48 protein-coding genes and 1 tRNA gene are annotated in these 56783 nt (G+C 38.3%); 42 read left to right on the plus strand and 7 right to left on the minus strand.

Features of this window, described 5'->3' with window-relative positions; genetic code table 11:
• Positions 1-346: 346 nt before the first annotated feature.
• Both HT691_RS07780 and rsmG read right to left on the minus strand, forming a co-directional pair.
• Positions 347-1630: a solute carrier family 23 protein gene (locus HT691_RS07780; protein WP_050208611.1), complete on the minus strand. Its 1284-nt coding sequence runs from the start codon at positions 1628-1630 to the stop codon at positions 347-349.
• Positions 1631-1932: 302 nt separating this feature from the next.
• The gene (rsmG, locus tag HT691_RS07785) at positions 1933-2646 is read right to left on the minus strand and encodes a 16S rRNA (guanine(527)-N(7))-methyltransferase RsmG (RefSeq protein WP_023936541.1); all 714 of its coding nucleotides are present in this window, start codon (positions 2644-2646) and stop codon (positions 1933-1935) included.
• Between the two features lie 93 nt (positions 2647-2739).
• Here rsmG and HT691_RS07790 point away from each other — a divergent pair, with 93 nt between their 5' ends.
• Positions 2740-3300, plus strand: a complete 561-nt coding sequence (locus HT691_RS07790) for a LemA family protein (RefSeq protein ID WP_023936539.1) — start codon at positions 2740-2742, stop codon at positions 3298-3300.
• A 1-nt stretch (position 3301) separates the two neighbouring features.
• On the plus strand, positions 3302-4201 hold the full coding sequence (htpX, locus tag HT691_RS07795; RefSeq protein WP_023934415.1) for a zinc metalloprotease HtpX: 900 nt from the start codon (positions 3302-3304) through the stop codon (positions 4199-4201).
• Positions 4202-4348: 147 nt separating this feature from the next.
• Here htpX and HT691_RS07800 read toward each other — a convergent pair whose 3' ends face one another.
• On the minus strand, positions 4349-5875 hold the full coding sequence (locus tag HT691_RS07800) for an ATP-binding cassette domain-containing protein (RefSeq protein WP_023934417.1): 1527 nt from the start codon (positions 5873-5875) through the stop codon (positions 4349-4351).
• Between the two features lie 557 nt (positions 5876-6432).
• Here HT691_RS07800 and HT691_RS07805 point away from each other — a divergent pair.
• The 6 genes from HT691_RS07805 to carB all read left to right on the plus strand — a co-directional run bounded on the left by HT691_RS07805 (position 6433) and on the right by carB (position 14032).
• Positions 6433-6975 (plus strand): DUF177 domain-containing protein, encoded by a 543-nt coding sequence (locus HT691_RS07805; RefSeq protein ID WP_023936535.1) that lies wholly within the window; start codon positions 6433-6435, stop codon positions 6973-6975.
• The gene (gene nth / locus HT691_RS07810; RefSeq protein ID WP_000244443.1) at positions 6975-7604 is read left to right on the plus strand and encodes an endonuclease III; all 630 of its coding nucleotides are present in this window, start codon (positions 6975-6977) and stop codon (positions 7602-7604) included. The genes HT691_RS07805 and nth overlap by 1 nt, the downstream gene beginning before the upstream one ends.
• 210 nt (positions 7605-7814) lie before the next feature.
• Positions 7815-8336 (plus strand): bifunctional pyr operon transcriptional regulator/uracil phosphoribosyltransferase PyrR, encoded by a 522-nt coding sequence (gene pyrR / locus HT691_RS07815; RefSeq protein WP_000850023.1) that lies wholly within the window; start codon positions 7815-7817, stop codon positions 8334-8336.
• 18 nt (positions 8337-8354) lie between these two features.
• Positions 8355-9278, plus strand: coding sequence for an aspartate carbamoyltransferase catalytic subunit (locus tag HT691_RS07820; protein ID WP_172925322.1), 924 nt, complete (start codon positions 8355-8357; stop codon positions 9276-9278).
• A gap of 49 nt (positions 9279-9327) precedes the next feature.
• Positions 9328-10407, plus strand: a complete 1080-nt coding sequence (locus tag HT691_RS07825) for a carbamoyl phosphate synthase small subunit (RefSeq protein WP_000166853.1) — start codon at positions 9328-9330, stop codon at positions 10405-10407.
• 448 nt (positions 10408-10855) lie between these two features.
• Positions 10856-14032: a carbamoyl-phosphate synthase large subunit gene (gene carB / locus HT691_RS07830; protein WP_023936531.1), complete on the plus strand. Its 3177-nt coding sequence runs from the start codon at positions 10856-10858 to the stop codon at positions 14030-14032.
• Between the two features lie 69 nt (positions 14033-14101).
• Here the strand turns inward: carB and HT691_RS07835 are convergent, their stop codons facing one another.
• From HT691_RS07835 to tacF, 3 genes are read right to left on the minus strand one after another with little or no spacing between them, the layout of a single operon-like run.
• Positions 14102-14911, minus strand: coding sequence for a phosphorylcholine transferase LicD (locus HT691_RS07835; protein ID WP_138706189.1), 810 nt, complete (start codon positions 14909-14911; stop codon positions 14102-14104).
• A gap of 1 nt (position 14912) precedes the next feature.
• The gene (locus tag HT691_RS07840; protein ID WP_000811884.1) at positions 14913-15716 is read right to left on the minus strand and encodes a phosphorylcholine transferase LicD; all 804 of its coding nucleotides are present in this window, start codon (positions 15714-15716) and stop codon (positions 14913-14915) included.
• Between the two features lie 9 nt (positions 15717-15725).
• On the minus strand, positions 15726-17213 hold the full coding sequence (tacF, locus tag HT691_RS07845; RefSeq protein WP_000835909.1) for a type IV teichoic acid flippase TacF: 1488 nt from the start codon (positions 17211-17213) through the stop codon (positions 15726-15728).
• 335 nt (positions 17214-17548) lie between these two features.
• Here tacF and HT691_RS07850 point away from each other — a divergent pair, with 335 nt between their 5' ends.
• From HT691_RS07850 to smc, 23 genes are all read left to right on the plus strand, one after another.
• Entirely contained in the window at positions 17549-18256 is a 708-nt protein-coding gene (locus tag HT691_RS07850) for a 2-C-methyl-D-erythritol 4-phosphate cytidylyltransferase (RefSeq protein ID WP_000638502.1), read from the plus strand.
• Positions 18257-18260: 4 nt separating this feature from the next.
• On the plus strand, positions 18261-19283 hold the full coding sequence (locus tag HT691_RS07855; RefSeq protein ID WP_000609886.1) for a ribitol-5-phosphate dehydrogenase: 1023 nt from the start codon (positions 18261-18263) through the stop codon (positions 19281-19283).
• A gap of 16 nt (positions 19284-19299) precedes the next feature.
• A complete protein-coding gene (gene licA / locus HT691_RS07860) occupies positions 19300-20169 on the plus strand; it encodes a choline kinase LicA (RefSeq protein WP_023933046.1) in 870 nt (289 codons plus the stop codon).
• Entirely contained in the window at positions 20159-21037 is an 879-nt protein-coding gene (locus HT691_RS07865) for a DMT family transporter (RefSeq protein WP_023933048.1), read from the plus strand. The genes licA and HT691_RS07865 overlap by 11 nt, the downstream gene beginning before the upstream one ends.
• An 11-nt stretch (positions 21038-21048) precedes the next feature.
• Positions 21049-21738 (plus strand): sugar phosphate nucleotidyltransferase, encoded by a 690-nt coding sequence (locus HT691_RS07870; protein WP_000643965.1) that lies wholly within the window; start codon positions 21049-21051, stop codon positions 21736-21738.
• Between the two features lie 97 nt (positions 21739-21835).
• Complete coding sequence (gene dprA / locus HT691_RS07875; protein ID WP_172925323.1) at positions 21836-22684, plus strand: DNA-processing protein DprA; 849 nt, start codon at positions 21836-21838, stop codon at positions 22682-22684.
• A gap of 655 nt (positions 22685-23339) precedes the next feature.
• The gene (locus tag HT691_RS07880) at positions 23340-24383 is read left to right on the plus strand and encodes a TIGR00341 family protein (RefSeq protein ID WP_007284808.1); all 1044 of its coding nucleotides are present in this window, start codon (positions 23340-23342) and stop codon (positions 24381-24383) included.
• Positions 24384-24548: 165 nt separating this feature from the next.
• Positions 24549-26636 (plus strand): type I DNA topoisomerase, encoded by a 2088-nt coding sequence (topA, locus tag HT691_RS07885; RefSeq protein ID WP_054392654.1) that lies wholly within the window; start codon positions 24549-24551, stop codon positions 26634-26636.
• Between the two features lie 105 nt (positions 26637-26741).
• Entirely contained in the window at positions 26742-27101 is a 360-nt protein-coding gene (locus tag HT691_RS07890) for a YbaN family protein (RefSeq protein WP_054392652.1), read from the plus strand.
• 93 nt (positions 27102-27194) lie between these two features.
• Positions 27195-27827 carry a copper homeostasis protein CutC gene (locus tag HT691_RS07895; RefSeq protein ID WP_023933054.1) on the plus strand — a complete coding sequence of 211 codons (633 nt, stop codon included), beginning with the start codon at positions 27195-27197 and terminating at the stop codon, positions 27825-27827.
• A gap of 43 nt (positions 27828-27870) precedes the next feature.
• Positions 27871-28527 (plus strand): MmcQ/YjbR family DNA-binding protein, encoded by a 657-nt coding sequence (locus HT691_RS07900; RefSeq protein WP_138706190.1) that lies wholly within the window; start codon positions 27871-27873, stop codon positions 28525-28527.
• A gap of 314 nt (positions 28528-28841) precedes the next feature.
• Positions 28842-30404, plus strand: a complete 1563-nt coding sequence (locus HT691_RS07905) for a 2-isopropylmalate synthase (protein WP_172925324.1) — start codon at positions 28842-28844, stop codon at positions 30402-30404.
• An 11-nt stretch (positions 30405-30415) separates the two neighbouring features.
• The gene (gene leuB, locus HT691_RS07910; RefSeq protein WP_023933058.1) at positions 30416-31453 is read left to right on the plus strand and encodes a 3-isopropylmalate dehydrogenase; all 1038 of its coding nucleotides are present in this window, start codon (positions 30416-30418) and stop codon (positions 31451-31453) included.
• Positions 31450-31719 (plus strand): DUF1294 domain-containing protein, encoded by a 270-nt coding sequence (locus HT691_RS07915; protein WP_050208156.1) that lies wholly within the window; start codon positions 31450-31452, stop codon positions 31717-31719. The genes leuB and HT691_RS07915 overlap by 4 nt, the downstream gene beginning before the upstream one ends.
• A 3-nt stretch (positions 31720-31722) precedes the next feature.
• On the plus strand, positions 31723-33105 hold the full coding sequence (leuC, locus tag HT691_RS07920; RefSeq protein ID WP_050208154.1) for a 3-isopropylmalate dehydratase large subunit: 1383 nt from the start codon (positions 31723-31725) through the stop codon (positions 33103-33105).
• A 9-nt stretch (positions 33106-33114) separates the two neighbouring features.
• Positions 33115-33708, plus strand: coding sequence for a 3-isopropylmalate dehydratase small subunit (gene leuD, locus HT691_RS07925; protein WP_023933062.1), 594 nt, complete (start codon positions 33115-33117; stop codon positions 33706-33708).
• A 27-nt stretch (positions 33709-33735) separates the two neighbouring features.
• Positions 33736-34515 (plus strand): Sua5/YciO/YrdC/YwlC family protein, encoded by a 780-nt coding sequence (locus tag HT691_RS07930; RefSeq protein ID WP_000160496.1) that lies wholly within the window; start codon positions 33736-33738, stop codon positions 34513-34515.
• 156 nt (positions 34516-34671) lie between these two features.
• Positions 34672-36405, plus strand: a complete 1734-nt coding sequence (locus HT691_RS07935) for an McrB family protein (protein WP_023938603.1) — start codon at positions 34672-34674, stop codon at positions 36403-36405.
• Complete coding sequence (locus HT691_RS07940) at positions 36392-37705, plus strand: McrC family protein (RefSeq protein ID WP_031243442.1); 1314 nt, start codon at positions 36392-36394, stop codon at positions 37703-37705. The genes HT691_RS07935 and HT691_RS07940 overlap by 14 nt, the downstream gene beginning before the upstream one ends.
• Positions 37706-37879: 174 nt before the next feature.
• Positions 37880-38866, plus strand: coding sequence for a GMP reductase (locus HT691_RS07945; protein WP_023933066.1), 987 nt, complete (start codon positions 37880-37882; stop codon positions 38864-38866).
• A 66-nt stretch (positions 38867-38932) separates the two neighbouring features.
• A tRNA-Arg gene (locus tag HT691_RS07950) sits at positions 38933-39004 on the plus strand.
• 182 nt (positions 39005-39186) lie between these two features.
• Complete coding sequence (gene rnc, locus HT691_RS07955) at positions 39187-39885, plus strand: ribonuclease III (protein WP_000661487.1); 699 nt, start codon at positions 39187-39189, stop codon at positions 39883-39885.
• Complete coding sequence (gene smc, locus HT691_RS07960; protein ID WP_023933069.1) at positions 39876-43415, plus strand: chromosome segregation protein SMC; 3540 nt, start codon at positions 39876-39878, stop codon at positions 43413-43415. Before rnc ends, smc begins: the two co-directional genes overlap by 10 nt.
• 193 nt (positions 43416-43608) lie before the next feature.
• On the opposite strand, the gene HT691_RS07965 is transcribed toward smc, so the two are convergent.
• A complete protein-coding gene (locus HT691_RS07965) occupies positions 43609-44460 on the minus strand; it encodes an Rgg/GadR/MutR family transcriptional regulator (protein ID WP_023933071.1) in 852 nt (283 codons plus the stop codon).
• Positions 44461-44539: 79 nt separating this feature from the next.
• Between HT691_RS07965 and HT691_RS07970 the strand changes: the two genes are divergently transcribed.
• From HT691_RS07970 to ftsY, 11 genes are all read left to right on the plus strand, one after another.
• Positions 44540-44611, plus strand: coding sequence for an SHP2/SHP3 family peptide pheromone (locus HT691_RS07970; RefSeq protein ID WP_142246351.1), 72 nt, complete (start codon positions 44540-44542; stop codon positions 44609-44611).
• Between the two features lie 100 nt (positions 44612-44711).
• Positions 44712-46568, plus strand: coding sequence for a hypothetical protein (locus HT691_RS07975; RefSeq protein ID WP_000744515.1), 1857 nt, complete (start codon positions 44712-44714; stop codon positions 46566-46568).
• Positions 46569-47063: 495 nt separating this feature from the next.
• Positions 47064-47534: a hypothetical protein gene (locus HT691_RS07980; protein WP_000350878.1), complete on the plus strand. Its 471-nt coding sequence runs from the start codon at positions 47064-47066 to the stop codon at positions 47532-47534.
• Positions 47535-47539: 5 nt separating this feature from the next.
• Positions 47540-48661, plus strand: coding sequence for a hypothetical protein (locus HT691_RS07985; protein ID WP_001221832.1), 1122 nt, complete (start codon positions 47540-47542; stop codon positions 48659-48661).
• A 50-nt stretch (positions 48662-48711) separates the two neighbouring features.
• A complete protein-coding gene (locus HT691_RS07990) occupies positions 48712-49596 on the plus strand; it encodes a hypothetical protein (protein WP_240149818.1) in 885 nt (294 codons plus the stop codon).
• Complete coding sequence (locus HT691_RS07995; protein WP_001257305.1) at positions 49583-50809, plus strand: MFS transporter; 1227 nt, start codon at positions 49583-49585, stop codon at positions 50807-50809. The genes HT691_RS07990 and HT691_RS07995 overlap by 14 nt, the downstream gene beginning before the upstream one ends.
• Positions 50793-51560, plus strand: a complete 768-nt coding sequence (locus HT691_RS08000) for a site-specific DNA-methyltransferase (RefSeq protein ID WP_000846118.1) — start codon at positions 50793-50795, stop codon at positions 51558-51560. Before HT691_RS07995 ends, HT691_RS08000 begins: the two co-directional genes overlap by 17 nt.
• A gap of 21 nt (positions 51561-51581) precedes the next feature.
• Entirely contained in the window at positions 51582-52748 is a 1167-nt protein-coding gene (locus HT691_RS08005) for a nucleotide sugar dehydrogenase (RefSeq protein ID WP_000705670.1), read from the plus strand.
• 1068 nt (positions 52749-53816) lie between these two features.
• Entirely contained in the window at positions 53817-54608 is a 792-nt protein-coding gene (locus HT691_RS08015; RefSeq protein WP_050208167.1) for an HAD family hydrolase, read from the plus strand.
• Positions 54608-55426: a Cof-type HAD-IIB family hydrolase gene (locus HT691_RS08020; protein ID WP_050208148.1), complete on the plus strand. Its 819-nt coding sequence runs from the start codon at positions 54608-54610 to the stop codon at positions 55424-55426. The genes HT691_RS08015 and HT691_RS08020 overlap by 1 nt, the downstream gene beginning before the upstream one ends.
• 3 nt (positions 55427-55429) lie before the next feature.
• Entirely contained in the window at positions 55430-56719 is a 1290-nt protein-coding gene (gene ftsY, locus HT691_RS08025; protein ID WP_023933083.1) for a signal recognition particle-docking protein FtsY, read from the plus strand.
• The last annotated feature ends 64 nt before the right edge of the window (positions 56720-56783 follow it).

Here is a 56783-nt window from a genome sequence, read left to right on the forward strand (position 1 = left end):
TTTGAAAGCAGATGAGTATTAGATTATGAAGCAGAGCTGGAAGACGCTGAGATTTTAGGAAAGTTTTGGAATAAGGAAGGTTACTATATTATAGTTTATAACAATGCTAAAAAAGCCCCTGAACTGTTCAAGGTAGAGTTCTCTGAGTGGAAGCGTATGCATATAGGGGAGACATATTAGACAGCGTTAGGGGGATACACTTACTTTTAAGTATCAAAAAAATGAGCACTTCCGTAATTGGAAATGCTTGTTTTTTGATATGTTTAGACTCTTATACTCAATGAAAANNTACATATATCTACGGCAAGTCGACGTTGACGTGGTTTGAAGAGATTTTCGAAGAGTATTAGTCTTTATTTTCGTATGGCAAGATCAAGTTCAAGATGATTCCTGTCATGGCTGAAAGAGCAGTACCTGAAAGTGTAACTGGACCAAGTTTAAGGACAGCTCCTCCAAGTCCAAGAACCAACATAGCACTTGCGATGATGAGGTTTCGCATTTGAGCGAAATCAACACGTTCTTTAATCAAGACTTTCAAACCATTGCTGGCGATAACCCCATAGAGAAGGATTGACATACCACCAAGTACAGCGTTTGGAATAGTTGAAATCAAGGCAGTGAATTTACCAAGGAAGCTGAGGGCAATCGCGATGAAGGCAGCGTTACGGATAACTGAGACAGAAGCGATACGAGTCATACCGATAACCCCTGTATTTTCTCCGTAAGTTGTATTGGCTGGTCCACCAAGGAAGGCAGAAACAGAAGTTGCGATACCGTCACCAAGAAGAGTACGGTGGAGACCTGGTTCTTTTAAGAATTGACGGTCACAGATTTGACCCAAAACAGTATGGTCTCCGATATGTTCAGAAATTGTTACGATAGCGATTGGCAAGATAGCGATGGCTTCTGGACCAAAGTAAAGATTGTATTCTTTAAAGGCACCACCTGTGTTAAATGGCAAGTAGAAACCAGGAATTTCAAACCAGTTAGCTTTAAGAACTGGTGTAAAGTCAACCAAGCCAAGAGTTAGTGCGAAGAGGTAACCACCGATAATGGCAAAGAGAAATGGAATGATTCGTAGGAATCCTTTTCCCTTTGTATTGATAAAGGCAGCAATCAAGAAAGTAACAACTGCTACAAGAGCATTTTTCCAATTCCCATCAGCTACAAGACCAGCGTTGGTAACAGCTGAACCTGCAAGTCCAAGACCGATAACGATGATCATAGGTCCGATGATGATTGGTGGCAAGAGTTTATCAATCCATTTTGTTCCTACAAATCGGATGCTGGTAGCAACAAGGACATAGACCAAACCAGTCAAGATAACCCCTGTTTGAGCAGCAGATACATCCCCACCCATTTCTTTCATAGCCAGTGACATAGCTGTGATAAAAGCAAATGAAGAACCTAGATAAACTGGAACTTTAAAACCAGTTGAAATCATGTAGATGAGTGTTCCAACACCTGAAGCAAAAAGGGCAACAGATACAGGCATTCCCAAAATCAAGGGTACCAAGATGGTCGCACCAAACATGGCGAAAACGTGTTGGAAGCTAAGGAGAATTCCTTTTCCAGCCGAAGGACGTTGGTCAACGTCTAGTAACAAATCAACAGTTGATTCTTGTTTCATATAAACCTCACTTTTGGGCATCAAAAAAGAGCCCATTATTTTACAGCAATAGGCCCTCAGAGTAAGACTTCTCTAAAATCTAAACTTTAAAGAGTTTCAAGTATTTCTGTGTCTTCGTCACCTCACGGGATGACATTAAAAACCTTTGCTTAGGATAGTATAGCAGAAAAAAATGATTTTGTAAATCATTTTTTCCCGAGCCTAAAAATAAGAGAGCGAGGTTGATTTTGTAAATCATTTTTTCCCGAGCCTAAAAATAAAAGAGCGAGGTTGATTTTGTAAATATTTTTTTACTAAAAAGATTAAAGTGGGCGTTTATTTGGCATACCAGCCTTACGTGGATATTTATTTGGCGTTTCTTTTTTCTTTTCTACAACTGTCATATAACGCGGATCTCCATTTGGTAGGGCGTAGCTGAGATTGTCTTCGACTTTACTGAAGAGGAGGTTGAGGGCATTCTTAGCTTCTAATAATTCCTCAGGGGCATTGCTGGCCTTGAGTGCCAATAGTTTTCCGCCAACTTTAAGGTAAGGAATTGTCAATTCAGATAAAACCTGCATGCGGGCAACCGCACGAGCTGTTACAAAATCATATTGAGCACGGAAGTTCTTGTCTTGGGCAAAATCTTCGGCACGTCCGTGGTAGAAATGAACTCCGTTCAAATCCAATTCTTGAGCCAAAAGTTGCAGGAAGTTGATACGTTTATTGAGCGAATCAATGATGGTCACATCTAACTGAGGATAGAGGATTTTCATCGGCAGACTAGGAAATCCTGCCCCAGCTCCAATATCAAGCAATTTGATAGTTTCATTGGGAATCAAGCCTTGAAGAATGGGTGCAATCGAATCGTAAAAATGTTTGAGATAAACTTCTTCCTTGTCCGTAATAGCTGTTAAATTAATCTTTTCATTCCACTCAACCAAGAGTTCAAAATAACGATCAAATTGTTTTTTTTGCTGGTCCGAAAGTGGAAGATTTTGCTCGGCAAGCAAGTTGTAAAATGTTTCTGGTTTCATAGTTATTTCCTTCTTTAGTATCATCTTATTTTACCACAATCATTAAAAATTTGATATACTGGTACTAATCTAAAAGCAGAAAGGACTTATATCATGACTTGGATTATTCTTGGAGTTTTAGCTCTTATTGTTATTTTTGTGATTGTTAGCTATAACGGTTTGGTTAAAAATCGTATGCAAACAAAGGAGGCTTGGAGCCAGATTGATGTTCAGTTGAAACGTCGAAATGACCTCTTGCCAAACTTGATTGAAACTGTAAAAGGTTATGCTAAATATGAAGGTTCTACCCTTGAAAAGGTAGCAGAACTACGTAACCAAGTGGCAGCAGCGACTTCACCAGCAGAAGCTATGAAAGCTAGTGATGCCCTCACTCGTCAGGTTTCAGGTATTTTTGCAGTTGCAGAAAGCTATCCAGATTTGAAAGCTAGTGCCAACTTTGTTAAATTGCAAGAGGAGTTGACAAACACAGAAAATAAAATTTCTTACTCTCGTCAACTTTATAACAGTGTTGTCAGCAACTACAATGTAAAATTAGAAACTTTCCCAAGCAATATTATCGCTGGAATGTTTGGATTTAAAGAAGCAGATTTCCTTCAAACACCAGAAGAGGAAAAGGTAGTTCCTAAAGTTGATTTTAGCGGTTTAGGTGACTAAGATGTTGTTTGATCAAATTGCAAGCAATAAACGAAAAACGTGGATTTTGTTGCTGGTATTTTTCCTACTCTTAGCTCTTGTTGGTTATGCGGTTGGTTACCTCTTTATGCGGTCTGGGATTGGTGGTTTGGTTATCGCACTGATTATCGGCTTTATCTATGCCTTGTCCATGATTTTTCAATCAACAGAGATTGTCATGTCCATGAACGGGGCGCGTGAGATTGATGAACAAACGGCACCAGATTTCTACCACGTAGTGGAAGATATGGCTATGGTCGCTCAGATTCCTATGCCCCGTGTTTTCATCATTGATGATCCAGCCTTAAATGCCTTTGCGACAGGTTCTAACCCTCAAAATGCGGCGGTTGCTGCGACTTCAGGTCTACTAGCTATCATGAATCGTGAAGAACTAGAAGCTGTTATGGGACATGAAGTCAGTCATATTCGTAATTATGATATCCGTATTTCGACTATTGCAGTTGCCCTTGCTAGTGCTATCACCATGCTTTCTGGTATGGCAGGTCGTATGATGTGGTGGGGTGGAGCAGGTCGCAGACGAAGTGATGATGACCGAGATGGAAATGGTCTTGAAATCATTATGCTAGTGGTTTCCCTACTAGCTATTGTACTGGCACCTCTCGCTGCAACCTTGGTTCAGCTCGCTATTTCTCGTCAGAGGGAATTTCTGGCAGATGCATCTAGTGTCGAGCTGACTCGCAATCCCCAGGGAATGATTAATGCCCTAGATAAGTTGGACAATAGCAAACCTATGAGTCGCCACGTCGATGATGCTAGCAGTGCACTTTATATCAATGATCCTAAGAAAGGGGGAGGGTTCAAAAAACTCTTTTATACCCACCCACCTATCTCAGAACGGATTGAACGTTTAAAACATATGTAAAATGAAGGCTGGAAAAAGTCTTTAAAATCTGAAAAACGCATAATATCAGGTGTGAAAACTTGATATTATGCGTTTTATTATGGGAAGATTTACTTCTTTTTCTCCTAAAATTGTGTTTTTGCCCCACATATTTGCGATGTTGAAAATTTATAAATCTTGAAAATTAACTACCTCCAAACCGTGTTCTGTTAAGCGATAGATGATTGAACAGATCTCTTTTAAGAAACAACGGTCATGCGAAACAGTGATGAGACCACCAGGATAAGTGGCAAAGAGTTTTCTAATTTCGGGTTGAGAAGTTGGAGAAAAGTTTCGTGTGGGTTCATCTAGCAGGAGAAAGTTTGGTTTGCGCAAGACTAAATCCAAAAGCAGGAGTTTTCCTTGTTGTCCGCCAGATAAGAAGCGAATTTGATGCTGCATTTCTGGATAACTGAAATTGAGACTGGCTAAGTGAGATTGGATTTTTTGTAGTTCCTCTTTTTCCCCAGTTTTACTTAGATAGGCTATTGGTGATAAATCCAATTGCAGTTTTTGCTGGTAATCTTGTGGCATATAACCAAGCGAAATCTCTCTTTTAGCATTAAAAAGTTGCTGTAACTTGGCTAATAGGGTCGATTTTCCAATACCATTTGGCCCTATAATACCGATTTTTTCTTGGCCACGGACAGTTAATTGTAGTTCTTGCACCAAAATTCGCTCGCCAATGGATAAATTTTCTTTTTCCAGTTGGATTAAGACTTTAGAAGTAGGTAATGGCTGTATATCTGAGAAGAAAAGTCTGATTTCTTCCTCTTCAAGTGGCTTTTGGGTCATGGCCTGAGCTGCTCTTTCGTAGCGTTTTTCTTGTGAGAGGACAGTTTTCATCTTTTTAGCCAATAGGCGACCGGCAGTACTGTCTTTGGTAGCTCGAAGAGCAGTTTCTACATTTTGTTTAACTCGTTGATGTTTTTCCATGGTTTTATCGTAGGCTCTTTGGTCGTTGGCTGCTTGCTGGGTTTGTCTGGCAAAATTAGCCTTTCTCTGCTCACTATAACTATCATAGTCTAAATGCTCTACTAGTGTTTCTGCTTCTTTACGGTGCTTGACCAGTCGCAAGTGAACAATAGTGTCTGCCGTTTCAGAAAGAAAGTCCTCATCATGGGAAATGAAAATAACGGTTTGCCGAATCTTGCGCATTTGACCTTTTAGCCAATCAACCGTCTCAAGATCCAAGTCATTTGAAGGTTCATCTAAAAATAGAATCTCAAAAGGTTTGGCTAACTCATGGATGAGCTGAATTTTCAAAGCTTCACCCCCTGATAGACTACCAATCTCTTGGTCGCTTGCGAAACGATTGCTATCAAAATGCAATTCCTCAGCTAAACGATAGAGGACACTGTAATCTAAATCAATAGTATCTAAAAAGAAGTAGTCGTGTAGAGTTCTATTTTTCAGGTCCTCAGGAAGTTTTTGAGGAATGTAGGCTATTGATTGATAATCAGATTGAATGTCTCCCCCGATAGTGAAATCAGGCAAAGTTTCCCCCATTAAAATTTTAAGTAAGGTGGATTTGCCATTTCCTTCTTCACCAATAATAGCGACCTTTTCCCTGTCTTGGATGGTCATGCTGAGGTCAGAGACAAGGTCTCGTAAATCTTTGTTTTGTGTGATGGTCAGGTGATTGATTTTTATCATATGATTGCCCTTTCTAGAATGTTGATACTACATAACAAAAAGCTCTACTTTACCTAGTAGAGCCCAAAGTCTATGTCAAAAAAACTCTATTAATACTCTTCGAAAATCTCTTCAAACCACGTCAGCGTCGCCTTACCGTANNTTCCTAGTTTGCTCTTTGATTTTCATTGAGTATAAAATGCCAGAAAAAGAGCATAAAAGAGTACACAAAAAGAGACAAAAACAAGATCTACTAAATAAAGGTTTTTTATTTGATAGGCTTAGTTGTTCATGTCTCCCTTACCTCCGAGTATTGGTATCTTTATACTATACTTTTAAGGAAATTTTGTCAACAGAAAACTGGAAATTCCAAGCTCTAAAATACGAGTGATAAGCATTAGTACCGAGTTCTTTGTCTTCCATAGGGGCATCCTCCTTGCTCTGATGTAGTATAGCACTAAAAAACAAAATATCATAGTGGACATATTAAAAACTTGAATGTTAATTACAAAGTTTGGTGGGTTGATTTGTAGGCTTTTCATGGTATAATCAAGAGAGTAAATCTTTATGGAGGAAGTATGAAATTAAATATTCAAGAGATACGCAAGCAGTCTGAAGGCTTGCATTTTGAACAAACGTTAGACCTAGTCGCAGACCTGCGTGCACGTAATCAAGAAATTTTAGATGTAAAAAATATCCTTGCAGTTGGGAAAGTACAGTACGAAAACCGTATGTATTTCTTAGATTATCAACTATCTTATACCATTGTTCTTGCTTCAAGTCGTAGTATGGAGCCAGTTGAGTTAGTTGAATCTTATCCAGTAACGGAAGTTTTCATGGAAGGTGCAACTAACCAACTAGATCAGGAAGTTTTAGACGATGACTTGGTCCTGCCTATCGAAAATGGAGAACTTGACCTTGCTGAGAGCGTGTCAGACAATATCCTACTAAACATTCCTATCAAGGTCTTGACGGCTGAAGAAGAAGCTGGCCAAGGATTTGTTTCAGGAAATGACTGGCAAATCATGACAGAAGAAGAATACCAAGCTCAACAAGCAGTTAAGAAAGAAGAAAACAGTCCTTTTGCTGGTTTACAAGGACTATTTGATGGAGACGAATAATGGTTTTGTCAAAAAAACGAGCACGAAAGGTGCTAGAAGAAATCATTGCTCTTTTTCCAGATGCCAAGCCCAGTCTTGATTTCACTAATCATTTTGAACTCTTGGTTGCGGTCATGTTGTCAGCCCAGACGACGGATGCAGCGGTAAATAAGGCTACGCCAGGCCTCTTTGCTGCCTTTCCAACGCCACAAGCCATGTCTGTTGCAACAGAGAGTGAGATTGCTTCACACATTTCTCGACTGGGACTGTATCGAAATAAGGCTAAATTCCTTAAAAAATGTGCCCAACAGTTACTAGACGATTTTGATGGTCAAGTCCCTCAAACACGTGAGGAATTGGAGAGTTTGGCAGGTGTTGGTCGCAAGACAGCCAATGTTGTTATGAGTGTAGGATTTGGGATTCCAGCCTTTGCAGTGGATACTCATGTGGAGCGTATTTGCAAACACCACGATATCGTCAAAAAATCAGCGACACCACTTGAGGTGGAAAAGCGGGTCATGGATATCTTGCCGCCTGAGCAGTGGTTAGCAGCTCATCAGGCCATGATTTATTTTGGAAGAGCCATTTGTCATCCTAAAAATCCAGAGTGTGACCAGTACCCACAGTTATATGATTTTAGCAATTTGTAAGATGGAAAATCGAAAGTTTTTGCTTGATTTTAAGCTTACTTTGTGCTATAGTAATTGATAACTAAATATTCCTTTAAACTTGTCCCGTGAGGCAGGCAAGGAGCGCGATAAAGTAGAAGGGTGAAGTCTATACTGTGTGCAGTAGGGCTTGCTTAGCTATACACTTCAAGTCTCCTTGTTTAAGGAGACTTTTCTTTTTGGAGGTTTGTCATGAAGACAAAAGAAGTTGTAGACGAATTGACCGTCAAACGAGCGATTACGCGTATTACTTATGAGATTATTGAACGCAACAAAGATTTGAATAAAATCGTCTTGGCTGGTATTAAAACTCGCGGTGTCTTTATCGCCCATCGTATCCAAGAACGTTTGGAGCAACTAGAAAACCTTTCAGTTCCGGTTGTGGAATTGGATACTAAACCCTTCCGTGATGATGTTAAAAGTGGAGAAGATACTTCTTTGGTTTCTGTCGATGTGACAGACCGCGAAGTTATCTTGGTGGACGATGTGCTTTATACAGGTCGTACCATCCGTGCTGCTATTGATAATATTGTAGGTCATGGTCGTCCTGCGCGCGTAAGTTTAGCAGTTCTAGTCGATCGTGGACATAGAGAATTGCCAATCCGTCCAGATTACGTTGGGAAGAATATCCCAACCAGTCGTTCTGAAGAAATCATCGTAGAGATGGCAGAACTTGATGGTCAAGACAGAGTTCTGATTACTGAAGAAGCTTAGAAAGCTAAAGGAGTGGCCATGTCAGAAAATCAACAAGCATTGAACCATGTGGTGTCCATGGAAGACCTCACTGTCGATCAAGTGATGAAATTGGTCAAACGAGGGATTGAGTTTAAAAACGGAGCTCAGCTTCCTTATGAAAACCACCCGATTGTTTCCAATCTTTTCTTTGAGGATTCTACACGGACGCATAAGTCCTTTGAAGTGGCAGAGATTAAACTGGGGCTGGAACGACTTGACTTTGATGTGAAGACTAGTTCAGTCAATAAGGGTGAGACACTTTATGATACCATTTTGACTCTGTCTGCTTTAGGAGTGGATGTCTGTGTGATTCGCCACCCTGAGGTTGACTACTACAGAGAGTTAATTGCTAGTCCCACGATTACGACTTCCATCATCAATGGTGGAGATGGTTCGGGACAACATCCTAGCCAGAGCTTGCTTGATTTGATGACTATTTATGAGGAATTTGGCCACTTTGAGGGTCTCAAGGTTGCGATTGCAGGTGACTTGGACCATTCACGCGTTGCCAAATCCAATATGCAGATTTTGAAACGCTTGGGAGCTGAACTTTATTTTGCTGGACCTGAGGAATGGAGAAGTCAAGAGTTTGCAGACTATGGACAGTTTGTAACCATTGATGAAATCATTGATCAGGTGGATGTCATGATGTTTCTCCGTGTGCAACATGAACGCCATGATAGCGGAGCAGTCTTTTCAAAAGAAGACTACCATGCCCAACATGGCTTGACTCAAGAACGTTATGACCGTTTGAAAGAAACAGCAATCCTCATGCACCCAGCTCCAGTCAACCGTGATGTAGAAATCGCAGACCACTTGGTTGAAGCACCAAAATCACGGATTGTCCAACAAATGACCAATGGTGTCTTTGTTCGAATGGCAATCTTAGAAGCCGTACTGGCGAGTAGAAACGCCAACTAAAACACAAGACGTTAAAAGACGCCAGTGAGCGTCCACGAGAGGTGAAAATATGACAAAAAGACTTCTAGTATTAGAAGATGGTACAGTTTTTGAAGGCAAGGCCTTCGGAGCAGATATTGATGTAACTGGTGAAATTGTCTTTAATACAGGCATGACCGGCTACCAAGAATCCATTACAGACCAGTCTTATAATGGACAAATCTTGACCTTTACTTATCCTTTGGTGGGAAATTATGGAATTAACCGTGATGATTACGAATCCATTATTCCAACTTGTAAGGGAGTTGTTGTTTTCGAAGAAGCACGTAGAGCTAGTAACTGGCGCAACCAAATGACCTTGGATGAATTTTTGAAAGCCAAGAAAATTCCGGGTATTTCAGGGATTGATACACGTGCTCTTACCAAGATTATCCGTAAGCATGGTACGATGCGTGCAACCTTGACCCATGTTGGGGACAGTATGGACCATGTGACGGACCAGCTCCAAGCAACAGTCTTGCCGACAGACAATATCAAGCAGGTTTCTACTAAAACTTCGTATCCAGCTCCAGGAGTTGGTTTGAGCGTAGTGCTAGTGGACTTTGGTCTCAAGCACTCAATCTTACGTGAACTCTCTAAGCGCAACTGTAACGTGACAGTCGTTCCTTATTCAACAACGGCTGAAGAAATTCTCCATCTCAACCCTGACGGAGTTATGTTGTCAAATGGACCGGGAAATCCAGAAGATGTTCCCCAAGCACTGGATATGATTCGTGGTGTACAAGGAAAAATTCCAATTTTTGGTATTTGTATGGGGCATCAACTCTTTGCAATGGCAAACGGGGCTAAGACTTACAAGATGAAATTTGGACACCGTGGATTCAACCATGCGGTACGCGAAATTGCTACAGGACGTGTGGATTTTACAAGTCAAAACCATGGTTATGCAGTTAGCCGTGAGGATTTGCCAGAGCATTTGATTATCACCCATGAAGAAATCAATGACAAGTCAGTTGAAGGTGTGCGTCACAGATACCAACCTGCTTTCTCTGTTCAATACCATCCAGATGCAGCCCCTGGTCCACACGACGCTAGCTACCTATTTGACGAGTTTATCGAGATGATGGAAGCTTTTAAACAATCAAACTAAGAATGAGTAAAAGCTCGTCGGAGAATTTATGTAACTGAACACGGACGGAAAGCTCGGAATTTAGAGAAACCAACTTGGATTGTCAATCCTTCCTTGGTTTCCTAAAATTCAATCGCTTTCTATTCGTCCTTTGTATCTTATTTAATGGAAATCTGAGAGTTGCCGAATAGAAAGGCAGGTCGTTTCTTTTAGTCGCTATCAGGCGAACTAAAAACTCCCTGCACTAGATTTTTTACCGAAAAATATCGTTTCGCTAAAAAATCGTCGGAGAATTTATTTAATGTCGCTCAGTGAGGCGACGAATAGAAAGGAGAAGGGTGGTCCGTATTTGCTGAACTGAATACGGGCTACGGACGGTGCTAAAAAGATAGTTATTCCTAGAACTGACAGTTCTTCGTCATAACTCCTATTTTAGCTTTGTCCGCTTGACGCCCTTAATATCTTATATATGCCTAAACGTACTGATATTCAAAAAATTATGGTGATTGGTTCTGGTCCGATTATTATTGGTCAGGCTGCTGAGTTTGACTACGCTGGGACCCAGGCTTGCTTGTCTTTGAAAGAGGAAGGTTATGAGGTGGTTTTGGTTAATTCAAACCCTGCAACCATCATGACGGACAAGGAGATTGCGGACAAGGTTTATATTGAACCGATTACACTTGAGTTTGTGACACGTATTCTTCGTAAGGAGCGTCCAGATGCCTTGCTACCGACACTCGGTGGTCAAACAGGGCTTAATATGGCCATGGAATTGTCTAAAAATGGTATCCTAGATGAGCTTGGTGTTGAACTTCTGGGTACTAAACTATCTGCCATTGATCAAGCGGAGGACCGTGACCTCTTTAAACAATTGATGGAAGAGCTCAACCAACCAATTCCAGAATCTGAAATTGTCAACACAGTCGAAGAAGCTGTTGCCTTTGCAGCGACAATTGGTTACCCAGTTATCGTTCGTCCAGCCTTTACCCTTGGTGGTACTGGTGGTGGTATGTGTGCCAACGAGGAAGAATTGCGTGAAATCGCTGAAAATGGTTTGAAATTATCACCTGTGACCCAATGTTTGATTGAGCGTTCGATTGCAGGTTTCAAGGAAATCGAATACGAAGTGATGCGTGACTCAGCTGACAATGCTTTGGTTGTTTGTAACATGGAAAACTTTGACCCAGTCGGAATTCACACAGGAGATTCCATTGTATTTGCTCCTGCGCAAACCATGGCAGACTATGAAAACCAAATGCTACGTGACGCGAGCTTGAGCATCATTCGTGCCCTTAAGATTGAAGGGGGATGTAACGTTCAGCTGGCCCTTGATCCACACAGTTTCAAGTATTATGTCATCGAAGTAAACCCTCGTGTGTCGCGTTCTTCAGCCCTAGCATCTAAGGCGACAGGGTATCCGATTGCAAAATTGGCTGCTAAGATTGCAGTAGGTTTGACCTTGGATGAGGTCATCAACCCAGTTACAGGTTCAACCTATGCCATGTTTGAACCAGCCCTTGACTACGTGGTTGCCAAGATTCCTCGTTTCCCATTTGACAAGTTTGAAAAGGGTGAACGCCGTCTCGGTACACAAATGAAGGCGACTGGAGAAGTCATGGCAATCGGTCGTAATATCGAGGAATCTCTTCTCAAGGCCTGCCGCTCCCTTGAAATTGGGGTGCACCACAATGAAATACCTGAACTTGCAGCAGTTTCTGATGATGCCTTGATTGAAAAGGTTGTCAAAGCCCAAGATGACCGTCTCTTCTACGTATCAGAAGCAATTCGTCGTGGCTACACACCTGAAGAAATTGCAGAGCTTACAAAAATCGATATTTTTTATCTGGATAAACTCCTACATATCTTTGAAATTGAGCAGGAATTGGGTGCTCATCCACAAGATCTAGAAGTCTTGAAAACAGCTAAACTTAATGGCTTCTCAGACCGTAAGATTGCGGAACTTTGGAAAACAACTGCTGATCAACTTCGTCAACTTCGCTTGGAAAACAAGATTGTTCCAGTTTATAAGATGGTCGATACCTGTGCTGCGGAGTTTGATTCTGAAACACCATATTTCTATTCAACCTATGGATGGGAAAATGAGTCTATCAGATCTGATAAAGAATCTGTACTTGTCCTAGGTTCAGGTCCAATCCGTATCGGTCAAGGGGTCGAATTTGACTATGCAACGGTTCACTCAGTTAAGGCTATCCAGGCAGCTGGTTATGAAGCTATCATCATGAACTCAAATCCAGAGACTGTTTCAACAGACTTCTCGGTATCAGACAAGCTTTACTTTGAGCCATTGACATTCGAAGATGTTATGAATGTCATCGACTTGGAGCAACCAAAAGGGGTTATCGTTCAGTTCGGTGGTCAAACAGCTATCAACCTTGCGGAGCCATTGGCAAAAGCAGGTGTGACCATCCTTGGTACACAGGTCGCTGACCTAGACCGTGCTGAAGACCGTGACCTCTTCGAGCAAGCTCTCAAAGAATTGGACATTCCACAGCCACCAGGACAAACGGCTACCAATGAAGAAGAAGCAGTTCTTGCAGCACGTAAGATTGGTTTCCCAGTCCTTGTTCGCCCATCTTATGTACTTGGTGGACGCGCCATGGAAATCGTAGAAAATGAAGAAGATCTTCGTTCTTACATGCGTACAGCGGTTAAGGCTAGTCCAGACCACCCAGTTCTTGTCGATTCTTATATCGTTGGTCAGGAGTGCGAAGTTGATGCCATCTCAGATGGTGAAAATGTCCTTATCCCAGGTATCATGGAGCATATCGAACGTGCTGGTGTCCACTCAGGTGACTCAATGGCTGTTTACCCTCCGCAAACCTTGTCTCAAAAGGTGCAGGAAACCATCGCAGACTACACCAAACGCCTAGCAATCGGCCTCAACTGTCTTGGAATGATGAACATTCAGTTTGTTATCAAGGATGAAAAAGTCTACGTTATTGAGGTCAATCCACGTGCCAGCCGTACCGTTCCATTCCTTTCTAAGGTAACTAATATTCCTATGGCTCAAGTAGCGACCAAGCTCATTCTTGGTCAAAACCTTGAAGAACTTGGCTACCAAGATGGACTTTACCCTGAAAGCACTCGCGTTCATATCAAGGCACCTGTCTTCTCCTTTACCAAACTAGCTAAGGTAGACAGCTTACTTGGTCCTGAAATGAAGTCAACAGGGGAAGTTATGGGTTCTGATACTACTTTGGAAAAAGCTCTCTATAAAGCTTTTGAAGCTTCTTACCTCCACTTGCCAACCTTTGGAAATGTTGTATTTACCATCGCTGATGATGCCAAAGAAGAAGCCTTGGACTTGGCTCGTCGTTTTCAAAATATTGGCTATGGAATCCTCGCGACAGAAGGGACAGCAGCCTTCTTTGCCAGTCATGGATTACATGCTCAGCCTGTTGGTAAGATTGGTGATGACGATAAGGATATTCCAAACTTTGTTCGTAAAGGAAGAATTCAAGCTATCATTAACACAGTAGGAACAAAACGAACTGCTGACGAAGATGGTGAGCAAATTCGTCGTTCAGCCATTGAACACGGGGTGCCCCTCTTCACAGCGCTAGATACAGCTAATGCCATGCTCAAAGTATTGGAAAGCCGTAGTTTTGTCACAGAAGCAATTTAAATAGAAAAAAGAGAAGGTGTAACAATCTTCTCTTTTTTGTTATATTTTTTCTTGTAAACTACTGCTTAATCAGCTTTTGCGATAAGCTTTAATGCTATGACTATACCACTCTTGCATTTCTTTTGATGGTGGTGTCATATAATCGCCATACATCTGGGTTAAAAATTGGTCATATTTTTTAGGAACAGGCAACATACGGCCCTCAAACTCAGTTAAAATCAGTTCTTTAAAGGTATCAACTGGGAAGATTTCTTTCATCCCTTCCTTACCGATCCCAATTCCTCCTTCATATTGAGGAGTGTTGGTTACAGCATTTTTGACTAGCTGATCAATTTTCTTGTAAAAGTAACGGGGATTGACCACTCGGAGGGCATACCAGCTACATAATCTAAGAAAATCTTTTAATTTGCTATCACCGTGAACTGCTCGTGATTTTTTGATATAAGCTAGTTGACGAAGAGCCACATACTTATAGCTCTTGTCGACAATGCTCAAGTCTGTAAATCGATCAATTGGGAAGACATCGATGAAAAGGCTGGTATCATGACGCTTGTACTTAACATGGTCTTCTATAACAGTAGAAGTGTCCAAAATCGATGCGAAATTATGGAAGTACCAAGAAGATGTATCGTAGGAAAGAACCTTGTAGCGAGGGTGATTTTCTTCTTCAATAATCTTCAGTAAACGCTCATAATCCTCACGATAAAGGGAAATATCAATATCATCATCCCAAGGAATCATACCTTTGTGGCGGATGGCTCCAAGCATGGTTCCATAACTGAGAAAATAAGGAATATCATGTTTCTTACAAGTCTCATCAATATAGTCTAGCAGAGCTAGTTGAATTTCTTTAATTTCTTTTTTTTCTAAATATTGCATCCTAATCCTCCAATTTATAAGCGTGAAATTCATGACTGTAGAAGCGTTTTTCTGCTGGTGGTAGGGTCATATAATCTCCATAAAATTGTGTCAAAATAGTATCAAATTTTTCAGGTGCTGGAAGGCTTAAATTTTCAAAGGGTAAATCAATTATTTTATCGAAGGTACCACTTGGGAAGACTTCCTTTTCCTTAAATTTAGAAGGGATAAAAGCCATATACTGACCATTTTCACGACTATATTTTTGAATTTCTTTCTCGATTTTATGTGCGAAATAACGAGGAGAAACCGGTCGAAGGAGCAACCAAAAGGCTGTTCGTATCCAATCTTTTAAAAGGCTATCCTTATAGACAATATTTTTATGTTTACTGAAAGACAGCAGTTTGAAGCTTTCCAGTTTATAACAAGTATCAATGACCTTAGGATCATCAAAGCGATCTATAGGGAAAATATCGATAAAGATACCAGACTCATAGGTTTTTGTATTTCGAGTATCAATAATTTTAGTCGTACTGTCGGTTATCTTGATAAAGTTGTTAAAGTAGTTCTTATCAGTTTCTAAGGAAAGGAGCTTATACTTGCTTTTTTCCTTTTGAAAAATGTTAATAAATCGTTGGTAGTCTTCTCTAGGCATGGACAGATCAATATCGTCGTCCCAAGGAATAAAGCCTTGATGTCGAACCGCCCCAATCAGAGTACCGTAGTTAATAATATAGTTGATATTGTGCTTTTTACAGAGAGTATCAATATAATCCAAAATTTCTAATTCAATTTGTTTGGCATCTTCAATGGTTAGTTGTTTCATTTTAAACTCCTATGATCTTTTGAATTTATTTTTTAAGGCTAGGACATGGTTTAAAAATTCATAGAAAATGCTATCTTTTGTGAAGACAAGTAGACCAATATAAGAGATAGCTGATAGCAAGACAATCAAACCAGTATTCATCAAAAATGGCAAATTAATGACCATATCCACAGGATACAAGAAATTGATCAGGAAATAAATTCCTACGAAAGAAAGTGAAAAGAGAGAGTATCGAACAGTATAGCTAAAGATATGTCCCAAGTGAATAAGTTGTTTTCTATGGATGAAAATGATATAGAAAACAAGTAGAGAGGCCTCTGATAACATAGTTGTCAGTAAGTAGTATTCAGGAGCCACGATATGGTTGAAAAAGAGGAGACTATTTAAGCCCAAATTGAGTAGCCCAGCAAAGACTGTATAGACTGTGATACGTTTTTCATAGCCATTGGTAAAGAGAATTTGGGAACCAAGAATGGTATCTAAGGCCAGGATAATCGTACGAAAAGCGAAGAGAGAGGTCAAGATGCCACCTCCGATATATTTTTCACTACCGTAAAGTAGGATGGCATTTGGTCCTAAAACCATGAGTCCAAAGCTCAGTGGAATGATAAAGAAGTTAAAGATTCGACTACCTCTATTAACCAGAGAAACATAGGCTTCCTTATCGCCTTTTCCTAGATAGTAACTAAGACGAGGCACACTCACTCCGATAGCTCCTGTTACAACACCAGCAATAACGGTCACAATTCGTTGAGCTATGGTGTAGTAACTAACGTTGACATCAATCCCTGTTTTAACGAGGAAGAGACGATCCAAAAAAGTGAAGAGCATATTGGCATTAGCAAAGACCAACATGGCTGTCAGAGGGAGAAAGAGCGGTTTAAAATCACTTATGTGAATTTTAACAAGCTTAATGTCTCTTTTAATCCAAAAATAACTAATCAGATAGTTAATCAGTGTCGATAAACTCATCACAAGTGTATAGACAACAATATCGTGTTCATTTTTGACAAACAGGAAAATAGAGACCAGCATCAGGATACGGATGAAGGCAGTTTTGTAAAAGAGAAAACTATAATTTTCCAGAGCTTCATTGACCCATTCGATTGAAAAAATCTGGGCAATGAGTTGAATCCCCATAACAAGGTAGACCTTTTTGACGATTGGATTATCTGTAAAGAAGAGAGGATAGGCTAGGATATAGACCGCAGTGGTCAAAATTGTACAAGCGATGCACAAATAAAAAAGACTGGAGAAGGTTCTATTCAGATCTTTTTTGTTATCCTTGACATTACTGATGGCTCGTAAACCGTAGTTATAGACCCCATAAGTCGCAAAGGGTAAGAAAAATGACAAAATAGTGTCGACTGAGTTGAAGTAACCATAGTCAGTTCGGTCCAAGACACGCGCGACGTAGGTTCCAGTTAAGATGGGAAAAATAATATTCAAGACACGAATTCCCATGTAAGATAGAGCATTTAATTTTATACTTTTCATTCAATTTACCTCGTTTTTCATTATATCATAAAGTCAGCTAATAAGAAATGAAGGGCAGTAAGTCAAGTAATCACTTTGAAGTTTCAAATCTTAAGTTTTAAGTTTTCTTTAAGGAAAGTATATTATTCTGAAGGACTCTAAAATTTCGCAGCCATTTATTAGTAATTGCTACAGAATTCCTAGTCATTACTAGAAATGGACTAGTTTCTTTGAATAATAGAACTGCATAATTCTCCTATTCTAGAAGGGGAGGACCAGTATTCCTTTTATGATAGGACTAGATTGTGGTATAATAGAGAGAATAAGTTTTTTTAGTAAGACAAAGGAGAAAATAGATGATTTATGCAGGAATTCTTGCCGGTGGAACTGGCACACGCATGGGGATCAGTAACTTGCCAAAACAATTTTTAGAGCTAGGTGATCGACCTATTTTGATTCATACAATTGAAAAATTTGTCTTGGAGCCAAGTATTGAAAAAATTGTAGTTGGTGTTCATGGAGACTGGGTTTCTCATGCAGAAGATCTTGTAGATAAATATCTTCCTCTTTATAAGGAACGTATCATCATTACAAAGGGTGGTGCTGACCGCAATACAAGTATTAAGAAAATCATTGAAGCCATTGATGCTTATCGTCCGCTTACTCCAGAGGATATCGTTGTTACCCACGATTCTGTTCGTCCATTTATTACACTTCGCATGATTCAGGACAATATCCAACTTGCCCAAAATCATGACGCAGTGGACACAGTGGTAGAAGCGGTTGATACTATCGTTGAAAGTACCAATGGTCAATTTATTACAGATATTCCAAATCGTGCTCACCTTTATCAAGGACAAACACCTCAAACATTCCGTTGCAAGGACTTCATGGACCTTTATGGATCTCTTTCTGATGAAGAGAAGGAAATCTTGACAGATGCATGTAAAATCTTTGTGATCAAAGGAAAAGATGTGGCCTTGGCCAAGGGTGAATACTCAAATCTGAAGATTACAACCGTAACAGATTTGAAGATTGCAAAAAGTATGATTGAGAAAGACTAGTAAAATGATTAATCAAATTTATCAACTAACTAAGCCTAAGTTTATCAATGTCAAATATCAGGAAGAGGCTATTGACCAAGAAAATCATATCCTTATCCGTCCCAACTACATGGCTGTCTGTCATGCGGATCAGCGTTACTATCAGGGAAAACGTGATCCCAAGATTTTGAATAAAAAGCTTCCAATGGCAATGATTCACGAGTCATGTGGAACCGTCATTTCTGACCCGACCGGAACCTACGAGGTTGGTCAAAAAGTTGTCATGATTCCCAATCAGTCTCCTATGCAGAGTGATGAAGAATTCTATGAAAACTACATGACAGGGACCCATTTCTTGTCTAGTGGATTTGATGGCTTTATGAGAGAGTTTGTTTCTCTCCCTAAAGATCGTGTGGTGGCTTATGATGCTATTGAAGATACGGTTGCAGCCATTACAGAGTTTGTCAGTGTCGGTATGCACGCTATGAATCGCCTATTGACTCTTGCTCATAGCAAGCGGGAGCGGATCGCTGTTATTGGAGATGGAAGTTTAGCTTTTGTGGTTGCCAATATTATCAACTATACTTTGCCAGAAGCAGAGATCGTGGTTATTGGTCGTCATTGGGAAAAATTGGAACTCTTCTCTTTTGCCAAAGAATGCTATATTACGGATAATATTCCTGAAGATTTGGCCTTTGACCATGCTTTTGAGTGTTGTGGTGGTGATGGTACTGGACCAGCCATTAATGACTTGATTCGCTATATTCGTCCTCAGGGAACGATTCTCATGATGGGTGTTAGCGAGTATAAAGTCAATCTCAATACACGCGATGCCTTAGAAAAAGGCTTGCTCTTGGTTGGATCCTCTCGTTCTGGTCGCATTGATTTTGAAAATGCCATCCAAATGATGGAAGTCAAGAAATTTGCCAATCGTCTTAAAAATATCCTTTATCTAGAAGAACCTGTAAGAGAAATTAAAGATATTCACCGTGTCTTTGCAACCGATTTAAACACAGCCTTTAAAACCGTGTTTAAGTGGGAAGTATAAGTGCTGGAGGTTAATTGTGGAGAAAATCATTAAAGAAAAAATTTCTTCCCTACTTAGTCAAGAAGAGGAAATCCTCAGTGTTGAACAACTGGGGGGAATGACCAATCAAAACTATTTGGTCAAAACAACAAATAAGCAATACATTGTTAAGTTCTTTGGTAAAGGGACAGAAAAGCTTATCAATCGTCAAGATGAAAAGTACAATCTTGAACTACTAAAGGATTTAGACTTAGATGTAAAAAATTATCTTTTTGATATTGAAGCTGGTATCAAAGTAAATGAGTATATCGAATCTGCGATTACGCTTGATTCAAGGTCAATCAAGACCAAACTCGATAAAATTGCTCCAATATTACAAACTATTCATGCTTCTGGCAAGGAATTAAGAGGAGAATTTGTTCCTTTTGAAGAAATCAAAAAATACGAATCCTTGATTGAAGAGAAAATCCCTTATGCCAACTATGAAGCTGTTCGAGAAGAAGTCTTCTCCTTAGAGAAAAGACTGGCTGACTTAGGTGTTGACAGAAAATCTTGTCATATCGATTTGGTGCCTGAAAACTTTATCGAATCACCTCAAGGACGACTTTATCTGATTGACTGGGAATATTCATCAATGAATGATCCAATGTGGGATTTGGCTGCTCTCTTCTTAGAGTCTGAATTCACTCGTCAAGAGGAAGAAGCCTTCTTGTCTCACTATGAGAGTGACCAAACACCTGTCTCTCGTGAAAAGATTGCCATTTATAAAATTTTACAAGATACTATTTGGAGTCTATGGACAGTCTACAAAGAAGAGCAAGGTGCAGATTTTGGTGACTATGGTGTGAGTCGTTACCAAAGAGCTGTTAAAGGTTTGGCTTCTTATGGAGGTTCAGATGAAAAATAAAAATGGAGTTTCTTTTGGTCTACTTTCAGGTATTTTCTGGGGTTTGGGTCTAACGGTTAGTGCTTATATCTTTTCGATTTTTACAGATTTGTCACCCTTTGTGGTGGCTGCAGCTCATGATTTTTTGAGCATCTTTATCTTACTAGCTTTTCTCTTGGTAAAAGAAGGGAAAGTTCGCCTCTCAATTTTCTTAAATATTCGCAATGTCAGTGTTATCATCGGAGCCTTGCTAGCAGGCCCTATCGGTATGCAGGCCAATCTTTACGCAGTTAAGTATATCGGAAGTTCCTTAGCTTCATCTGTATCGGCTATTTACCCTGCGATTTCAGTTTTATTGGCTTTCTTCTTTTTGAAGCACAAGATTTCGAAAAATACTGTGTTTGGGATTGTCTTGATTATTGGAGGGATTATTGCTCAAACTTATAAGGTTGAACAGGTTAATTCCTTCTACATTGGGATTTTCTGTGCTTTGGTTTGTGCTATTGCATGGGGAAGTGAGAGTGTTCTTAGCTCCTTTGCTATGGAAAGTGAACTGAGTGAAATCGAAGCCCTCTTAATCCGTCAAGTGACTTCGTTCTTGTCCTATCTTGTGATTGTGCTCTTCTCTCATCAGTCATTTACTGCAGTAGCCAATGGACAATTGCTAGGTCTCATGATTGTTTTTGCAGCCTTTGATATGATTTCCTACTTGGCTTATTATATCGCTATCAATCGCTTGCAACCAGCCAAGGCTACAGGCTTGAACGTGAGCTATGTAGTATGGACGGTCTTGTTTGCAGTTGTTTTTTGGGGTGCACCGCTAGATATGCTGACCATTATGACGTCACTTGTCGTCATTGCTGGAGTTTATATTATTATTAAAGAATAAAGGAGATTCGTGTGAAAGCCATTATCTTAGCAGCGGGATTGGGAACTCGCTTGCGTCCTATGACTGAAAATACCCCTAAAGCCTTGGTTCAGGTTAATCAAAAACCTTTGATTGAATACCAAATTGAGTTTCTCAAAGAAAAAGGAATCAATGACATCATCATCATCGTTGGTTATCTTAAAGAACAATTCGATTACTTAAAAGAGAAATACGGAGTTCGCCTCGTTTTCAATGATAAATACGCTGATTACAATAACTTTTACTCTCTCTATCTTGTAAAAGAAGAATTGGCCAACAGCTATGTTATTGATGCAGATAACTACCTCTTTAAAAATATGTTCCGCAATGATTTGACTCGTTCGACTTATTTTAGTGTTTATCGTGAAGATTGTACCAACGAATGGTTCTTGGTCTATGGAGATGACTACAAGGTTCAAGACATTATTGTTGATAGCAAGGCAGGTCGCATCCTTAGTGGTGTATCCTTCTGGGATGCTCCAACTGCAGAAAAGATTGTCAGCTTTATCGACAAGGCTTATGCAAGTGGTGAATTTGTTGATCTCTATTGGGACAATATGGTTAAGGATAATATCAAAGAGCTAGATGTCTATGTTGAAGAATTAGAAGGCAATAGCATCTATGAGATCGATAGTGTCCAAGACTATCATAAATTAGAAGAAATTCTTAAAAACGAAAATTAAAGATTCCAACATCTGACTAAAATAGTCGGATGTTTTTTTGATTTTTTACGAACTTTTACGAATAGATAGATGAGTAGATAAAGAAATGGAGTTATTTATGAAAATCACAAACTATGAAATCTATAAGTTAAAAAAATCAGGTTTGACCAATCAACAGATTTTGACAGTCCTAGAATACGGTGAAAATGTTGATCAAGAACTGTTGTTAGGTGATATTGCAGATATATCAGGTTGCCGTAATCCAGCCGTTTTTATGGAACGTTATTTTCAGATAGATGATGCGCATTTGGAGAAGGAGTTTCAAAAATTTCCATCTTTCTCTATTTTAGACGACTGTTATCCTTGGGATTTGAGTGAAATATACGATGCACCTGTACTTTTATTTTACAAGGGAAATCTTGACCTCCTGAAATTCCCGAAGGTAGCAGTCGTAGGAAGTCGCGCTTGTAGCAAACAGGGAGCTAAGTCAGTTGAAAAAGTCATTCAGGGATTGGAAAATGAACTGGTTATCGTCAGTGGATTAGCCAAGGGCATTGACACAGCAGCTCATATGGCAGCTCTTCAAAATGGCGGAAAAACCATTGCAGTGATTGGAACAGGACTGGATGTGTTTTATCCTAAAGCCAATAAACGTTTGCAAGACTACATCGGCAATGATCATCTGGTTCTCAGTGAATATGGACCTGGCGAACAACCTCTGAAATTTCATTTTCTTGCCCGTAATCGCATCATTGCTGGACTTTGCCGTGGCGTGATTGTAGCAGAGGCTAAGATGCGCTCGGGGAGTCTCATTACCTGTGAGCGAGCAATGGAAGAAGGACGCGATGTTTTTGCTATACCTGGTAGCATTTTAGATGGACTATCAGACGGTTGCCATCATTTGATTCAAGAAGGAGCAAAATTGGTCACCAGTGGGCAGGATGTTCTTGCAGAATTTGAATTTTAAAAATGACCTAAGCTAGAATTCTAAGAAAAAATCAATTTTAAGAGAAAATGAACCCAACATTTCCATAATAAAACGGATATTAGCAAGTTTTTAACACTTGATAATATGCGTTTTTTCTAAGTGGATTAGTAGAGTAGAGGATTTTTCTCAGAGGAAGGAAAGCAATTTAGTGTAATTGAGAAAGGAGAGTTGCTTGTGACTAATCTTGGTCAGCTTATTATCAGGGAGCTGTATCGTCTCAAGTATTGCCAGTAAGGAAAAATAAATTCTTCAAAAGTAGAGATTACAAGGCTTGTTTAAGAAAGAATTCAAAGACCTTGACAGATAAAAATAAAATGGTTATTATAAAAAATGGTCTGAAATTGATGATGACACTCTTCGAAAATCTTTTTACGTCATCAGCTTTGTCTTGCTGTGTTTTGAGCAAGCTACGGTGAGCTTCCGAGTTTGATTTTCATTTACTAGAAATGAAACTGATGAGAGACATCAGTAGACATTTGCGTCAGGATATGATGGAAAATGATAAAAAGACCTCATGAGATTGGCATATCAGACTACTAAAGTATTGAGTTTGTTAGGATTTTATACTCAATGAAANNTTGAAGAGATTTTCGAAGAGTATTAGCGACTAGTTAGCTGGGAAAGGAAGATATTTGTGACAAATAATAAACTGTATTCGTTGATAGAATTTAGAAATAAAATATATGAAGAATTAGAACTTTCCAGAAGTGATTTAGCGATTTTACTATGTGCCATGCTTATCGCCTCTATCGGATTAAATATGGATTCGACTCCCGTGATTATTGGAGCCATGTTAATCTCTCCTTTGATGACACCTATTCTGGGAGTGGGGCTCTCTCTAGCTATATTTGATTTTAAATTGTTAAGAAAATCTTTTAAAATATTAGCTATTCAAATTCTTGCCAGTCTAATAGCTTCAACACTTTATTTTTATCTTTCTCCCATTTCGTATGCTAGTTCGGAGATTGTTGCTAGAACCTCTCCGACTATTTGGGATGTTCTCATTGCTTTTGTAGGAGGGATAGCAGGTATTATTGGTGCTAGGAAAAAAGAGACCAATAATATTGTTCCTGGTGTTGCTATTGCAACCGCCTTGATGCCTCCTCTTTGTACAGTAGGTTATGCTATTGCTTCTGCTAATCTAAAATTTATCATAGGCTCCTCTTACCTATTCCTCATCAATTGTAGCTTTATTGTCATTGCGACTTATATAGGTGTTAGGTTGATGATGGTTAAGAAACATTATTTTAAAGATAATGAAGAAGACTCTAAAATGCGCAGGATTTTGCTTCTAGTTGCTGTTTTGCTGATGATTCCGAGTTTTATCTCTGCAACGACTTTAGTGAGAGAAACGTTGAAAAAAGAGTCCCTTAAGAAATTTATATCAGAGCAATTTCAGGGGCATAATATTTTGAAAAAAATCTATTCTAAAAAGACTCATACCCTAAAGCTAACCATTTCAGGAAATTATTTGACAGAAGAAGAACTCGATATGATTTCCAGTAAGAGAGGTGACTATGGTTTAAGTGATGTTTCTGTTCAAGTTTCCCAATTGTCTGATTCAGAACAACTTAGTAAGGAAGAACTGGTGGAGTATTTCTTCCAGTATATCAAGGATAAGGAAGCAAAAGAAAAGGAAAAAGCCAATAAATTTGATACAGAGTCTGAGGAACAATAATTTCTTGAGAATAGCTGGTTTTTCTCGTGAGTCTTCTATGTATATCAAAGGAAGACTGAAGTCTTAAGTATAAACTTTTCTTCTATTATAGTAGCTAAGTCTTGACAGGGTTCAAAAAATGGTTTACACTTTATAAAGTTTATTACTTTGAAAAGGTGTGATACTGTGGCTACGGCAACAAAAAAGAAAAAATCAACAGTTAAAAAAAATCTAGTCATCGTGGAGTCGCCTGCTAAGGCCAAGACGATTGAAAAATATCTAGGCAGAAACTACAAGGTTTTAGCCAGTGTCGGGCATATCCGTGATTTGAAGAAATCCAGTATGTCCGTCGATATTGAAAATAATTATGAACCGCAATATATCAATATCCGAGGAAAAGGCCCTCTTATCAATGACTTGAAAAAAGAAGCTAAAAAAGCTAATAAAGTTTTTCTGGCGAGTGACCCGGACCGTGAAGGAGAAGCGATTTCTTGGCATTTGGCCCATATTCTCAACTTGGATGAAAATGATGCTAACCGTGTGGTCTTCAATGAAATCACCAAAGATGCTGTCAAAAATGCTTTTAAAGAACCTCGTAAGATTGATATGGACTTGGTCGATGCCCAACAGGCTCGTCGTGTCCTAGACCGCTTGGTAGGCTATTCGATTTCGCCTATTTTGTGGAAGAAGGTCAAGAAGGGCTTGTCAGCAGGTCGCGTTCAGTCTATTGCGCTTAAACTCATCATTGATCGTGAGAATGAAATCAATGCCTTCCAGCCAGAAGAATACTGGACAATTGATGCTGTCTTTAAAAAGGGAACCAAGCAATTTCAGGCTTCCTTCTATGGAGTAGACGGCAAAAAGTTGAAACTGACTAGCAATGATGAGGTCAAGGAAGTCTTGTCTCGTCTGACTAGCAAAGATTTTTCAGTGGATCAGGTAGATAAGAAAGAGCGCAAGCGCAATGCTCCATTACCCTATACCACTTCATCTATGCAGATGGATGCTGCCAATAAAATTAACTTCCGTACTCGAAAAACCATGATGGTTGCCCAACAGCTCTATGAAGGGATCAATATCGGTTCTGGTGTGCAAGGTTTGATTACCTATATGCGTACTGATTCGACTCGTATCAGTCCAGTGGCACAGAACGAAGCAGCAAGTTTCATTACAGACCGTTTTGGTAGCAAGTATTCTAAGCATGGTAGCAAGGTCAAAAACGCTTCAGGTGCTCAGGATGCCCACGAGGCTATTCGCCCGTCTAGTGTTTTTAATACACCTGAAAGTATTGCTAAGTATCTGGACAAGGATCAGCTCAAGCTTTATACTCTTATCTGGAATCGTTTTGTAGCGAGTCAGATGACGGCTGCTGTCTTTGATACCATGGCTGTTAAATTGTCTCAAAATGGGGTTCAATTTGTTGCTAATGGTAGTCAGGTTAAGTTTGATGGTTATCTTGCTATTTATAATGATTCTGATAAGAATAAGATGTTACCAGATATGGCTGTTGGAGATGTGGTTAAGCAGGTCAATAGCAAACCAGAGCAACATTTCACTCAACCGCCTGCTCGTTATTCTGAAGCGACCTTGATCAAGACCTTGGAGGAAAATGGGGTTGGACGTCCGTCCACCTACGCACCAACCATTGAAACTATTCAGAAACGTTATTATGTTCGCCTTGCAGCCAAACGTTTTGAACCAACAGAGTTGGGAGAAATTGTTAACAAGCTCATCGTTGAATATTTCCCAGATATCGTAAACGTAACCTTCACAGCTGAAATGGAAGGCAAACTGGATGATGTCGAAGTCGGAAAAGAGCAGTGGCAACGTGTCATTGATGCCTTTTACAAACCATTCTCTAAAGAGGTTGCCAAGGCTGAAGAAGAAATGGAAAAAATCCAGATTAAGGATGAACCAGCTGGATTTGACTGTGAAGTGTGTGGCAGTCCAATGGTCATTAAACTTGGTCGTTTTGGTAAGTTCTACGCTTGTAGCAATTTCCCAGATTGCCGTCATACCCAAGCAATTGTGAAAGAGATTGGTGTTGAGTGTCCAAGTTGTCATCAGGGACAAATCATTGAGCGAAAAACCAAACGCAATCGCCTTTTCTATGGTTGCAATCGCTATCCAGAATGTGAATTTACTTCTTGGGATAAGCCTGTTGGTCGTGACTGTCCAAAATGTGGCAACTTCCTCATGGAGAAAAAAGTCCGTGGTGGTGGCAAGCAGGTTGTTTGTAGCAAGGGTGACTACGAAGAAGAAAAGATTAAATAAGAAGAGAGTCCTGAAAGTGAATTTCAGGCTCTTTTTGATTAGTACTTGACAAAATTCATCATTTTATGCGAAACTAGAAGAAGATTATTTTAACTAGGAGAAGTTATGCGTCTTATCTATCTGATAATTGGTTTTTTATCACTGGCCTTGGCTATTGTTGGGGTAGTTTTACCCTTGTTGCCGACAACGCCTTTCCTTTTGTTGTCTATTGCTTGTTTCTCCAGAAGTTCCAAGCGCTTCGAAGATTGGCTTTATCATACCAAGCTCTATCAAGCATATGTAGCTGATTTTCGAGAAACAAAGTCCATTGCGCGTGAACGTAAGAAAAAAATCATCGTTTCTATCTACATCTTGATGGGAATTTCCATTTATTTTGCCCCTCTCTTACCAGTCAAAATCAGTCTGGGTGCTTTGACCATCTTTATCACCTATTATCTCTTTAAGGTTATTCCAGACAAAGAATAAGTAAAATTTGTAACTATTTCCCTTGATAAAATTGAAAGCATATTCACAATAATATGATATAATAAATTCAAAGTAATCTTCAAGGAGAATCAAATGATTTACGAATTTTGTGCTGAAAATGTGACCTTGCTTGAAAAAGCGATGCAGGCTGGAGCTCGTCGAATCGAACTCTGTGATAATCTTGCAGTTGGTGGTACAACTCCCAGCTATGGAGTGACCAAGGCAGCGGTTGAATTGGCAGCTAACTATGATACGACCATCATGACCATGATTCGTCCACGTGGTGGAGACTTTGTCTATAATGACCTAGAAATTGCTATTATGCTAGAAGACATTCGGTTGACTGCTCAGGCTGGAAGTCAAGGGGTTGTATTTGGGGCTTTAACTGCTGATAAGAAGTTGGATAAGCCTAATCTTGAAAAGTTAATTGCTGCATCAAAAGGAATGGAAATTGTCTTCCACATGGCCTTTGATGAATTGAGTGATGAAGAGCAGTTGGAGGCTATTGACTGGCTCAGCCAAGCCGGTGTCACTCGTATCCTAACTCGTGCTGGTGTGTCTGGTGACTCCTTAGAAAAACGTTTGGCTCACTATCACAGAATTTTGGAACATGCTAAAGGTAAAATTGAAATTTTACCAGGCGGGGGGATTGACTTGGACAACCGTCAAACCTTTATCAACCAGCTAGGTGTGACACAATTGCACGGAACCAAGGTTGTCTTTTAAAAAATAGAAAGGAACTGCTAGCTTTGGGTAGCAGTTTTCACTTATGTTTGAAATTTTTAAATCCTATCAGTTTAATAAAGAAAAAGCTCATGCCTATGGTTTTGCAAAAAATGGGGGAGTCTGGACCTATAGTTGCCAGATTTTGCAGGGTGACTTTGTCATGACTGTGTCCATCACTGCTGATAATGTGAGTTTTCAAGTCTTTGATCAGGAAACGGGCGACCTCTATCCTCAAGTTCATATGGAAAGTTTTAAAGGAAGTTTTGTTGCAAGTGTCCGTGAGACTTGTCTGGAGATTCTTTACCAGATTCGGAAGGCTTGTTTTGATGTGCAGGATTTTATCTGTCCTCAGACTAAGCGTATCATGAATCAGGTTCAGGAAAAATATGGTAATCAGTTGGAATATCTGTGGGAGAAATCTCCTGATACGGCAGTGTTAAGACATGAAGGAAATCAAAAGTGGTATGCCGTCTTGATGAAAATCTCTTGGGATAAGCTGGAAAAGGGTAGAGAAGGTTTAGTCGAAGCAGTCAATCTCAAACATGATCAAGTAGTGGACCTGCTTTCACAAAAGGGCATTTATCCAGCTTTTCATATGAACAAACGTTACTGGATTAGTGTGGCTTTTGATGATACGTTGTCAGATGAAATGGTACTGGAATTGATAGAAAAAAGTTGGAACTTAACCTCTAAAAAATGAAACATTTCAAGGATTTTCAAGAACTTTCAATTAGCTAAATATTCTCTACTGAAGAAATTTTCAGAAAATATTTGATTTTTTCTTGACAAGTGCTTTTGCCTATGCTAAAATACTTAACAAGATATCAAACGAAGGAGAAAGTCAAACATGAAAACAGCTAAGTTTAATCAATTTGCTTTGTTGTTGAGGTACTCGGGCTAGTGCAAAAAGCATTAGTCCTGTTTGGCTTACCAAGCGGGAGTAAATCAACATCTCGCTTGGGTTTCTGAGCGAGATGTTTTTTTTAAAATCACATTTGGAAAAGGGGAAATCTTATGCGAACAGTTGAATTTCTAGATACCAGCCTTCGGGATGGAGAGCAGACACCCGGTGTTAACTTTTCAATCAAAGAAAAAATTGCCATAGCAAGGCAGCTTGAGAAATGGGGTATTTCAGCCATTGAAGCTGGTTTTCCGGCGGCGAGTCCTGATTCATTCACAGCAGTGCAGGAGATTGCTAAGGCCTTGAAGAAAACGGCGGTAACTGGTCTGGCCCGCTCTGTCAAGTCTGATATTGATGCTTGTTACGAGGCCCTAAAGGACGCCAAGTATCCACAAGTTCACGTCTTTATCGCTACCAGTCCCATTCATCGTAAGTATAAGCTCAATAAGAGCAAGGAAGAGATTTTGGAAGCTATTAAGGAGCATGTTTCTTATGCCCGTTCTAAGTTTGAAGTGGTCGAATTCTCTCCTGAGGATGCGACTAGAACAGAGTTGGATTTCCTCTTACAAGTTGTTCAAACAGCGGTTGATGCAGGGGCGTCTTATATCAATATCCCTGATACGGTTGGATTTACCACGCCAGAGGAGTACGGTGCTATCTTCAAATACTTGATTGAGAATGTCAAGACGGATCGTCAGATTATCTATTCGCCTCACTGCCACGATGACCTTGGAATGGCAGTGGCAAATAGCCTTGCTGCCGTCAAGAATGGGGCAGGACGTGTTGAAGGAACCATCAATGGTATTGGTGAGAGAGCTGGAAATGCTGCTTTGGAAGAAGTAGCAGTAGCCCTCAATATTCGCCAAGATTACTACCAAGCAGAAACCAGTATTGTCCTAAATGAGACCATCAATACGTCAGAAATGGTTTCTCGCTTCTCAGGTATCCCAGTTCCTAAAAACAAGGCCGTCGTTGGTGGTAATGCCTTTTCTCACGAATCTGGTATTCACCAAGACGGAGTCCTTAAAAATCCTCTTACCTATGAAATCATCACCCCTGAATTAGTCGGTGTTAAGAGTAATAGCCTCCCACTTGGAAAATTGTCTGGTCGCCATGCCTTTGTCGAGAAACTGAGAGAATTGGCCCTAGATTTTACAGAAGAGGATATCAAACCACTCTTTGCTAAGTTCAAGGCGCTAGCAGACAAGAAGCAAGAAATCACAGATGCAGATATTCGTGCGCTGGTAGCTGGAACTATGGTTGAAAATCCAGAAGGCTTCCACTTTGATGATTTACAACTGCAAACCCATGCAGATAATGACATTGAAGCACTCGTTAGTCTGGCTAATATGGATGGTGAGAAGGTCGAATTTAATGCAACAGGGCAAGGTTCCGTTGAAGCGATTTTTAACGCTATCGACAAATTCTTTAACCAATCCGTCTGCTTGGTGTCCTATACCATTGATGCTGTGACAGATGGAATTGATGCCCAGGCTCGGGTCTTGGTCACTGTTGAAAACAGAGATACAGAAACCATCTTTAACGCAGCAGGCCTTGATTTCGATGTGTTGAAGGCTTCAGCTATTGCCTATATAAACGCTAATACCTTTGTTCAAAAAGAGAATGCTGGTGAGATGGGACCTAGCGTTTCCTATCGCGATATGCCTAGTGTGTAAAGGAGAAGGCTATGACAAAGAAAATAGTAGCTTTAGCAGGGGACGGAATTGGCCCAGAAATCATGGAGGCTGGTTTAGAGGTCCTGGAGGCTCTAGCTAAAAAAACAGGCTTTGTCTATGAAATAGACAAACGACCTTTTGGAGGTGCAGGTATTGATGCTGCAGGGCATCCCTTACCTGATGAAACCCTCAAGGTATGTCGTGAAGCAGATGCCATTCTCCTAGCGGCTATCGGTAGTCCCCAGTATGATAGTGAAACGGTTCGGCCTGAACAAGGCTTGCTAGCTCTCCGTAAGGAACTCAATCTTTACGCTAATATTCGCCCTGTAAAAATCTTTGACAGTCTCAAGCATTTGTCACCACTAAAATCAGAACGAATTGCTGGGGTGGACTTTGTCGTTGTGCGGGAGTTGACAGGCGGGATTTACTTTGGGGATCATATCCTTGAAGAAAGAAAAGCGCGTGATATCAACGACTATAGCTATGAGGAAGTGGAGCAGATTATTCGCAAAGCCTTTGAAATTGCAAGAAATCGCAGAAAAATCGTTACTAGTATCGATAAGCAAAATGTGTTGGCGACCTCAAAACTCTGGCGGAAAGTATCTGAGAAGGTCTCACAGAATTTCCCAGATGTAACCTTGGAACACCAGTTAGTGGACTCAGCTGCCATGCTCATGATTACCAATCCTGCCAAGTTTGATGTCATCGTGACAGAAAATCTTTTCGGAGATATTCTCTCGGATGAATCAAGCGTTCTATCTGGCACACTTGGGGTTATGCCATCAGCCAGTCATTCTGAAAATGGACCAAGTCTCTATGAACCTATTCACGGTTCAGCACCTGATATTGCTGGTCAAGGAATTGCCAATCCTATCTCCATGATTTTATCAGTGGCCATGATGCTGAGAGACAGTTTTGGACGTTATGAGGATGCAGAGCGTATCGAGCGTGCTGTTGAGGCAAGTTTGGCAGCTGGTGTTTTAACAAGAGATATAGGGGGACAGGCTTCGACCAAGGAAATGACGGAAGCTATTATTGCAAGGTTATGAAGTTAGACGAAAAAATTACTCTAGTCCTTTTGATTTGGAATGTCATGGTTTTCTTGATTTATGGTATTGACAAATCTAAGGCAAGGAGAAGAGCTTGGCGCATTCCAGAGAAAATCTTACTCATTTTAGCCCTTTCTTGTGGTGGTTTTGGTGCTTGGTTAGCAGGAATCACTTTTCACCATAAGACTCGAAAATGGTACTTTAAAACAGTTTGGTTTCTTGGGATGGTGACTACACTAGTAGCCTTATATGTTATTTGGAGGTAATGGATGGCAGGAAAATCGATTTTTGATAAATTATGGGACCGTCATGTCATCACAGGAGAAGAGGGGCAGCCCCAACTCATGTATGTGGACCAGCACTATATCCACGAGGTGACCAGTCCTCAAGCCTTTCAAGGTTTGCGAGATGCAGGTCGCAGATTGAGACGACCAGACTTGACATTTGGAACCTTTGATCACAATGTCCCGACGGTCAATATCTACGATATTCGAGATGTGATTTCTAAGGCACAAATTGATAAGCTGGCTGAAAATGTTGAGGAGTTTGGGATTGAACATGCTGCCCACGGTTCTGAAAAACAAGGGATCGTACACATGGTTGGTCCAGAAACAGGACGAACCCAACCAGGGAAATTCATAGTCTGTGGGGATAGCCATACAGCAACCCACGGGGCTTTCGGAGCGATCGCCTTTGGAATTGGAACCAGTGAGGTCGAACATGTCTTTGCTACCCAGACCCTCTGGCAGGTCAAACCCAAGAAAATGCTGGTGGAATTTACAGGTGTTCCTCAAAAAGGAGTTTATTCCAAGGATTACATTTTAGCCTTGATTGCCAAGTACGGCGTTGCTTGCGGTGTCGGCTACGTTGTGGAATATCGTGGACAAGCGATTGATGCACTGAGCATGGAAGAGCGAATGACCATCTGCAATATGTCCATCGAGTTTGGATCTAAGATGGGAATCATGAATCCGGATCAAACCACCTATGATTATCTCAAGGGACGGGAGTGTGTTCCAGAGGACTTTGAAGAGGCTGTGGCTGATTGGAAAACAATTGTCAGTGATGAGGATGCTGTTTACGATAAGGTTATCCAGATGGATGTCTCAGACTTGGCTCCCATGGTGACCTGGGGGACCAATCCTGCTATGGGTGTTGACTTTGACAGTAGCTTCCCAGAAATTAAGGACATGAATGATGAGCGAGCCTACAACTACATGGACTTGGAACCAGGTCAAAAGCCAGCGGATATTGAACTAGGCTATATCTTTATCGGTTCTTGTACCAATGCTCGTCTCAGTGACTTGCAACTGGCTGCGCGATTTGTCAAAGGAAAGAAAATTGCTCCCAACTTAACGGCTATCGTGGTTCCAGGCTCTCGTCCTGTCAAACGAGCGGCTGAGAAGTTGGGCTTGGACAAGGTCTTTCTAGATGCTGGTTTTGAGTGGAGAGACCCAGGTTGCTCTATGTGCCTAGGGATGAATCCTGATAAGGTTCCAGATGGCGTTCACTGCGCCTCAACAAGCAACCGCAACTTTGAAGACAGACAGGGGTTTGGTGCTAAGACCCACCTCTGCAGTCCAGCCATGGCAGCAGCAGCAGCTATTGCAGGGCGCTTTGTAGATGTTCGGCAAATGCCAGAGGCCCAGTAAGGAGAGGATATGGAGAAATTCACAGTTTATACAGGAACGACCGTTCCTCTTATGAATGATAACATCGACACCGACCAAATCCTACCCAAGCAGTTTCTCAAGTTAATTGATAAAAAAGGCTTTGGTAAGTACCTTATGTATGCTTGGCGTTATCTGGATGATCTCTATACTGAGGACCCAGACTTTGTCTTTAACCGACCTGAATATCGCAAAGCCAGTATTCTCATTTCAGGGGATAACTTCGGCGCAGGGTCTTCGAGGGAACACGCTGCTTGGGCTCTAGCGGACTATGGTTTTAAGGTCGTGATTGCGGGGTCTTTCGGTGATATTCATTACAATAATGAACTCAATAATGGTATGTTGCCTATTGTTCAGCCCAGAGAGGTTAGAGAGAAACTAGCTCAGCTACAACCAAGTGACCAGGTAACTGTGGACTTGGAACAACAAAAAATCATCTCACCAGTTGGAGAATTCACGTTTGAAATTGATAGCGAATGGAAACACAAACTCTTAAATGGTTTGGATGATATTGGTATTACCTTGCAGTATGAAGATTTGATTGCTGCTTATGAAAAACAACGACCAGCCTACTGGCAGGATTAGAAGAAAAATAGAAAAGGAAATAGAACTATGACAAAACACATTCAATGGAAGGGAACACTTTCACAAGAAGGCTATGATATTTTAAAAGGTGAGGGTGGATGTATCGTTTGCCCTACTAAAGTTGGTTACATCATCATGACTAGTGACAAGGCAGGTCTTGAACGTAAGTTTGAAGCTAAAGAACGTAACCGTAACAAACCAGGTGTTGTTCTCTGCGGTAGCATGGACGAGCTTCGCGCTTTAGCACAACTCAACCCAGAAATTGAAGCCTTCTACCAAAAACATTGGGATGAAGATATTCTTCTTGGTTGTATCCTTCCTTGGAAACCAGAAGCCTTTGAGAAACTCAAAGCTTATGGGGATGGTCGTGAAGAGCTTATGACTGACGTGCGTGGTACTAGCTGTTTTGTTATCAAATTTGGAAAAGCTGGTGAACAATTGGCTGCCAAACTTTGGGAAGAAGGCAAAATGGTTTACGCTTCATCTGCAAACCCATCTGGAAAAGGAAACCGTGGTAAGGTAGAAGGTATCGGAGAACGTATCGAAGGAGCAGTAGACCTTGTCATCGAAGCAGACGACTATGTGGCATCCATCCAACCTGACAAAACGATTGAAACTCGCTACGAGCAAGGTGTGATGGTGTCTATGGTCGATAAAGATGGCAAACTCATCCCAGAACAAGGGGGAGCACGATCAACTTCACCAGCTCCAGTTGTAATCCGTAAAGGGCTTGACATTGATAAGATTATGATGCACCTGTCAGATACCTTTAACTCATGGGATTACCGTCAGGGCGAGTATTATTAGGATAAAAAAGAAGTCTAGTGTTAAGAGGGAATACTCCACTCTACACTAGGCTTTTTCTTTAGAAATTCTTTTCTTTTTCTATAGGATATGATATGCTAGAGATGAGCTATATATTAATAGAACTTACTTGTGAAAGTAAATTAAAGGAGTATTCAAATGAACAGTAAACAAAATAATTACTTTTTTGTTGGTACAAGATTTGGTGATGATGATTATCTTGAATATTTCAGGAAAGAAGGAAAGTGGGAATTAGGATGGCATAACAACGAGGAAAATAAACAGTATCAAAAAATGTTAAAGTTGTTTAATAAAATTAAACCAGGTGACGTTTTATTTGCTAAATCCACATATGTCAAAAAGAAGAATTTACCTTTTGTAAAGAAAGATGATTTAAAGGTTTCTGTGATGAAAATTCGTGGAATGGCGACTGTTAAAGAGGTTTTAGATGATGGGCATACCATTATTGTTGATTGGAAAAAAGAGTATATAGAGAGGGAGTGGTTTTTCTTTACGGGGCAAGAAACAATATGGTTTCCATCAGATATTAAGTATCGAACTAAAGAGACTAACCAGTTAATAAAATTTGCTGCAAGTGATGAAATCATAATTCAAGACTATGACTATTTTTTGAATCATCCTAATTGGAAAAAGTATAAAAAATTAGAAAGTGAAACTATGTTAAGGAATGATTTTTTATTTAATTATAGTGGTATATTAAGAAAATCCAAAAACCTCATCCTCCGTGGTGCACCGGGGACGGGAAAAACTTATCTTGCTAAAGAAATTGCTAAAGAGTTAACGGAAGGTCATGAGGAGCAAATCGGCTTTGTACAGTTTCATCCATCTTATGATTATACGGATTTTGTAGAAGGTTTAAGACCAGTATCAAATGGGGATGGAGCTATTGAGTTTAGGCTACAGGACGGTATTTTTAAAGATTTTTGTCAGAAAGCAAAAGAAACCCAATTGATTGGAGGACAAGATAATTTTGATGAGGCTTGGGATTCTTACTTAGAATATATAAATGTTGCTGAAGAAAAAGAATATATAACAAAAACATCTTACTTATCTGTTAATAGTAGACAAAATTTGTCAGTAAATTATGATAGTGGTGTTCCAGGATGGTCACTACCTAGCAAATATGTTTACGAGTTGTATAAAGATAAAAATTATAATAAGCAAGAATACTACAAAAGTGGTGGAAAAACTGTCCTAGAAACATTGAGAAAGAGATTTGGTTTGAAAGACTATGTTTCCCCAATAGAAATTGATACTGATAAGAAATTCGTCTTCATCATCGATGAAATCAATCGTGGGGAGATTTCTAAGATTTTTGGCGAACTCTTTTTCTCTATCGACCCTGACTATCGTGGTGAAAAAGGAAGTGTTTCTACCCAATATGCAAATCTACACGAAACTGATGAAAAGTTCTATATCCCCGAAAATGTTTACATCATCGGAACTATGAATGATATTGATCGTTCAGTGGATACCTTTGATTTTGCTATGCGTCGTCGTTTTCGTTTTGTTGAAGTTACTGCCGAGGGTCAAGTTGGCATGTTGGATAAAGAGCTGAATATCCATGCAGAAGAAGCAAAAATTCGTCTAAGAAACTTGAACGCTGCTATCGAAAATGTTCAGGAATTAAACAGTCATTATCATATTGGACCAAGTTATTTTCTTAAGTTGAAGGATGTAGATTTTGACTATGAATTACTCTGGTCTGATTATATTAAGCCTCTCCTAGAAGACTACTTGCGAGGTTATTATGATGAGGTTGAAACTTTGGAAACTTTGAAAAAAGCATTTGAACTGACAAATAATGAGCAAAAAGATCAGGCAGTAGCTGATGACAATGAAGGCGATGAAAACGATGATGCGGATTACTGATAATCAACACAAGATTATTAAAGAAAAATTTGTTGAAGAATATCCTAAACTAAGCAATCTTCTTTTAGACAGAACCTTGGAAAGTCTATCCCAAGATGAACGTATTTTCATTTTTCCAAATGATTTGACTCATACTCCTGATTTGGATAAGGACCAAAAGATTTTTGAAACAGTCAATCAGAAAATCAAGACAGGGAACGTGATTGGTTTTCTTGGATATGGTCAGGAAAGATTAACGATTTCCTCACGATTTTCTGATGAGAGTAATGACCATTTTTTGCATTATCTCTTAAACAAGGTTCTTCATATCAATCTCACTAGTTTAGATGTTGCTTTGTCTCGTGAAGAGAGGCTTTATCAACTTTTGATGTATCTCTTCCCCAAGTATCTACAAGCTGCTATTCGAAAAGGTCTTTATAAGGAATACCAGAGATTTTCTCATAACGACAGTCATGTTAAGGGAGTGATTGATGTAAGAAACCATCTCAAGAAAAATCTTCCTTTCACGGGAAATATTGCCTACACAACGAGAGAGTTCACCTATGATAATCCCCTCATGCAGTTGGTCCGTCACACTATTGAATACATTAAGAATCAGAAAAGCATTGGTCAAGGGGTACTAGATAATCTCTCAACTAGTCGTGAAAACGTATCTGAAATCGTGCGTGTAACGCCCTCTTATAAACTAGCTGATCGTGCTAAGATTATTCGGGGAAATCAATCTAAACCTATACGTCATGCATACTTTCACGAGTACAGAAAGTTACAAGAACTTTGTCTGATGATCCTAAACCAAGAAAAGCACGGTTTAGGGTATCAAGATCAAAAAATCTATGGTATTCTCTTTGATGTTGCCTGGCTTTGGGAAGAGTATGTTTACACCTTGTTGCCAAAAGGTTTCATCCATCCACGAAATAAAGATAAGACGGACGGAATTTCAGTATTTTCTAGTCGAGAACGAAAAGTTTATCCAGATTTCTATAATAGAGATTTAAAAATTATGTTAGACGCTAAATATAAAAAGCTTGAAGATACTGAAAAAGGAATTAACCGTGAGGACTTGTTCCAGTTGATTTCCTATTCTTATATTTTAAAAGCTGAGAAGGCTGGTCTTGTTTTTCCGAGCAAGGACAAGGTTGTTGATAATGAGATAGGAAAGCTAGCAGGTTATGGAGCTTTGTTGAAGAAATGGTCTATCCAAATTCCTCAGAAGTCTTCATCTTATCGTGAATTTTGTGAAATGCTGGAAAACTCCGAAGAAATATTTAAAAGTAATATTACTAAAGAACTGGGGAGATAATAATCTCTCCTTTCTTTTGTTATTTACACAATAAAAACCGAACGATATATTTTAATTTATAAAATAATTTGACAAAAACCTTACTTTGTTTTATAATTGATTAAGGAAACGTCGGAAAAGGCGTAGTGATGCGAGAGCATAGGTAGGTCATTACAAAAGAAACGAGACATCGATATGTTAAATGAATTTCCCATTTTTGATTACGAAGATATTCAATTGATTCCAAATAAATGTGTGATTAAAAGCCGTGCAGAAGCGGATACAAGTGTCACTTTAGGAAATCACACCTTTAAACTACCTGTTGTGCCAGCTAATATGCAGACGATTTTGGATGAAAATGTAGCAGAGCAACTGGCTAAAGGTGGTTACTTCTACATTATGCACCGTTTTGATGAGGCAGGACGCATTCCTTTTATTAAACGAATGCATGAGCAAGGGCTTATTGCCTCTATCTCTGTCGGTGTTAAGGACTATGAGTATGATTTTGTTAGCCAGCTCAAGGCTGATGCTCCTGAGTACATCACGATTGATATTGCCCATGGTCATGCGGATAGCGTGATTTCTATGATTCAACACATCAAGAAAGAATTACCAGATACTTTTGTTATTGCAGGAAATGTGGGAACACCAGAAGCTGTGCGTGAATTGGAAAATGCTGGTGCGGATGCCACTAAGGTCGGAATTGGTCCTGGTAAGGTTTGTATCACCAAGGTCAAGACAGGTTTTGGTACAGGTGGTTGGCAGTTGGCTGCTCTCCGTTGGTGTGCCAAGGCTGCCCGTAAACCGATTATCGCTGATGGAGGAATTCGTACTCACGGCGATATTGCCAAGTCTATCCGCTTCGGTGCTAACATGGTCATGATTGGTTCCCTCTTTGCAGGACACATCGAAAGTCCAGGGAAAACGATTGAAGTCGATGGTGAACAATTCAAAGAATACTATGGTTCAGCTTCCCAATACCAAAAAGGTGCTTACAAAAATGTGGAGGGCAAACGCATCTTGCTTCCTGCCAAAGGTCATCTGCAAGATACTTTAACGGAGATGGAACAAGACCTTCAAAGTGCCATTTCATACGCAGGTGGACGTCAGGTTGCTGACCTTAAACACGTTGATTATGTTATCGTGAAAAACTCTATCTGGAATGGGGATGCTTCCCACTAAGACGGGCCATCTGACCAGAAAAAAACTTGTTATTAGAGCAAATTTTTGTTATAATAAAACAAGTTTCCACCCTTAGTGTAATGGATATCACGTAAGATTCCGGTTCTTGAGATGGGGGTTCGATTCCCTCAGGGTGGATGTAAACATCCTAAAAAGCCTTTAATAGGGCTTTTTTCTTTATCCTGACCCAAATTTGCCGCTAAAACTGAGAATCTCTGTCTAAAGAATTCCCAAATGCTTTCCAGTCCCGTTTTAGAGTGACTCAGGGGGCTTTTTTTGATATAATAAAAAGGACTATTATCAGTTAGAAAGAGGTTGGTATGAAAGAATTACAAACTGTACTAAAGAATCATTTTGCAATCGAATTTGCAGACAAAAATTTACTGGAAACTGCCTTTACTCATACGAGTTATGCCAATGAGCACCGCCTCTTAAAAATTTCACACAATGAACGCTTGGAATTTTTAGGAGACGCTGTTCTACAGTTATTGATTTCAGAATATCTATATAAAAAATATCCTAAAAAGCCTGAAGGTGACCTATCAAAACTCCGTGCTATGATTGTCCGTGAGGAGAGTTTAGCTGGTTTTGCGCGTGATTGCCAGTTTGACCAGTTTATCAAGTTGGGTAAAGGGGAAGAAAAATCTGGTGGTCGTAATCGTGACACCATTCTTGGTGATGCTTTTGAAGCCTTTCTTGGTGCCCTTCTTTTGGATAAGGATGTGGCCAAGGTCAAGGAATTTATCTATCAAGTCATGATTCCTAAGGTTGAAGCAGGCGAATTTGAGATGATTACAGACTATAAAACCCATCTCCAAGAGTTACTTCAGGTCAATGGTGATGTGGCTATTCGTTATCAGGTGATTTCTGAAACAGGGCCTGCTCACGATAAGGTCTTTGATGTAGAAGTTCTTGTTGAAGGTAAGAGCATCGGTCAAGGCCAAGGTCGTTCTAAGAAATTAGCAGAGCAGGAAGCTGCCAAAAATGCCGTTGAGAAGGGGCTGGATTCATGTATTTAAAGGAAATCGAAATTCAGGGGTTCAAGTCTTTTGCTGATAAGACCAAGGTCGTTTTTGACCAAGGTGTGACGGCAGTTGTTGGACCCAATGGATCTGGAAAGTCCAATATTACAGAAAGTCTGCGTTGGGCCTTGGGGGAGTCAAGTGTCAAGAGTCTCCGTGGGGGCAAGATGCCGGATGTCATCTTTGCTGGGACCGAAAGTCGCAAACCGCTCAATTATGCTTCTGTAGTTGTGACTCTGGATAATCATGACGGATTTATCAAGGATGCAGGCCAAGAAATCAGGGTAGAACGTCATATCTATCGTAGTGGAGATAGCGAATACAAGATTGACGGCAAGAAAGTCCGTCTGCGTGATATTCATGATCTTTTCTTGGATACTGGATTGGGACGAGATTCCTTCTCTATCATTTCCCAAGGGAAGGTTGAGGAAATTTTCAACTCCAAGCCTGAAGAACGCAGAGCTATTTTTGAAGAGGCTGCTGGAGTTTTGAAATACAAAACTCGTAGAAAAGAGACTGAGAGCAAATTGCAACAAACTCAGGATAATCTAGACCGCTTAGAGGACATTATCTATGAGTTGGATAATCAAATCAAGCCTCTTGAGAAGCAAGCAGAAAATGCTCGTAAGTTTTTAGATTTGGAAGGTCAACGCAAGGCTATTTACTTGGATGTCCTTGTTGCTCAAATCAAGGAAAATAAGTCTGAACTAGAGTCGACAGAAGAAGAGTTGGTACAGGTTCAGGAACTCTTGACAAGCTATTACCAAAAGCGTGAAAAATTAGAAGAAGAAAATCAAACTCTTAAAAAGCAACGCCAAGATTTACAGGCTGAAATGGCTAAAGACCAAGGCAGTTTGATGGATTTGACCAGTCTGATTAGTGATTTAGAGAGAAAATTAGCCCTATCGAAATTAGAATCTGAGCAAGTAGCCCTCAATCAACAGGAAGCACAAGCTCGTTTGGCTGCTTTGGAGGATAAGAGAAATTTACTCAGCCAAGAAAAATCTGATAAAGAAAGCTCTTTAGCTCTGTTAGAGGAAAATCTAGTCCAAAATAATCAAAAACTCAATCGTTTAGAAGCTGAATTGCTAGCTTTTTCAGATGATCCTGATCAAATGATTGAGCTCTTACGCGAACGCTTTGTAGCTCTTTTACAAGAAGAAGCGGATGTCTCAAACCAACTGACCCGCATCGAGAATGAGTTGGAAAATAGTCGTCAGCTTTCTCAAAAACAAGCAGATCAATTACAAAAACTCAAAGAACAGCTGGCTACAGCTAAAGAGAAGGCTAGTCAGCAAAAGGCGGAGCTTGAAACTGCTAAGGAGCAGGTTCAAAAATTATTGGCTGACTATCAAGCTATTGCCAAGGAGCAAGAGGAGCAGAAATCTTCCTATCAAGCTCAACAAAGTCAACTATTTGACCGTCTGGATAATCTCAAAAACAAGCAGGCCAGAGCTCAAAGTTTGGAAAATATCCTTAGAAATCACAGTAACTTTTATGCAGGTGTTAAGACTGTTCTCCAAGAAAAAGTCCGCCTTGGTGGTATTATTGGTGCTGTTAGTGAGCACCTGACCTTTGATGTGCATTATCAAACTGCCTTGGAAATTGCGCTTGGAGCAAGCAGTCAGCACATCATTGTAGAAGATGAGAACGCGGCGACTAAGGCGATTGATTTCCTCAAACGAAACAGAGCAGGTCGTGCAACCTTCCTTCCTTTGACAACGATCAAGGCGCGTACGATTTCTAGTCAGAACCAAGGTGCTATCGCTGCAAGTCTGGGATTTCTGGGCATGGCAGATGAGTTGGTGACATTCGATACTAGACTGGAAGCTATTTTCAAGAATTTGCTAGCTACGACGGCTATCTTTGATACCGTAGAACATGCGCGTGCAGCAGCGCGCCAGGTTCGTTATCAGGTGCGCATGGTGACACTAGATGGGACAGAGCTTCGTACAGGTGGTTCCTATGCGGGTGGTGCCAATCGCCAAAATAACAGTATTTTTATCAAGCCAGAACTGGAGCAATTACAAAAAGAAATTGTTGAAGAAGAAGCAAGTTTGCGTTCAGAAGAAGCGACTTTGAAGTCCTTGCAAGATGAGATGGCTAGATTGACCGAATCATTAGAAGCCATCAAATCTCAAGGGGAGCAGACTCGTATTCAGGAGCAAGGCTTGTCCCTCGCCTATCAGCAAATCAGTCAGCAAGTTGAAGAGTTAGAAACTCTTTGGAAACTCCAAGAAGAGGAATTAGATCGTCTTTCTGACGGAGATTGGCAAGCAGATAAGGAAAAATGCCAAGAGCGCCTTGCTACAATCGCCAGTGATAAGCAAAATCTGGAAGCTGAGATTGAAGAAATTAAGTCTAATAAAAACGCCATCCAAGAACGCTATCAAAACTTGCAGGAAGAGCTAGCGCAAGCTCGCCTGCTTAAGACAGAACTGCAAGGGCAAAAACGTTATGAAGTGGCTGATATTGACCGTCTAGGCAAGGAATTGGATAATCTGAATATCGAACAAGAGGAAATCCAGCGCCTTCTTCAAGAAAAGGTTGATAATCTGGAGAAGGTTGATACAGAATTGCTCAGTCAACAGGCCGAAGAAGCCAAAATGCAGAAAACAAACCTCCAACAAGGTTTGATTCGTAAGCAGTTTGAATTAGATGATATTGAAGGTCAACTGGATGATATTGCTAGTCATTTGGATCAGGCTCGCCAGCAGAATGAGGAATGGATTCGCAAGCAAACACGTGCTGAAGCCGAAAAAGAAAAGGTCAGCGAGCGTTTGCGTCATCTACAAAGCCAATTAACAGACCAGTACCAGATTAGCTATACAGAAGCTATCGAAAAGGCACATGAGTTGGAAAATCTCAATCTGACAGAGCAAGAGGTTAAGGATTTAGAGAAGGCTATTCGCTCGCTGGGTCCTGTCAACTTGGAAGCTATTGACCAGTATGAAGAAGTTCACAATCGTCTGGATTTCCTCAATAGCCAGCGAGATGACATTTTGTCAGCGAAAAATCTGCTTCTTGAGACTATCACAGAGATGAATGATGAGGTTAAGGAACGCTTTAAATCAACCTTTGAGGCTATTCGTGAGTCCTTTAAAGTGACCTTCAAGCAGATGTTTGGCGGAGGTCAGGCTGACCTGATTTTGACTGAAGGAGACTTGCTGACAGCTGGGGTTGAGATTTCAGTCCAACCACCAGGAAAGAAAATCCAGTCGCTTAATCTCATGAGTGGTGGGGAAAAAGCCTTATCAGCTCTTGCCTTGCTCTTCTCCATTATCCGTGTCAAGACCATTCCATTTGTTATCTTGGATGAGGTGGAAGCTGCGCTGGACGAAGCTAATGTTAAACGCTTTGGAGATTACCTCAATCGATTTGACAAGGATAGCCAGTTTATAGTTGTGACCCACCGTAAGGGAACCATGGCAGCGGCTGATTCTATCTATGGAGTGACCATGCAAGAATCAGGTGTCTCAAAAATTGTTTCGGTTAAGTTAAAAGATTTAGAAAGTATTGAAGGATGACAATTAAACTAGTAGCAACAGAAATCGGAATAAGTAAATTGATACAATAGCATATAAAGAAAGCCTTGAAATTTAGCTGATTTCAGGGCTTTTTAACTGTCTATTGCTATTAGGGTAAAATCATTAGAGATGTTGTGAGTTTATGGAGACACCCTTGATTTGTAAAATGTTAAATAGTAGAGAATCATTTCATCTATTCTTTGTTTACCAGTTTATCGAAATGGCTAGTATAGTGTAATTTTAACTTGTCTTCTCCTAAAATATCAAGCACTTGTATGGCCTGTTTCATTTTTTCAATTCCGCTATCTGAATGACGCTTAAATTCAAAGTAACCAGTTGCATAGAGAAAAACTGTCTGTTCATAAAAGTTTAATTCATTATCTAATAATGCTTTTATTTCGGTGATTAGATAAGTACAGTTTGAAAATTCTTCCTTATCTACGCTCAGAATTAGACAATTGATGGCCAATTGAGTGACAATTCGCTTATTTGTTTTATTCAATGAAGAGTAGATGTAATTGTTCATCATTTCCTTTGTTAATAGGAAGTAGGAGTTGTAGTTTATTGTTCGTACACAGTTACCTAATAAAGTGATTTCATAGTAACCCCATTTTTCAACTTTAAAGAGATAATCTGTCAATTGAAGTAATTCTTTATTTGATGGAATAATGCTGGAATCCATTGTATGTAGAATGGATTTTATCATTGTTTTCTCGAAAGAATTTAAAGTGTAATGTGATGAGTCAGAAAGTAGAGCAGCTATATTTTTGATGTTATATGATGAATATTGCTTACGAATATATTGAACCAAATTAGCGAATAATTCAGCATTAGTATAATCTTCATTATGTAAAACAAGAAACTCATCTAAAGTAATGTGTAATTTGTCTAAAATATTGATAAGTCGAATACAAGATATCTCTGATTCCCCACGTTCGAATCTAGATATTTGAGATTTTGAAAGATGTTCATCTGCTACAGAGCATAGACTAATTTGTTTTCCTTTACGAACTTTTCTAAGTGTGATGCCAAGTTTTGATTTCATAATTTCCCATTTTCCCAACAAAAATTAAATCCGTTTTTATTTATTGTACAATAAATAAAAACGGAAAGGAAGTCTAATTATGAAAAAAATTTCGAAAATTTTGCCGATTGTAATTTTGGTGATGGATATTATCATAATTGTTGGTGGGTAAAATGCTTAGGTGTACACCTAAGTCTTTAGAGTATCTAAAGACTTAAGATTTTATAGATACATAGTATAAAATACGGTATTTATAATTTGGGAGGCTTTAATTGAAAAAACAGAATTTATTTAAAATATCAAATAATGTACAAGAGTATTCGAATGCTTTTAATACTATGGGTTTAAATTTTCAAGGAGAAATTCCTATTTTTGTTGACCACAAAAGAGAAGATTTACTTCATAATATCAAGCGAATTAACAATGAATATTCCGAATGCTATAAAACAACGCCAATTTACCAATGCGATGCAGGGATCACTCTATCTTCTGATTTAGAGTTTTATAAAAACTGTAGGTTATTTTGTAAGAAGTGGGTGACCTCTTTAAATGAGATGATAAACATAGAAAATCTGGTAGTAATAGGACTATATAAAGATTTTTCACAATATAAAATTTTGACTATATTAGAATATTGTAAGAAAAATAATATTGAACTGTACATACTGACAGGAAGAGATCTATCTTCATTGTCTTGGATGATAGGAAAGCAGTTTTACTCAAAAAGTGAAAAAGAAGTACGAAAAGCAGTCTTTTCGCATAAAAAGTTAAATGAATTTAGTGAAACAAAAAACAAATGGGATATTTTTGATATAAAAAGGCTTGAAAATGAAAATATAAAAAATCTTTTGGAAGAAAAATCTTGGTCAGAATTAGTTTTTCATGGACATGGAAAAGAAGATCATCTAAATTTAGCTGATTTCACTTTGCATGGTTTTAATAAATTAATTCCTCAACAAGAAAAATTTGCTCCTTCTTGGGGCCATCAAGGGCAATCTTTTTTTAAGGATGAGAGTAAAGCAATACGTATTAGCTCTATAAATGTTGAAACATTATTTTTATTATCTTGTAGTAATTTTCCGTTTAATGATTGTAGATTGTATGATTCTAGATTCAACTTAACATTAGATGCTATCGATGGAATAGCAAGAAATATTGTTGCTTCTATTGCTGTTCAATCGATTGATAATCCAGAGATATATGAAATTTTTTCAGATTCAAATTTGACAAATATTGGAACCAAACTTCATAATAAATTAAATGATGTACAGCCGTTTGTTTCAATTGTTAATATTGGACTCCCAAATACTAGAAAAGTAGATCAATCACTTGAAAATATAAATGGGATTGTCCGATTAACCCAAAGTAGCAAAATGATTTTATCGCGACTTGCTTCATATGTTTCGTCTGGGTTATTAAGTAGTGAACATGAGGTAAAAAAGTTATCTAATAATGTTTTAGCAGATTACATGCAAATGACACGCAGAGGTACCTATGGAGTGACAGAAGAAAAATATTTAAATTTTGAACAAAATTTAATAAATAGAGTAAATCCTATTTCTAAAAAGATAGCTGAAATAATGATTCAGAACCAAAATGACGAGCTTTTCGAATTTGATCGATATAATATTTTTAGGTCTATAATTGATGAAAGTAGTATTTTCAAAAAAATATGTTGTTGTGGAAGTTCGGGTGTTGGTTGCAACTATATTCCAGAAACTAACAATTTATTCAATATTAATTCTTTCTATTGTTATAGGTGCGGTGATAAAAATACTTCAATGACAGGCATGCCAGAAGTAGATTTTATGTGTGATAATTATGATAGAGAAAGATTAAGAATAAAATATAAGATTGTTATTACTCCACAACATAGAGGAGATGTTTACTTAGGAGTACAGCTACCAACATATGTAGAAAAGTCATCAAATACCTCACCAGAGTTGAAAAGAATACGTTTTAAAAATATTGGAACTAAAGTAGTTGAAGGAGAGATCTGTTTTAACGAGGATACTTTACTTCAAAGCTATTATCTTAAGCTATTTATTATTCAGAATGGGGGAATAGCTATTAGTAGATGTTTCTTCAATTTAATAAATAATTGTGAGGGAAAGTTTGAAAAAATATAAATGTAATATATTTATTATTTACTCTAATTTTGAGTAATTGAAACACGAGGAGTATTCCTTCACCAAATTTGAGAAAGGCCTATTTCTTTTTATAAACAAGTCGCTTATCTAATAATAAATTTACTAATTATAATCTTAAGAAATCGTAAAGCAATACAAGATATCAGATATTTATCTGTAAATCTATTAATTAGCATTCTAGTCTTATCTTCATTATAAAATCAGTATTTTGAGATGTACAAGACAAGCTTCCTAGTTTTCTATTTGATTTTTTTAGTATTATGGTCACAGTTGGTTGTACCTAATAGGATGAACTACAGTTATAATGATGGATTTTTTCAAATGTATTGGCTGAAGCACTCACTTAATCGCCTCGTCGCGATTTGTAATAGTGATATGTTTTCACGTTTTATATTATAGTTTTAAACAAAGAGCACAATACTTTTTAACTCAGTGTTGTGCATTGAATGAAACGAAAGAAAGGAATGAATAACAATGGATATTTTTTTAGGTACACCAATCACAGGAATAATTAATCCGAACTTGAAAAGTCCGTTAGAAACTGCGACAAAGTCCAGAATTAAGGGGATTATTTCTGATTTGAGATCGTATGGTCATAATGTGTTTTGTGCTCTAGAGGAAGAAGAATTTGGCAAAAAGATTGCAGATTCTTTAGAATGTACCCTTAGAGATTATTCGATACTGAAACAAAGTAATGTATATATTACTTTTCCAAATAATAGTTATGGATGTGCTGTGGAACTTGGTTGGGCTTCAGCGCACTCTATTCCTATTGTCTTAGGAATTAACAAAAGAATCGGTTCAAAAACACCATTGTATGAAGGTTTACACACAACAGGTACTCAGGTTCATGTTATTTATTATGATTCTGAAGATGAGTTTCCAGATAAACTTGAATGGTTAAAAATATTAAAGTACATAGAAAAGCATATATTTATTAGGTGATTGTTATGAGAATTTTGACAGTAACTACAAATTTTGGTTTTGGTCCGTCTTCCAAATTATATTCTATTATCAAAGAGCTATTGAAGATGGGATATAAAGAGATTACATTTTGCGGAAATGGAGAATCTATAAATTTTTTTAAGACCAACTTTGGTAATAGATTAGAATACATCGAGTGTGATACTGATGAAATTAGGTCTGAAAGCTTTTTGAAAATAGTAGATATTAAGAATTATGAACTCTTAATTAATGTTATGAATCTGAATATTCCTAAAATTCAACGAGATACAAATTTAAATGTAAAAAGTGTATTTGTTGATAGTCTAAGTTGGATGTGGGAAAAACCCCTAGATGGGATTAACGAATATGATATTTATTTTGTTCAAAATGCTTTTATTGATCCCAATAATTTATCGCAGTATAAGAATATCCAAACAATAAATCCTATTATTAATACGGAAGGAATAACAAAAACAAAAGATTTCAAAAACAATAAAATTCTATTAAATTTCGCTGGTATAGTTACTCCATATGAAAATGATGTATTTTTCAAAAAGTACATGTTATTTTATCTAAAACTTTTTTCAAAAATACCTAATATTGATAAATATGAGATTGATTGTGCTTGTAACATGACGCAGAAAAAATGGATTGAATCAAACAACCGTTTTGACTACAATGTTACATTTAAAGTAATGTCCCATAAAGAGTTTCTATCAGCGTCATGTGAAGCAAGTAGGATATTTACAACACCTGGTTTGACATTTTATTTAGAGAGTTTAGAATTAGGCTTAAAACCACATTATTTTTTGCCTTCAAATTATTCTCAGGCATTATTGCTTGAAAAATATAATCAAATCTCTGGGAATTGTAATACCTTATCTAAGTATGGATATTTATTTTCAACAGATGAGTTACTTGAAGAAAGTGAAGGTGTGACTAAAGTAAGAGAAGCATTTTCTAATATTAGTACAAGATATAAAGAAGAAATCTTCGACAATATAATATCATATATTAATGAAGGTTCGGTGTATGAATCAAAAAATGAAATTCAATATAAGGAAGAGAGCGGTATTCGTTCAATTATTAGAATTATGCTTGAAAAAGGACTATTGAAAGGAAGATAATACATGCCTGTGATTGAAGATATTGATTTTTCCAATTTACTAGTGAAAAAATGTATAAAAAAGATTTAAATCAGATAATTTCATTAAATGACTTAAATTATGATGCTAGTTTTAGGGATAATTTAATAGTTTTTGATGAAACAAGTAATTTTTCTCCAAATAACAGTCTTGTTGTTGGGGGGGCTTGTATTGATCGCTGTGATGCAAAAATTGATAATCTGGCTATCAATTTTTACTTTGATATACTGATGCCTATTAATGAGGCCATCATGAAAAATTTAAATTGTGCAATATATGTGGATACACCTATTGAATCATGTAAAGATGATTGTGAAAAAGAAAGATGGCAACAATTTGTTAAACGCTTAGAAATATTTTTTGAACAGCTAGGAAAACGTGTAGGCATTGAAATAAAAATAATTCGAAGAGATTTATCTTATAAAATGATTGATAAGATATTAAAAAAACATAACTTTAGTGATGATGAATTAAAAGGTTTGTATGATTTAGTGCCTAGTGCAAAGAATATTGTATTTGGACCAGAACTATTACTTCATTTTCGTAGATCAATCATTTCGTATTTACCAGAATTCATTTCAGAATATTTTGAAGAAAATTTTGAAGAAATTATAGTTTGTGAAGAGTTAAGTCAGTGTAAAGCAATTGGCAAAGCCTGGAGAATCAGTAATAAAATATATCCCAAAATATATATAGATATGCCATCTCTTAGTTGTAGAAATCGCATGCATAGGAGTAATAATGGGAAAATAGGTATTTTTGAATCAGCATCTTTGAATAAAACTAGAAAATCTGATCCATTGTTTCATGAATTTATGAATAGAATAGAATTGGAAGCTATTTTTAAATCTTTTGATGTTGATAATTTTTGGTTAGTAAAAGATGAATTAGAAGGAATGTGGTATGAGAAGCAATAAAATTTCATCAGAGTTAAAATATTATCTATATATCATTTTTACAAATTTACGATTTACTAGAATAGTAAATATTATCTTTATTGTTCAGTTTTTGGGATTATCTTTAGTACAATTTGCATTTTTTCAATCTATTTTTCTATTTTCACAATTAGTTTCAGAGATTCCCTCCGGAATTTTAGGAGATAGGTTTAGTAAGAAGAAAATCGTTCTATTGGGACTAGTTCTGTTATCAATTACTCCATTATTAACTCTTTCATCAATCTTGCTAATGAAGGACTATGTTTACTATGTTATACTAGGTGCATTTGTTTTAGAAGGAGTAGGAAATGCTTTTTTAAGTGGAGCTGATGATGCCTTGTTTTTTGAATCTCTAAGAAGTGAAGGCAAGGAGGAGAGTTATGGGAAAATACGAGGAAAGTTACAATTAATCAGCGCTCTGACTTTGGGGATTGCTACATTTATAGGAGGTGGTTTATATAGCATTACAAGATGTTTACCATATTTTATACAATCTTTTACACTTATAGGTTCAATGATAATCATCATATCTATTCCAGATAATCAGAAACACTCTATAGAAGATCTTAATCAAAATGGTGTTCCGAAATTTAAAGAATTATTTTCAGTTTTTCATAGGTTGCTAAAATCTACTAAAATTCTTTTCATGTTCGCTTTTACTACGGTTATTGTCTCAGCAATTAACGTAGTATTTGCTTTATTACCAGATTATTTTTCTAAAATAGGATTTTCTACATCTATTAATGGAGCTATGTTTATGATTTATAGTATCATTGGTGGCATAGTAGCAACTCAAGCTTATAAAATATCAAAAATAAGAGTTTCTAAATTAATTATGCTGCTATCATTGATACTAATGATTTCCATTATTTTTCAAATTTTGCCTTTCAATGCCACATTTATATTTAGTTTTCTACTGTTGTACATTATCATAGATATTCTTGATCCTATTATCATGGAGATGTTACATCTTTGGGTTGATGACAATTCAAGAGCAACAGTTATATCAGGACTATCCTTTTCAATTAGTCTTGTTACAATGTTGGTAAATCCGATAATTGGTGTAGGAATTCAAATATTTAATATGAGAATAACTATCTTATTGATTTCTTGTTTTATGATTGTAATGATATTAATCTCGTATATGTTAATAGAAAAAACTAAAAGGAGTAAAAAACATGAAAACAGAGAATAAGGCTTATTTAGGTGATTCCAGAGCTATGGAAGATGTAGAAAATGATTCTGTTGATTTAATAATCACTTCTCCACCATATTTTAATTTAGTTGATTATCAACACGATGATCAGATTGGGTTAACAGAAACATATAAAGGCTATATTCAGAGTCTAAATAGTGTTTGGGAAAGATGTAGTAAAATATTAAAAGAAACAGGAACAATTTGCATCAATATTTGCAGTTCTGTAGAAATTAGCAGAAAAAATCAAAATATGTATTACGATATCAAACATGAAATTGAAAAATTCTTTGCGGAGCATAATTTCTATATTGAAGGGACAATAATATGGAATTTGAATAATACTTCATATATCAAAAATCAAGTTGAAAAATATCCTTCAAGTTATTCGAATAATGAGTCTTTGATTCTAAATAACTATGAATACATATTGATTTTTAAGAAAAAGTCAGAATTTATAGTGTGGGATAGAAACATTGAGGGCACTAAATTTATTGACTGCATTTGGAATATACCTTGGGATTATTCTACAAGACCACCAGCTTTTCCAGAACAAATTGTCAATCAACTTATTGATATTTATTCTCTGGAAGGTGATGTTGTGTTGGATCCGTTTATGGGGCAAGCGACTACATCTTTGTGTGCTTTTAAGAAAAATAGAAAGTTCATTACCTATGAATTAAATCCAACCACTTATAAATTAGGTTTAAAAAAACTAAATCAAGTGGGTGCGCTGAATGTAAACAGATAAGAAAGTAGTAGAAGGTCTATTATGAAAATAACTACAGTTGGTATGGGGTACGTCGGTTTGACTTTATCTGTCCTGTTATCTCAGGAACATGACGTGGTTGGATTAGACATTAATTTACAGAAAGTCGAACAGCTTAATAATAAAATTTGTCCATTTATCGACTATGAGTTGGAGAGATATTTTTTAAATAAAGATTTGAAATTCGAAGCTTGTATTTATGATGAGAAGTACTTTGAAAAAGTTGATTGTATCATAATAGCAATACCAACAGACTTTGATGAAAATAAAGGAGTATTAGATACTGAGGGTATAGAATCAGTTATAGCTGATTGCCTAAGTATTAATCCTGTTGCATATATAGTTATAAAATCTACAGTGCCAATCGGATTTACGAATTATTTGAATACAAAATTTCACACAGATCGGATCATTTTTTCTCCAGAGTTTTTGCGTGAAGGAAAAGCATTATTAGATAACTTATTTCCATCTAGAATTATTTTGGGAGGGAGAGCTGAATATTGTCAAAGATTTGGAAGATTATTATCGGAGTTCTCGTTAAATGAAGTTGCCCCGATTCTACTGACAAATTCAGCTGAAGCTGAAGCAATTAAGTTATTTTCAAATTCATACCTTGCAATGAGAATTGCGTTCTTCAATGAAATTGATAGTTTTTCCATTATGAAAGGGTTAAATACTAAAAATATCATTGAAGGAATTTGTTCTGAAGAAAGAATCGGAGAATTTTACAATAATCCTAGTTTTGGTTATGGAGGATACTGTTTACCTAAAGATACAAAACATATGTTAAGTGAATGTGAAGGCCTTCCAACTGTTTTGTTAGATTCTATTGTATTAAGTAACCAAAAAAGATCAGAGTTTATAGCAACACAAATAACAAAAAATAATATATACAATGTAGGCATTTATCGTTTGCTAGCTAAAAAAGATTCTGATAATATTCGTGATTCGTCAACTGAAAATGTGATTAAACAATTAACGAAATATAATGTAAATATTATTATTTATGAACCGTTTTTGTCTTCAAAAGAGATTTTTGATGCTAAAGTTGTAACGAATCTGGAAGAATTTAAAAAAACATCGGATGTTATTATTTCAAATAGAATTTCAGATGAATTGTCTGATGTATTAGAAAAAGTTTATACAAGAGATATATTTAATAGGGATTAAATAATAATATTTTACTTTTGAGAAGTTGCGATAACATAATATTTGAGAAAATCAAAGTATATTACGATTTATAGCGAAATGAAATAAAAATTGAACAAATTTATTGGGGAAGTTAAACCAATTTCTAACAATGTTTTAGAAACAACGGTGTACTATTTCAATGTCAATATACTATGTTATAACATGTTTTTTATAAGATAAGTAACTATAGAAGAAAAGTTTCTATAACAACCTCTTCCTCATCCGAAAGAAACCTCTTATTGGGTCTTAAAAAGTGATAGCCAGCAGACCTATTATTAGACTTTTTTGTCAGGGAAAGATGAGCAACAAGGTATCACGCTTTACCATCATGATCAGCGACGGAGTGGTTTAGTAGTGCAGGAATCTCATGGAGCTTATTCTGCTTATGCGATAGCAGTCCAAGGTTTAGGAGCAAAGCGATGCTAAGCTTGGTAAACTGCGAGATGCTCGTCCGCTTATCGTCAACTGGAAGAAGCTGCACTTGTTGGTTGTTGGGCACATGTGAGAAAGGAGTTTTTTGAAGCGACGCCCAAGCAAGTGGGGAAATCATCGTTAGGTGCTAAAGGCTTAGCTTATTGATGGGATACATTGTCGATTGATGAACGACTACAGAAACGTCAAGAAAAGCTCCAACCCTGAATGGAAGACTTCTTTGTTTGGTGCCGGATCCAGTCAGTTTTACAGGGTTCAGAACTAGGGAAGGCTATTGAATACAGGCTCAATTCTGAAGAAACCTTTAAGACAATTTTGAAAGACGAGCATCTCTTCCTTGTTATTGGACGATAAACAAGTGGAACTTACTCTGACTTGGAATTCCACTTGTTTTTCGATTTTTATCAGATTAATTTCAACTTTTATTGGCGGTGGAAGTTAGTTTGGGAATTTAGAAAAAATCCAGTTATACTAAAGGGTTAAGTAATATTGGATAAAAATTAAGTGATAAAGTCGGGAGTTTATCAAGCGTCTAATCTCAAATGGATTAGGCGCTATTTGCTTTTTCTATGGTATAATAGAAGGTGGATTTATTAATTGGAGTATGAAGAATTTATGATTAAACTAGTAGCAACGGATATGGACGGAACCTTCCTAGATGGGAATGGACGCTTTGATATGGATCGTCTCAAGTCTCTCTTGGCTTCCTACAAGGAAAAAGGGATTTACTTTGCGGTGGCTTCGGGTCGGGGATTTCTGTCTCTGGAAAAATTATTTGCTGATGTACGTGATGACATTATTTTCATCGCGGAAAATGGCAGTTTGGTAGAGTATCAAGGTCAGGACTTGTATGAAGCGACTATGTCTCGTGACTTTTATCTGGCAACTTTTGAAAAGCTGAAAACGTCACCTTATGTAGATATCAATAAGCTCCTTTTGACTGGTAAAAAGGGCTCTTATGTGCTAGATACGGTTGATGAGACTTATTTAAAAGTGAGCCAGCATTATAATGAAAATATCCAAAAAGTAGCGAGTCTAGAAGATATTAAAGATGACATTTTCAAATTTACAACCAACTTCACAGAAGAAACGCTGGAAGCTGGTGAAGCTTGGGTAAACGAAAATGTCCCTGGTGTTAAGGCCATGACAACTGGCTTTGAATCCATTGATATTGTTCTGGACTATGTCGATAAGGGTGTGGCCATTGTTGAATTAGCCAAAAAACTTGCTATCACAATGGATCAGGTTATGGCTTTTGGAGACAATCTAAATGACTTGCATATGATGCAGGTTGTGGGACATCCTGTAGCTCCTGAAAATGCACGACCAGAAATTTTAGAATTAGCAGAGACTGTGATTGGTCACCATAAAGACCAGTCGGTTATAGCTTATATGGAGGGCTTATAATGGTAGATATAAAATTGATTGCATTGGACTTGGACGGGACCTTGCTGACTACTGATAAAAGGCTGACGGATCGTACCAAGGCAACTTTGAAAGCTGCGCGTGATCGTGGTATCAAGGTCGTATTGACAACTGGTCGTCCCTTAAAAGCTATGGATTTCTTTCTCCATGAGTTAGGGACTGACGGCCAAGAAGATGAGTATACCATTACTTTTAATGGTGGTTTGGTTCAGAAAAATACAGGTGAAATCCTTGATAAAACAGTCTTTTCATATGATGATGTGGCACGTTTGTATGAAGAAACAGAGAAATTATCACTACCTCTTGATGCCATCTCAGAAGGAACAGTTTATCAAATCCAATCGGACCAAGAAAGTCTTTATGCTAAATTCAATCCAGCATTGACCTTTGTTCCAGTGGACTTTGAAGACTTATCTAGTCAAATGACCTATAATAAATGCGTGACTGCCTTTGCTCAAGAACCCTTGGATGCAGCCATTCAGAAGATTTCTCCAGAATTGTTTGACCAATATGAAATCTTTAAATCACGTGAAATGTTGCTAGAGTGGTCACCAAAGAATGTTCATAAAGCAACAGGTTTGGCAAAACTAATCAGCCATCTTGGAATCGACCAAAGCCAAGTCATGGCCTGTGGTGACGAAGCCAATGACCTTTCTATGATTGAATGGGCAGGACTCGGTGTTGCCATGCAAAACGCTGTTCCTGAAGTCAAGGCAGTCGCAAATGTGGTAACTCCAATGACCAATGATGAGGAAGCTGTCGCCTGGGCTATCGAAGAATATGTGCTAAAGGAGAACTAAGATATGGGATTGTTTGACCGTCTATTCGGAAAAAAAGAAGAACCTAAAATCAAAGAAGTTGTAAAAGAAGCTCTGGAAAATCTTGATTTGTCTGAAGATGTTGAGTCTTCTCTTACAGAAGCTGAGGAAGTTTCTCAAGAAGAAGCAGAGGTTGAAAGTTCTGAAGAATCTTTGCTCGAAGAAGAGGATAATCAAGAGACAGTTGAAGAGAGTCAGAATTCAGAGCCAGTTGTAGAAGTTTCTCAAGAAGAAGTCGAAGAATTGCTAAACTCAGAAGAAGTCCCAGAGGAAGAGAATACTGAGCTCCTAGAAACTGTAGAAGAAAATAATTCTGAAGTTCTTGAAGCAGAAAGGCCTCAGGTAGAAGAAACTGTTCAGGAAAAATATGACCGCAGTCTCAAGAAAACTCGTACAGGCTTCGGAGCTCGCTTGAACGCCTTCTTTGCTAATTTCCGCTCTGTTGACGAAGAATTCTTCGAGGAATTGGAAGAACTGCTGATCATGAGTGACGTTGGTGTCCAAGTTGCTTCTAACTTAACAGATGAGTTACGCTACGAAGCCAAGCTTGAAAACGCCAAGAAACCTGATGCACTGCGCCGTGTCATCATTGAGAAATTGGTTGAGCTTTATGAAAAGGATGGTAGCTACGATGAAAGCATCCACTTCCAAGATGGCTTGACAGTCATGCTCTTTGTTGGTGTGAATGGTGTTGGGAAAACAACTTCTATCGGGAAACTAGCCCACCGCTACAAACAAGCAGGTAAGAAAGTCATGTTGGTTGCGGCAGATACATTCCGTGCAGGAGCGGTAGCCCAGCTAGCTGAATGGGGCCGTCGTGTGGACGTTCCAGTTGTGACTGGACCTGAAAAAGCTGACCCAGCCAGTGTGGTCTTTGATGGTATGGAACGTGCTGTAGCTGAAGGTATCGATATTCTCATGATTGATACCGCTGGTCGTTTGCAAAACAAGGACAACCTCATGGCTGAGTTGGAGAAGATTGGACGCATCATCAAACGTGTTGTGCCCGAAGCACCGCATGAAACCTTCTTAGCATTAGATGCTTCAACTGGTCAAAATGCCCTGGTACAGGCTAAAGAATTTTCAAAAATCACCCCTTTGACAGGAATTGTCTTGACTAAGATTGATGGAACTGCTCGAGGTGGTGTTGTTCTAGCCATCCGAGAAGAACTCAATATTCCTGTAAAATTGATTGGTTTTGGTGAAAAAATCGATGATATTGGAGAGTTTAACTCAGAAAACTTTATGAAAGGTCTCTTGGAAGGTTTAATCTAATCAGAAGCAAAAATCCTGCAAGCTACAAACTTGCAGGAAATTTTTTTATTATGGCTTCAAGCCA

The sequence above is a fragment of the Streptococcus sp. 477 genome, from assembly GCF_013277295.1.
GTDB lineage: Bacteria > Bacillota > Bacilli > Lactobacillales > Streptococcaceae > Streptococcus > Streptococcus pseudopneumoniae.

Excerpts from the sequence above, each read along its gene's own strand:
- HT691_RS08005 (WP_000705670.1), top strand. The coding sequence starts at position 51,582 with ATGAAAATAACTACAGTTGGTATGGGGTACGTCGGTTTGACTTTATCT.
- tacF (WP_000835909.1), bottom strand. The coding sequence starts at position 17,213 with ATGAAAAGTATAAAATTAAATGCTCTATCTTACATGGGAATTCGTGTC.
- HT691_RS07930 (WP_000160496.1), top strand. The coding sequence starts at position 33,736 with ATGACAAAACACATTCAATGGAAGGGAACACTTTCACAAGAAGGCTAT.
- leuD (WP_023933062.1), top strand. The coding sequence starts at position 33,115 with ATGGAGAAATTCACAGTTTATACAGGAACGACCGTTCCTCTTATGAAT.
- htpX (WP_023934415.1), top strand. The coding sequence starts at position 3,302 with ATGTTGTTTGATCAAATTGCAAGCAATAAACGAAAAACGTGGATTTTG.
- HT691_RS07850 (WP_000638502.1), top strand. The coding sequence starts at position 17,549 with ATGATTTATGCAGGAATTCTTGCCGGTGGAACTGGCACACGCATGGGG.
- HT691_RS07820 (WP_172925322.1), top strand. The coding sequence starts at position 8,355 with ATGTCAGAAAATCAACAAGCATTGAACCATGTGGTGTCCATGGAAGAC.
- HT691_RS08020 (WP_050208148.1), top strand. The coding sequence starts at position 54,608 with ATGGTAGATATAAAATTGATTGCATTGGACTTGGACGGGACCTTGCTG.
- HT691_RS07985 (WP_001221832.1), top strand. The coding sequence starts at position 47,540 with ATGAGAATTTTGACAGTAACTACAAATTTTGGTTTTGGTCCGTCTTCC.
- ftsY (WP_023933083.1), top strand. The coding sequence starts at position 55,430 with ATGGGATTGTTTGACCGTCTATTCGGAAAAAAAGAAGAACCTAAAATC.
- HT691_RS07895 (WP_023933054.1), top strand. The coding sequence starts at position 27,195 with ATGATTTACGAATTTTGTGCTGAAAATGTGACCTTGCTTGAAAAAGCG.
- HT691_RS07940 (WP_031243442.1), top strand. The coding sequence starts at position 36,392 with ATGCGGATTACTGATAATCAACACAAGATTATTAAAGAAAAATTTGTT.
- rsmG (WP_023936541.1), bottom strand. The coding sequence starts at position 2,646 with ATGAAACCAGAAACATTTTACAACTTGCTTGCCGAGCAAAATCTTCCA.
- HT691_RS07805 (WP_023936535.1), top strand. The coding sequence starts at position 6,433 with ATGAAATTAAATATTCAAGAGATACGCAAGCAGTCTGAAGGCTTGCAT.
- carB (WP_023936531.1), top strand. The coding sequence starts at position 10,856 with ATGCCTAAACGTACTGATATTCAAAAAATTATGGTGATTGGTTCTGGT.
- HT691_RS07800 (WP_023934417.1), bottom strand. The coding sequence starts at position 5,875 with ATGATAAAAATCAATCACCTGACCATCACACAAAACAAAGATTTACGA.
- HT691_RS07945 (WP_023933066.1), top strand. The coding sequence starts at position 37,880 with ATGTTAAATGAATTTCCCATTTTTGATTACGAAGATATTCAATTGATT.
- HT691_RS07825 (WP_000166853.1), top strand. The coding sequence starts at position 9,328 with ATGACAAAAAGACTTCTAGTATTAGAAGATGGTACAGTTTTTGAAGGC.
- HT691_RS07915 (WP_050208156.1), top strand. The coding sequence starts at position 31,450 with ATGAAGTTAGACGAAAAAATTACTCTAGTCCTTTTGATTTGGAATGTC.
- HT691_RS07935 (WP_023938603.1), top strand. The coding sequence starts at position 34,672 with ATGAACAGTAAACAAAATAATTACTTTTTTGTTGGTACAAGATTTGGT.
- HT691_RS07790 (WP_023936539.1), top strand. The coding sequence starts at position 2,740 with ATGACTTGGATTATTCTTGGAGTTTTAGCTCTTATTGTTATTTTTGTG.
- HT691_RS07840 (WP_000811884.1), bottom strand. The coding sequence starts at position 15,716 with ATGAAACAACTAACCATTGAAGATGCCAAACAAATTGAATTAGAAATT.
- smc (WP_023933069.1), top strand. The coding sequence starts at position 39,876 with ATGTATTTAAAGGAAATCGAAATTCAGGGGTTCAAGTCTTTTGCTGAT.
- HT691_RS07995 (WP_001257305.1), top strand. The coding sequence starts at position 49,583 with ATGAGAAGCAATAAAATTTCATCAGAGTTAAAATATTATCTATATATC.
- HT691_RS07780 (WP_050208611.1), bottom strand. The coding sequence starts at position 1,630 with ATGAAACAAGAATCAACTGTTGATTTGTTACTAGACGTTGACCAACGT.
- HT691_RS08015 (WP_050208167.1), top strand. The coding sequence starts at position 53,817 with ATGATTAAACTAGTAGCAACGGATATGGACGGAACCTTCCTAGATGGG.
- HT691_RS07855 (WP_000609886.1), top strand. The coding sequence starts at position 18,261 with ATGATTAATCAAATTTATCAACTAACTAAGCCTAAGTTTATCAATGTC.
- rnc (WP_000661487.1), top strand. The coding sequence starts at position 39,187 with ATGAAAGAATTACAAACTGTACTAAAGAATCATTTTGCAATCGAATTT.
- leuC (WP_050208154.1), top strand. The coding sequence starts at position 31,723 with ATGGCAGGAAAATCGATTTTTGATAAATTATGGGACCGTCATGTCATC.
- pyrR (WP_000850023.1), top strand. The coding sequence starts at position 7,815 with ATGAAGACAAAAGAAGTTGTAGACGAATTGACCGTCAAACGAGCGATT.
- HT691_RS07980 (WP_000350878.1), top strand. The coding sequence starts at position 47,064 with ATGGATATTTTTTTAGGTACACCAATCACAGGAATAATTAATCCGAAC.
- HT691_RS08000 (WP_000846118.1), top strand. The coding sequence starts at position 50,793 with ATGAAAACAGAGAATAAGGCTTATTTAGGTGATTCCAGAGCTATGGAA.
- HT691_RS07905 (WP_172925324.1), top strand. The coding sequence starts at position 28,842 with ATGCGAACAGTTGAATTTCTAGATACCAGCCTTCGGGATGGAGAGCAG.
- leuB (WP_023933058.1), top strand. The coding sequence starts at position 30,416 with ATGACAAAGAAAATAGTAGCTTTAGCAGGGGACGGAATTGGCCCAGAA.
- HT691_RS07865 (WP_023933048.1), top strand. The coding sequence starts at position 20,159 with ATGAAAAATAAAAATGGAGTTTCTTTTGGTCTACTTTCAGGTATTTTC.
- dprA (WP_172925323.1), top strand. The coding sequence starts at position 21,836 with ATGAAAATCACAAACTATGAAATCTATAAGTTAAAAAAATCAGGTTTG.
- HT691_RS07990 (WP_240149818.1), top strand. The coding sequence starts at position 48,712 with ATGTATAAAAAAGATTTAAATCAGATAATTTCATTAAATGACTTAAAT.
- HT691_RS07835 (WP_138706189.1), bottom strand. The coding sequence starts at position 14,911 with ATGCAATATTTAGAAAAAAAAGAAATTAAAGAAATTCAACTAGCTCTG.
- HT691_RS07965 (WP_023933071.1), bottom strand. The coding sequence starts at position 44,460 with ATGAAATCAAAACTTGGCATCACACTTAGAAAAGTTCGTAAAGGAAAA.
- HT691_RS07900 (WP_138706190.1), top strand. The coding sequence starts at position 27,871 with ATGTTTGAAATTTTTAAATCCTATCAGTTTAATAAAGAAAAAGCTCAT.
- nth (WP_000244443.1), top strand. The coding sequence starts at position 6,975 with ATGGTTTTGTCAAAAAAACGAGCACGAAAGGTGCTAGAAGAAATCATT.
- HT691_RS07890 (WP_054392652.1), top strand. The coding sequence starts at position 26,742 with ATGCGTCTTATCTATCTGATAATTGGTTTTTTATCACTGGCCTTGGCT.